Here is a 54601-nt window from a genome sequence, read left to right as displayed (position 1 = left end):
GGCCGGCCCCGGGCAGCGGCGCATCCTTGTGGTTGATGACGAGGATACCGTCTGCCGTGCCGTGGCGGGGCTGCTGCGGCTCAAGGGCTGCGCGGTGGAGCTGGCGGATGGCCATGCGGCGGCGCTGGAGGTGCTGCGCCGCGGCGCCCCGCTCAGCGGGGCGGTGATCGACATGAACCTGCCGGGCCGCTGCGGCTGGGAAACCCTCGCCGCGCTGCGGGCGCTGCAGCCAGGCCTGCCTTGCGTTATGATGAGCGGCTTCGCCGTCAGTGCAGCCGCGGCCGGCTATCCGGATCTCTCAGGAGTCGAGGTGCTGGCCAAACCCTTCTGTAAGGAACAGCTCTACCGCGCGGTGCTGCGCTGACCGGGCGGGACGGCCCGCTGGGGTTTGCGGGGACCTTGGAAAAAGCACGCTTTCCCGGCCAAAGTTCCGCCGGAATTTTACTTCCTCCCGTGCCGTCAGATTTCCTTGCGCGCCCTCAGCGCGGCCGAGATTGTGCCGTCGTCGAGATAGTCCAGCTCGCCGCCGATCGGCACTCCTTGAGCCAGGGAGGTGAGCCGGACCTGGCCCTGCAGCTGGTCGGCGATGTAATGCGCCGTGGTCTGGCCCTCGATGGTAGCATTGAGCGCAAGAATCACCTCGCGCACCGCCTCGGCGCCGACCCGGTCCACCAGCCGCGGAATGCGCAGCTCTTCTGGCCCGATTGCATCCAGCGCCGACAGCGTGCCGCCGAGCACGTGGTAGCGGCCCTTGAACACGCCTGCGCGCTCCATCGCCCAGAGGTCGGCGACATCCTCCACCACGCACAATTCGCCATTGGCGCGCGCTTCGTCCTGGCAGATCGGGCAGATGTCATCGGTGCCCACGTTGCCGCAGTTCAGGCACTCGCGGGCGCTGGCGGCGACTTCTCCCATCACGTCAGCCAGCGGCGTCAGCAGGAGCGCGCGCTTGCGGATCAGGTGCAGAACCGCCCGGCGCGCCGAGCGCGGCCCCAGCCCCGGCAGTTTCGCCATCAGGGCTATCAGCGTCTCGATTTCGCCGGTGGGGTTGTCGTTCATCGCTCAAGACCTTTCCTTGCCGTTTCATATAGGAGGGCCGGGGCGGGGGAGCGCAAGGCCGGGGCGGTAAAATGTCCGGGGTTTGTTTGCCGCGGGCGGGCGCGCCGAACGGCGGACAGAGAAAAGGCGGCCCGCGGCCGCCTCATCCGTTGCACCTGCCGTGAGCGGGCTTCAGAACGGCAGCTTGATGTCCTTTGGCAGGCCCATGCTTTCGGTCAGTTTGGTCATCTCTTCCTGTGCTTTTTCCGCCGCCTTGGCCTGGGCGTCCTTGATCGCGGCGAGGATCAGGTCCTCGACCACTTCCTTGTCGTCGCCGTTGAAGATCGACGGGTCGATGTCCAGCGCCTTCAATTCGCCCTTGGCCGAGGCGGTGGCCTTCACCAGCCCGGTGCCCGCTTCGCCGGTGACCAGAACGTTGTGCAGCTCTTCCTGCATTTCCGCCATCTTGGTCTGCAGCTCCTGCGCCGATTTCATCATCTTGGCCATGTCGCCAAGACCGCCGAGGCCTTTGAACATCTGTCTTCTCCTAGGATTCCGGTTTGCAGCGTAGATACGGGCGCCACCGGCCTCAGACAAGGGGCGAGACCGGGGCAGGGTGGGTTTTCCGCAGGCTCAGGCCCGGCGCTCAAAGGCGCTCAGCCGTCCTCGAACGGGTCCCACTCGTCTTCGACTTCGGGCAGCGCTTCGGCGGCGGCGCCGGCGGCGATCTCCTCGGCGGTGCGGATCTGCTTAATCCTGGCGTTGGGAAAGGTCTCCAGCACCGCCTGCACCAGCGGATGCGCGGTGGCTTTCTGGCGCAGGGCGTTTTCCTCGGCGTCGCGCACCTCGGCGATGGTCGGCGCGTCGCCATCGGGGGCGATGGTCACCACCCAGCGGCTGCCGGTCCAGTTCTGCAGCGCGGTGCCCAGACGCGCGGCGAGGTCGCGCGGCGCCTGCGCAGCGGGGGTGAACTCGATCCGGCCGGGCTGGTAGGCGACCAGCCGCACTCCGGTTTCCACCTCCACCAGCAGCTTCACGTCGCGGTTCGTGCGGATCAGTTCGACCACATGCTCGAACGAGGGGTAGCGCGCCAGGGCCGGGCTGGTGCGGGGCGCTAGCGCCGCCGCCTGTCCCGCACCGCCTGCGGAGGCCGTGGTCTGGCCCGATCCGGCCCCATAAGGTGCGCCCTGCGGCGGGGCCGAGGCGTAAGCCGAGGCACCGCCTCCCCCGCCCGCCGCAGGCCCGCCCATGCTCTGAATGGGGCTGCCGCCAGTGCCGCCGGGCCCGCCATTCGGGGGCGGCGCAGGCGTGTCCTGCAGCTTGCGGATCAATTCCTCGGGGGAGGGCAGGTCGGCCACATGGGTAAGCCGGATCACCGCCATCTCGGCGGCCATCATGGCATTTGGCGCCGCCGCCACCTCCTCCAGCGCCTTCAGCAGCATCTGCCACATCCGGGTCAGCACGCGCATCGGCAGGTTCTGGGCCATCGCCTGGCCGCGTGCGCGCTCGTCGGGACTGACGGTGGGGTCCTCGGCGGCTTCCGGCGTGATCTTCACCACCGAAACCCAATGGGTGATCTCGGCCAGGTCGCGCAGCACTGCAAGCGGGTCGGCGCCCTCGGCATACTGGCCGGAAAGCTCGGTGAGCGCTCCCGCCGCATCGCCCTTCAGGATCATGTCCATCAGGTCGAGCACCCGGCCGCGGTCAGCGAGCCCCAGCATGGCGCGCACCTGGTCCGCCGTGGTCTCTCCGGCACCGTGCGAAATCGCCTGATCGAGCAGCGAGGTCGCATCGCGGGCAGAGCCTTCGGCGGCGCGGGTGATCAGCGCCAGTGCGTCATCGGCGATCTCCGCGCCCTCGGCAGTGGCAATCCGGCGCAGCAGAGAGATCATCACCTCCGGCTCGATCCGGCGCAGGTCGAAGCGCTGGCAGCGCGACAGCACGGTGACCGGCACCTTGCGGATCTCGGTGGTGGCGAAGATGAACTTCACATGCGCGGGGGGTTCTTCAAGCGTCTTCAAGAGCGCGTTGAACGCGGAGGTGCTGAGCATGTGCACCTCGTCGATGATGTAGATCTTGTAGCGCGCCGAGGCCGCGCGGTACTGCACCGAATCGATGATCTCGCGGATGTCGTTCACGCCCGTGCGCGAGGCCGCGTCCATCTCCATCACGTCGACATGGCGGCCCTCCATGATCGCCACGCAGTGCTCGCACTTGCCGCAAGGTTCGGTGGTGGGGCCGCCCTGGCCGTCCGCGCCGATGCAGTTCATGCCCTTGGCGATGATCCGCGCCGTGGTGGTCTTCCCGGTGCCGCGGATGCCGGTCATGATGAAGGCCTGGGCGATGCGGTCGGCGGCAAAGGCGTTCTTCAGCGTGCGCACCATTGCGTCCTGGCCGACCAGGTCGGCAAAGGTCTCGGGCCGGTACTTGCGGGCCAGGACCTGATAGGGGGATTGGCCGGGGCCGCCGGGGCCGCCGGGGCCGCCGGGGCTGCCGGGGACGGTGCTGGGGGTGTCGCTCATGATGTCTCGTGCCGGATTCGGAAGAGGCGGCGGGGCCGCGTTGCGGGCAACGTAAGGAAGCGCGGCGGCTTCGTCCACCGCGGAAGGGGGCGCCCACGGGCGGCGCGGGCCGGGCCTGCGCCAAAAGGCTTGGGCGGGCAGCGCTTTCGCGGCTAGGCTGATTGCGGCGGCCCCTCGTTTGCGGGGGGGCGGGCAGCAGCGGGGGTGCGTCATGGCCAGGGAGATTCCCGGCAGGTCTGAGCCGGGGCAGCAGGAGACGGAACGCCGGGCAGCGGAACCGCAGCCCGCGGCCGAGGCTGCCGCCGGGCTCGCGATCCACGCGCTGCACGTCGCGCAGGGCACGCTCGCGCTGTGCCCGCTGCCCGGCGCCAGCGGCGACTACCACGGCGACCTGGCCGATATCGGTGCCTGGCAGCCCGGGCTGGTGATCTCGCTCACCACCGAGGCCGAGCACGCCAGCGTCGGCGCCAAGCTGCTTGGCGCCGATATCCAGAGCCTCGCCTGCCGCTGGGTGCATCTGCCGGTGCCCGACTTCCAGGCGCCGCCGCCCGCAATTGCAGTGAAATGGCCTGCCGCCAGCGCCTCTGCGCGCCACGCGCTGCGGGGCGGCGGCCGGGTGCTGGTGCATTGCCGCGGCGGCTGCGGCCGCTCAGGCATGGCGGTCCTGCGGCTGATGGTGGAGTGCGGCGAGCCGCCCGCAAAGGCTCTTGCCCGCCTGCGCGCGGTGCGCCCTTGCGCGGTGGAGACGCAGGACCAGATGGATTGGGCCTGCGCGCCGTATTGGGCCGGAGAGCAGGACCCCGGCTAGAACGGAGCCGGGCCGCGGGCCTTATGCCCAGGCATTCCGCTCAGAATGCCATCATCCGCTCGGCGTCCCGTGCCTCTGCCGTCTTGGGCAGCGCCTCGATCAGCGCGCAGGGGCGGGCGCTGCCGCCCTGCGCCGCGCTGAAGCCGCGGCCATCCTGCCGGAACATCGCATTGGCGTAGCGGCCGAGCTCTGCGGGATCCGCGTCCTCCCCCGCGCCGCAGAACACCCGGATGCTCTCATGGCTGGCTTCGAACCGCGCCAGGCAGCCCTTGGCGCAGCCCTCCAGTTCGCTGCCGCCAGATATGGAAAAGTCCGCCTGCGTCAGCGGCTTGGCCCTTGTCATCGCCTCGGCCAGCTTGGCCGCCATCTGCTCCGCTGCCGGACAGGGCCTGCCCAGGTGCCGGCATGTTGTTGCGGCGTAGAAATGTGTTTTGTCCGTCCAGATCATCAGCGCCCTCCGCGCTTGGCGGGGCGGCTTCCGGAACCGGTTCCAAATGTTCTGCGCCCGTGTGCGGCGCCGCCATCCGGACCCGCCCCGGACACCCCGCCGGTTTCGAGTTTCACGTGTGACGGCAGGTCTCCTGACTTGCGGGTCAAGGCGCCCCCGATCCTTCCCGGCGCGGCTGGGCCGCGGGCCAGTGGTGATCTTCGGGGTTGCTCGCCGCTTACAGTTGCGGGGGCAGTCGCGGCATTGGCCAGGCTGCAAAGCCGGGCCGCACCGTGTTCCCTTTTCATCCCGCGGCAGCAGATTCTGTGCCGAAGGAAACCGTCACCCCAAGCGGTAGCGGTTCGGCGGCGGCCGCGTCAATCCGTTATCTGCACCTGCGAGGGCATCAATGCTGTTTGCGGCAGCGCCAGCTGCGCAGGCAGGGCGCGGATCACGTCTGATGACCGGCGCACCCGCGCGAGCTGCCAGCCGCCCTGCAGCAGGATGTAGAAATTCTCTGCCACCGCGCGCGCATCCGCCTCCGCGATCCCGAGGCGGCGGGCGTGGGCGGCGGTCTCGGCGATCCAGCTCTCGAACAGTTCCGCTGCGTGCTGGTGCAGCTCCGCGTTCTCAGGTCCTGCGAACAGCGTGGCCGAGACCGGGCAGCCCGCCCATTTGCCGGAGGTATCGAACAGCTTGGCCAGTTTGTGGCACACCGTCACCGCGCCCTCGTGGAAGCTGGCAGCTGGTCCGAAGGACTCCGCGATCACCCGCATGATCTGGTCCGAGGCCCAGGTGGCAGCTGCCACCGCCAGGTCGGATTTGCCGTTCGGGAAATGGTGGTAGAGCGAACCCTTGGGCGCCTCCGCTGCGGCCAGCACCTCGGAAAGACCCACGCCGCTGAACCCCTTGTCGCGGAACAGGACTGCGGCGGCGAGAATCAGCCGCTCGCGCGTCGGGCGCTGGGGGGCACCGCCTGCCGGATCCTTGGCAGAATGGACGGGTTCGGGGGCATTTGCGGGGAAGGGTGTCGTTGCGTCACGCATGGTGCAAGCTTGACAGGTCTAGACCGAATGGTCCAGTGGTGGAAATAGACCAGTTGGTCTAGGGAGGGATTTGCCATGCTGGACGGGACATCAGCCAAGAGCGCCGCCATCCGGGAAGAGCCCGTGCGGTTTGCCTCGGGCAATGCGGAACTGGCGGGGCGGCTGTTCCGCCCCGAAGGGTCTGCGCGGGCCGCGGTGGTGCTCAACGGCGCCACCGGCGTGCCGCAGAGTTTCTACCGGCATTTCGCGCGCTGGCTGGCGGCGGAACAGCAGCTGGCCTGCCTCACCTATGACTACCGGGATTTTGCCGGCTCGGCGCAGGGCCACCCGCGCCGGTCCAAGGCGACAATGGCCGAATGGGCGCTGGCGGATCAGCCCGCCGCCCGGGCCGAGATGCGGCGGCACTATGCGGGCGTGCCGCTGTGGGTGATCGGTCATTCTCTGGGGGCGATGCTGATGCCCCTGCAGGAGGACCTCGAGGACGTCGCCCGCATGATCGTGGTTGCGGGCGGCTTGGTGCATCACCACGATCATCCCTGGCCCTACCGCGCGCTGGCGCTGGCCTTCTGGTTCGGGCATGTGCCCGTGGCGGTGCGGCTGGCCGGGTTCCTCCCCGGGCGCGCGGTGGGGTTCGGGGCCGACCTGCCGGCCGGGGTCTACTGGCAGTGGCGGCGCTGGTGCACCACGCCGGGAAGCTACCTGCCGGAAACCGGGGACAGCCTGCCGCGCCCCAGGTGGGAGCGTTCGGGCGTGCCAGTGGACGTGATTGCGCTGAGCGATGATGACGTGATCCCGCCGGTCAGCGCCTGGCGCCTTGGCGAGGTGTTCGGCGGAGTACCGCAGCGCCGCCGGGTGCTGAAGCCCTCCGATTACAAGCTGAGGGCCGTCGGCCACCTTGGCGCCTTTGCCCGCCGCAACGCGGTGCTTTGGCCGGAGCTGGTTGCGCCGCTCTGATTGTCCGGCTTGTCCGGCGGCTGAAGCGGCGCCACCGCACCCGCAAGCCTCCTCTGCGGCGGCTCGGAGGACGCGAATTAAGCGGTGCGTTTCAGACGCTCTTCGGTCAGCGCGGCATAGTCCCTGAGGCGCTGCTTGAACCGGCTTTTCAGCTTGCTCCGCGCGAGTTTCAGCGATTGCAGCATCAGCCGGCCGGGCAGGGTGCTGGCGGACAGTTCCAAATCCACCGCCATCCGGGTGCTGCGCGGCGACAGGGCGGCGAGTGCAACCCGCATGATGCCATCGACACCGCTGCCACTGCCCTGCAGCTCCAGACCGGTCACCGGCGAATAGTCCTTCAGCACCAGGCGGATGTCGCGCGGCTTGCCGCGGAACTCGAAGCGCAGATCCCACGCCAGCCCCTCACCGGGAGCGGCGATGTCGCCGGTGCGGTGAACCTCGAGGCCGCGGCGGACCGCAGCCCGTTCCAGGTGCTCGAAATCGGCGAGTGCCTCGAAGACCCTCGCGATCGGCGCATCAATATCTGCTTTGCTGTGGAATTTCATGGTTGCCCGCCCGAAATCTGACTGAAATCTGCCTGCGTTCTGCCGCTTGGTCCGACTATGCGCGCTAGTCCAGCGTATCCGCAAGCCAGTTCTTGATCAGGAAATGCGCAATTGCACCTTCCCGGGCGGGCTTCATATCCGGGTGGAATCCCGCATGCACCTGCATCATCTCCTGCCGCGAAACCCAGCGCGCATCCTCGATTTCATTGCGGTCGAGGGTGATAGCCTGTCCCAGCGCCTCGCCCGCGCAGCCGAACATCAGCGACATCGGGAAAGGCCAGGGCTGGCTCGACAGGTAGCGCACCGCGCCGACCTCCACGCCGCATTCCTCGTATGTCTCCCGCCGTACCGCGGCCTCCAGGGTCTCGCCCGGCTCGACAAAGCCCGCCAGAAGCGAATAGACGCCTTCGGGCCAGCCGGGCGACCGCCCGACCAACACGTCATCGCCATGGGTGATGAGCATGATCACCACCGGATCGGTGCGCGGGAAATGCGGGGTTTCGCAGACCGGGCAGAGCCGCTGCCAGCCTGCCTGCGCCACCTGGCTGGGCGCGCCGCAAGCGGCGCAGAAGCGGTGGCTGCGGTGCCAGGACAGAAGCGCCTTGGCGGCGGCCGCGATCTCAGCGTCGAGCGCAGGCAGCAGCGCCATCACCTGGCGCAGGTCGGCAAAAACCTGGCCCTGCGGCAGTTCCGGGTGCTGCGGGCCGAAGCTGCCGGGGGTATTCTCCGCGGTCACTTCCGGCTGCCAGCCGCTCAGCGTGCAGGCAAAGCGGGGCGCGCCGCCGGGCGTGCGGCCGAGAAACAGGGCCTCTTCGCGGGCGGCCTCTGCCAAGGGGTGGATGGGAGAGACCCAGGCCAGCGCAGCGCTGCCGCCGCCGGGAGCGGGCGGGCAGATCAGCGGCTGGCCGCGCCACAGCGGCAGCACCGCGGCATCAGGGTGCTGCCAGGCCGCCTTCAGCGCTGCCGCATCGCCGCGCAGATGCGCGTCACGCTGCAAGCCGCCGCCGCCGAAAGTCACCAGTTCCGCGCGTTTCATCGCCGCTCCCGCCAGTTGCTCCGCTCCGCCCGGGCCGCGGCCCGCGGGTCAGAACGGCAACCCTGCCTGCAGCCCGCGGCAAAGGCCAGAAGCCGCGGCCAGCGCGCCGCCGCGTGTCGCCGCAGAGCCACAGGCCGGCACACGTTTTTATGCTGATTTTCGTTGATATGCAGCCGCTGCGGGTCAGTTGCCAGTTTAGCCCGCGGAAAAAAGTTAACGCGGCCGCGACGGCGGGTTTGCAATTGCCGCATTCGCTGATCCAAATGGGAGCGGAAAGCAAGGCGCGGCACAGCGCCGGCAGGTAACGGAGCGCGCAAAGCGCCGGGCAGAAGTGGACAGGACGGACCGTGCTGACTGCAATCGGACGATGGTGAAACAGGCGGACAACACTGGGGCAGGACAGGCCGGTCTGCTGCGGGTGCTGGCGACGACGGATTTGCATTGCCACCTGCTGAGCTGGGACTATTACGCGGACCGGCCCGATCCCGCCATCGGCCTGTCGCGCGTGGCAAGCCTGGTGGCAGAGGCGCGGGCCGAAGCGGCAGCGCGCGGCGGCGCATGTCTCCTTGCTGACAACGGCGATGCGCTGAATGGGGCGCCACTGGGCGATACCGCGCTGGGGCGCGGCCGTGCGCACCCTTTGGCCCGCGCGTTCACGGTTCTGGACTATGACGTGATCGGTCTCGGCAACCACGATTTCGACGCCGGGCTGGAGCCGCTGGCATCCGCGCTTAGAGCAATGCCGTGCCCGGCCGTCTGTTCCAATCTCACTGCGACCGACCCGGCCGAACGGCTGCCCTTCGTGCCGGCCACGGTGCTGGAAAAGGCGCTGCCCGCGCATCCCGGTCTGCCGCCTGTGCGGATCGGTGTGCTCTCGGTGCTGCCGCCGCAAACGCTGGCCTGGGCGGCCGAAGTGCTGAAGGGCCGGCTCACGGCCGAGGGCATCGTCGCAGCCGCGCAGGCCGGGGCAGACCGGCTGAAGCGCGACGGCTGCGATCTGGTGCTGGCGCTGGCCCATACCGGCGCGGGCTGCCCCGGCGGCGAGGATGATTCTGAAAACGCGCTAGGCCCGCTGACGGAAATCGCCGCGATCGACGCCATCGTCGCAGGCCATACCCACCTGACATTGCCGGACCCGGATAGGCCCGGAGATGAGCCCTATGGCAAGCCGGTGGTGATGCCGGGCGCGCATGGCTCGCACCTGGGGCTGATCGACCTGCTCCTGCGGTATGCGGACGGCCGCTGGCAGCTGCAAGGGGCGGAGGCGGAGCTGCGTCCCGTCGCGCGCCAAGGCGCAGGCGGCCAGGCCGAGCCGCTGGCGCCCGAGGCGCCCGGCCTGGTGCAAGCCCTTGCCGCGGACCATACCCGCACCCGGGCGCAGATGGCGCAGCCCGCCGGTGCCAGCGCGGTGGCGATCCATTCCTATTTCACCTTCTTCGCCCCCGACCGCAGCCTGCAGCTGGCCGCCAGCGCCCAGGCGGCGGTGCTGCGCCCGCTCCTGCGCGGCACCGAGGCGGACGGGCTGCCGCTCCTCTCCGCGGCCGCCCCCGGCAAGTTCGGTGGCCGCTCCGGCCCGCACTCCTATACCGACATCGCCGCGGGCGGGCTGTCGATGCGCAACATCGCCGACCTCCAGGTCTTTCCGAACGAGCTGCGGGTGGTGCTGGTCAGCGGCGCGCAGCTGCTTGACTGGCTGGAGATGTCGGCCGGGCTGTTCAACACGCTCACACCCGGCAGCCGCGGCGCGCCGCTGGTGGATTCGGAGCGGGCCGGACACAATTTCGATGTTATTTTCGGCGTGGAGTACAGCGTCGACGTCTCCCAGCCGCCGCGGTTCTCGGCCGGAGGGCAGCGTATCAATCCCCAGGCAAGACGCATCCGCGAACTGCGCTGGAACGGCGCCCCGCTGCATCCCGGGCAGCAGTTCGCGGTGGCGGTGAACAGCTACCGGACCAACGGCGGCGGCAATTTCCCGGTATTGCGCGAGGCGGCCCAGCTGCCGCTGCCGCCGCTGCGCATCCGCGACGCGATCCAAAGCTATATCGGGGGCCATTTGCCTTGCGAGCCGCTGGCGCGCGCGCCCTATCCCTGGCGCCTGGCGGCGCTGCCGGGGACCGAGGCCGCAGCTTATACAGGGCCAGGGGCGGAGAAATATCTCGGCGAGCTGCCGCCAGGCCGGGCCGGCCTGCGCGGCTATACCGGGCAAGGGTTCCTGGAGCTGGCGCTGAAGCTCTGAAGCATGCCGGGACCGGCTATTGTCAATCCGGCGCCGCCTCCTTATATGGGGATTCGAGAGGTTGGCGCGGGCAAGCGCCTCGCCAACCTGGTCAGGTCCGGAAGGAAGCAGCCACAACGAGTCCCGCTTGGGTCGATGTCCAGCCTCTCACCCTATCCCCTGTATTTCTGTCATCGCTGTACCCTTTCCCTGCGAGGGAAACGGCCCGGAAAATCTATTTTCCCGGCCTGAATTCGCGCCGGATTCCGGCGCCGCTAGAACCGTCCGTTGTCGGCCGGATAGACGCCGAGGATTTCCACGTTTGTGGTGAAATAGCTCAGCTCGTCCATTGCCAGCTTCACATTGGCATCTTCCGGGTGCCCCTCGATATCCGCGTAGAACTGGGTGGCAGTGAAGGAGCCATCGACCATGTAGCTCTCCAGCTTGGTCATGTTGATGCCGTTGGTGGCAAAACCGCCCATCGCCTTATAGAGCGCGGCCGGGATGTTGCGCACCTGGAACACGAAGCTGGTGATCATGTTGTGGGCGCCGCGGCGGGTATAGTTCGGCTCCCGCGACATGATCAGGAACCGGGTGGTGTTGTCGCCGTTGTCCTCGATATGGCGCGCCAGAACGTCCAGCCGGTAGATCTCCCCCGCCAGCTCGCTCGCCAGCGCCGCCACATGCTTGTCGCCTGCCTCCGCCACATCTCTGGCGGCACGCGCGTTGTCCGGGCTCACCCGGCCGGTGATGCCGTGCTCGCGCAGGAAGCCGCCGCATTGCGGCAGCAGCACCAGGTGTGATTTCGCCTCGCGGATGTCCTCGAGCCGCGCGCCCGGCACACCGAGGAGGTTGATATGCACCCGCACGAAGGCTTCGTCGATAATGTGCAGCCCGCTGTGCGGAAGCAGCCGGTGGATGTCCGCCACACGGCCATAGGTGGAGTTTTCCACCGGCAGCATCGCCTGCTCGGCGGCGCCGCTCTTCACCGCCTCGATTGCGTCCTCGAAGTTGCGGCAGGGCAGGACTTCCATGCCGGGGCGGGCATTGCGGCAGGCCTCGTGGCTGTAGGAGCCGAGCTCCCCCTGGATGGCGATCTTCCGGGTCATGGGTGTGTTTCCCGTGCAAAACTTCAAGAAATGGGCGTTTCGTCGCGTTGTCTATACCTTGCCACTTGTGAGGGGAAGCCTTAGACAGCCCGGCAGACAGCTAAATGGACTCGCGATCATGTTTGACACGATGACCCTTACCAAAGCGACCGCAGGCGTCTGCGGCGCGTTCCTGGTTCTCCTTCTGGGCAAATGGGGCGCTGAAGCGCTCTATCATGTGGATAGCCACGGGGAGGCTGCCTACGTGATCGAAGTGGCCGACGCCGGCGGCGCCGGTGAAGGCGAGCCCGAAGTCGATTTCGAGGTCCTGATGGCCGAAGCCGATGTTGCCAAGGGCGCGAAGGTGTTCAAGAAATGCTCCGCCTGCCACAAGCTGGACGACGGCGCCAACGCCACCGGCCCTTACCTCTATGGCGTGGTTGGCCGCGACATCGCCTCGGTTGACGGCTTCGGCTACTCCGCCGCGCTGGAAGGGATCGAGGGCAACTGGACCGCAGAAGAGCTGGACGCCTTCCTGGCCAAGCCGTCCGCCTATGCCTCCGGCACCACGATGAGCTTCTCGGGCCTCAAGAAGCAGGACGACCGGGTGAACCTCATCGCCTATCTGGACACCCTGGACGACTAAGCCCGGCTGCTGTCTGGCTGAGAATTCCACGGCCGCCGCCCGTGCCGGGCGGCGGCTTTTTCGTGTCTTGGCTGGTGTATGATCCCCGGCTGGCGGAGGCAGCGCCATTCCGCTGGCTTTCACGTGAAGCTGATTCAATCCGGGCTTGAATGTGACGCCGCGCGGCCATTAGCTTGGGGCAGGAAACAGAATGCCGCCCGGACAACGGAGCGGGCAATGGAGGTGCTGGCAGATGAACACCGCTCGAACCGCCCGGATCTTGGCGCACGCGCGCGCCCGGACGGCACACAGCCCCGTGCGAACCTTCGCCGCGCTGATGTTCGGCCTGATCCTGGCGCTGGCCGCCGCGACGCTGGCGCGGGCGGAAGAGGCCATCATCAAGGCGCATGGCTTTGCCGAGTTCGGGGAGCTGAAATACCCGGAAGGATTTGCCCATTTCGACTACGTCAATCCCGACGCTCCGAAAGGCGGCGAGCTGTCGGTCTCCGCGGTCGGCACCTTCGACAGCATGAACCCCTATACCCGCAAGGGCCGCGCCGGGGCGCTCTCCTCCGCGCATTTCGAAAGCCTGCTGGTAGAATCTTATGACGAGCCGGGCGCCTATTACGGGCTGATCGCGGAAAGCCTGGAATATCCCCAGAGCCAGGAGTGGGTGATCTTCAATCTGCGCCCCGAGGCAAAGTTCTCCGACGGCACTCCGATTACTGCCGAGGACGTTGTGTTTTCCCATAATATCCTGCTGGAGCAGGGGCTTCAGTCCTATGCCGAAGCTGTGCGAAAACGAATCCCCAAGGCCGAGGCGCTGGGTCCGCACCGGGTTAAGTTCTACTTCTCGCCCGATTTCCCGCGCCGCGCGATGATCACCCAGGTCGGCGGCACCTCGATCTTCTCCAAGGCCTGGTTCGAAGCGGACCCGGAAAACCGCCGCATCGACGAGCCGCGGCTCGACCCCGGCATCGGCTCCGGCCCGTACGTGCTGGAAGACCTCGACATCAACCAGCGCATCACCTACCGCCGCAACCCGGACTACTGGGGCGCGGATCTGAATGTGAACGTGGGCCGCCACAATTACGACCGGATCCGGATCGAGTATTTCGGGGACGACGTCGCCGCGATGGAAGGCTTCAAGGCGGGCGTCTACACCATGCGCCCCGAGAATAACTCGAAAAGCTGGGCCACGGCCTATGATTTCGATGCAGTCGCCGCGGGCCATGTGGTGAAGGACGAGATCCCGGACGGCAATGTGCCCGCGGCAAACGGCTTCGTGATGAACCTGCTGAAACCCAAGTTCCAGGACATCCGCGTGCGCGAGGCGATGCAGCTGGCCTTTAATTTCGAATGGACCAACGAAAGCCTGCAGTACGGGCTGTTCCGCCAGCGCCATTCATTCTGGCAGGACAGCGCGCTGGAGGCCAAGGGCCTGCCGGAAGGCCGTGAACTGGAGGTGCTGCAGGAACTGGGCGATCAGATCGACCCGTCGATCCTGACCTCGGAGCCGGTGATGGCGCACTCCTCGCAGGCCTCCCGCCCCGGTGACCGCAAGAACCTGCGCCGGGCGATGAAACTGCTGGACGAAGCAGGCTGGAGTGTCGGCGGTGACGGACTGCGCCGGAATGCGGACGGAAAGGTGCTGAAAGTCGAATTCCTCGTCGACAGCCCGACCATCGAACGCATCGTTCAGCCCTATGCCGCCAACCTGCGCACCATGGGGGTTGATGCCGCCGTGAGCAGGGTCGACTACGCGCAATACACCAGCCGCCGCCGGGAGAAGGATTTCGACATGATCTCCGCCGCCTTCCCGATGGCGCTGGAGCCGTCGACCGGCCTCTACCAGTACTTCGGCTCGGAAGCGCATGAATATTCGGTTTTCAACCCTGCGGGCCTGGCCGATCCGGCGGTGGATGCGCTGATCGGCAATATCGTCGAGGCGGAAACAGAAGAGGAACTGCACGCCAACGCCCGCGCACTTGACCGGGTGCTGCGTGCCAAGCGCTTCCAGGTGCCCACCTGGTATCTGGACGTGAACTGGATGGCCTATTGGGACATGTACCGTTATCCCGAGAACCTGCCGCCCTATGACACCGGCATGCTCGACATCTGGTGGATCGACTCCGCCCGCCTCGCCGAGCTTAAAGCCTCCGGCGCGCTTCGGTAAGGACCCCGCATGGCCGCCTATATCCTGAGACGCCTGCTGCTGGTGATCCCGACGCTGTTCGGCATCCTGGTGGTGAACTTCGTGCTCGTGCAATTCGTGCCCGGCGGGCCGGTGGAGCAGATCATCGCCCAGCTGGAAGGCGGCGGTGACGTCTTCGAGGGCTTTGCCGGCGGCGGCGGCGATGCCGGTACCGAAACCATCGGCGCCAACGAGAACTACGCCGGCCGCCAGGGCCTGCCGCCCGAGCTGATCGCCGAACTGGAGCAGCAGTTCGGGCTCGACAAGCCGCCTTTGGAGCGGTTCCTGACGATGCTGTGGAACTACGTGCGGTTCGATTTCGGCGAAAGCTATTTCCGCAAGATCGAGGTCACCGAACTGGTGCTGGAGAAGATGCCCGTTTCGATCTCACTCGGCCTGTGGTCGACGCTGATCGCCTATCTGATCTCGATCCCCATGGGCATCCGCAAGGCGCTCACCGATGGCTCGCGGTTCGACACCTGGACCTCGGGGCTGATCATCTCGGCCTATGCCATCCCCGCCTTCCTGTTCGCCATCCTTCTTCTCGTTCTCTTTGCCGGCGGCTCCTACTGGCAGATCTTCCCGCTGCGCGGCCTTACCTCCGACAACTGGGAACAGCTGAGTCTCCTCGGAAAGATCGGCGACTATTTCTGGCACATCGCGCTGCCGGTGCTGGCCTCAACCATAGGCGCCTTTGCGACGCTGACGCTCCTGACCAAGAACTCTTTCCTGGACGAGATCAAGAAACACTACGTGATGACCGCCCGCGCCAAGGGGCTCAGCGAGCACCGGGTGCTCTACGGCCATGTCTTCCGCAACGCCATGCTGATCGTTATCGCGGGCTTCCCGTCGGTCTTCATCGGCATCTTCTTCTCCGGCTCGCTGATCATCGAAACGATCTTCTCGCTCGACGGGCTCGGTCGGCTCGGGTTCGAGGCCGCGGTGGCGCGCGACTATCCGGTGATCTTCGGCACGCTGTTCATCTTCGGCCTGATGAGTCTGGTGGTCGGCATCCTGTCCGACCTGATGTACGTGCTGGTCGACCCGCGCATCGACTTCGAGAAGCGGGAGGGCTGAGGTATGGCGCTTTCCCCACTCAACCAGCGCCGCTGGAACAACTTCCGCCGCAACAAGCGCGCCTTCTGGTCGCTGGTCATCTTCACCGTGCTGTTCGTGCTGTCGCTGTTTGCCGAGTTCATCGCTAACGACAAGCCGATCCTGGTAAGCTACCGGGGCGAGCTCTACACGCCCGTGTTCAATTTTTATCCGGAAACCGAATTCGGCGGCGATTTCCAGACCGAGGCAATCTACAGCGACCCCGAGGTCGAATGCCTGATCCGCTCCGGCGGTATCGAGGACTGTTTCGACGCGCCCGAGGAAATCCTCGGGGAAATCGCCGCGGGCACCTATGCGGCGGAAGGCTTTGCCGAGGGCTGGACCCTCTGGCCGCCGATCCCCTACAGCTTCGACACCACCGTCGACCGCCCCGGCGCAGCCCCGCTGCCGCCCAACGGCCAGAACCTGCTCGGGACCGACGACACCAAGCGCGACGTGCTGGCGCGGGTGATCTACGGCTTCCGCCTGTCGATCCTGTTCACCTTGATCGTGACGGGTGCCGCCACCGTGCTCGGCATCCTCGCAGGCGCGGTGCAGGGCTATTTCGGCGGCCTGGTGGACCTCCTGTTCCAGCGCATCATCGAGATCTGGAGTTCGACGCCCACGCTCTACGTCATCATCATCATGTTCGCGATCCTGGGGCGCAGCTTCTGGCTCCTTGTGTTCCTCATGGTGTTGTTCGGCTGGACCGCTCTGGTCGGCGTGGTGCGGGCCGAGTTCCTGCGCGCGCGCAACCTGGAATACGTCCGTGCCGCCAAGGCGCTGGGCGTCGGCAACATGACCATCATGTTCCGCCACATGCTGCCGAACGCAATGGTGGCGACGCTGACCATGCTGCCCTTCATCGTGACCGGCACCATCTCGGCCCTAGCAGGCCTCGATTTCCTCGGCTTCGGCCTGCCGTCCTCGGCGCCCTCGCTGGGGGAGCTGACACTGCAGGCGAAGCAGAACCTGGAGGCCCCCTGGCTCGCCTTCACCGCCTTCTTCACCTTCGCCATCATGCTGTCGCTGCTGGTGTTCATTTTCGAGGGCGTCCGCGATGCCTTCGACCCGCGGAAGACGTTTTCATGAGAGTGCGGACGTTCCTTATAACGCGGCCTGCATTGCTCTATTGGCTTAGCAACGTTGTCCTGGCCCTATTGGCTCTGTTTTCTGTGCTTGAAATCTTGGCAACCCCGAGGCCTCTGGAAACGACGTGGTTTAGGGTGCTGTTCTATTTTTTCTTCCTGATGTTTGCTCCTGGAACGCTGTCCTTGACGGCGGCTGCGTTCGTGTTCGCTTTCAGGGTCGAACCACCCACTTGGCTGAGGGTTCTGTCGGTTATTGTCGCCGCTTTCTACGTTTACGCCTTCTATGCCATCTATACGGCGTCTTCGCTATGACTGATCATCCCCTCCTGAACGTCCAAAACCTCCGCGTCTCCTTCCGCCAGGACGGCAAGCTGACCCAGGCCGTGCGCGGCGTCTCCTTTTCCGTGGGCCGCGGCGAGACCGTGGCGCTGGTGGGCGAGTCGGGCTCGGGCAAGTCCGTCTCCGCGCTCTCCACAGTGTCGCTGCTGGGCGACAGCGCCCAGGTCGAAGGCTCGGTCACCTACAAGGGCGACGAGATGGTCGGCGCCGATGAGAAGCACCTGATGAAGGTGCGCGGCAATGATATCAGCTTCATCTTCCAGGAGCCGATGACCTCGCTCAACCCCTTGCACACGATCGAGCGGCAGCTCTCGGAATCGCTGGCGCTGCACCAGGGGCTGGCGGGCCAGGCGGCGCGCGCGCGCATCCTGGAGCTGATGGAGAAAGTCGGCATCCGCGACGCCGAAAGCCGCCTCGGCGCCTACCCGCACCAGCTCTCGGGCGGGCAGCGCCAGCGGGTGATGATCGCGATGGCGCTCGCCAACAAGCCCGACATCCTGATTGCCGACGAGCCAACCACCGCGCTCGACGTTACCATCCAGGCGCAGATCCTCGACCTCCTGGCGGAGCTGAAGGAAAGCGAGGGCATGGGGCTTCTGTTCATCACCCACGACCTCGGCATCGTGCGCCGCATCGCCGACCGGGTCTGCGTGATGAAGGACGGCGAAATCGTCGAGGAAGGCCCGGCGGCGGAGATCTTCGCCAACCCCCAGCACCCCTACACGCAGAAACTGCTCGCGGCGCAGCCCACCGGCCACCCGCCGCCGATCCCCGAGGGCGCGCAGGAGCTGGTCACGGCCGAAAACCTCAAGGTCTGGTTCCCGGTCCAGAAGGGCCTGCTGAAGCGCACAGTCGGCCATGTGAAGGCGGTGAACCCGGTGAACCTCTCGGTCCGGGCAGGGGAGACGCTGGGCATCGTCGGCGAAAGCGGTTCGGGCAAGACCACGCTGGCGCTGGCAATCATGCGGCTGATCGCCTCCGAGGGCGCGGTCACCTTCGAGGGCCAGGACCTACGCAAATGGTCCACCCGCAGCTTGCGCCGCCTGCGCAAGGACATGCAGATCGTGTTCCAGGATCCCTTCGGCTCGCTCAGCCCGCGGATGACCTGCGCGCAGATCATCTCGGAAGGCCTCGCCATCCACAAGGTCGACCGCCACCGCGACACCCGCGAGCTGGTGGCCGAGGTGATGCAGGAGGTCGGGCTCGACCCGGCGGCGATGGACCGCTACCCGCACGAGTTCTCCGGCGGCCAGCGCCAGCGCATCGCGATTGCCCGCGCCATGGTGCTGCGCCCTAAGCTGGTGGTGCTGGACGAGCCGACCTCGGCGCTCGACATGACGGTGCAGGTGCAGATCGTCGACCTCCTGCGCGACCTGCAGGCGCGCTACGGGCTCGCCTACCTGTTCATCTCCCACGACCTCAATGTGGTGCGGGCAATGTCGCATCATGTGATGGTGATGAACCAGGGCGACGTGGTGGAGACCGGCCCGGCCGAGACGCTGTTTGCCGCGCCGCGGGCCGAGTACACCCGCAAGCTTCTGGCCGCGGCGGTCTGACGCGCTGCGGCTGGTCCCCGGTTGTCCGCCTGACCGGCTGCGCTGCTCCCGCGGGCAAAACCCGGTTATTCAGATAGCCGGGAATTTGTGATAAGTTCACGAAATGAACACAACCGCGATGGACTTGCTGGATCAATTTGCCGCCGCGGGAGGCGATGCGGACCGCTGGCGCATTGCCAATGCCGCGATGGCGGGACTTGGCGCGTCGGCGCTGAACGTGGCCGAGGTCGGCATCGGCAGCCCGGAACTGTTCTGGTGGAAAAGCTCGATGAGCGAGCAGGTTGTGGACCGTTACGTGGAGAGGCGGTTTCAGGAGGCCGACTATTTCGTTACCCAGGCCGGCCAGCCCGACTATACACCTGCTATGCGGACCGCAGAGCTCTTGCGCAACGATGCAGTGAACCCGCGGCTTGTGGAGATGAACCGGACACTGCACGATGCGGGCTTCACCTTCGGATACGTGCAGCAATTCTCCGGATCCGCGCCGGGACGCTGCAAGCTGGTGACCTTCTGCTCGGGGGAGGATCCGCGGACCTTCCAACCGGTCCATCTGCACCGCATCCGCGCCGTTGCGATGGCGGTAGCGGCCTTTGTCGGCGCGCCGGGCGGCGACGATCCGGCGGCGGTTCCGCTCGGCGGCATAGGGGCAACTCCGCAGGCCGGGGAGGACGTCAGGCTGACCGGGCGCGAGCGGCAGGTGCTGGCACTTCTGGCCGAGGGGTGCCTCAACGCGGGAATCGCCCACAGGCTCGACATCGCCGAGGTCACCGTGCGCAAGACGCTCCTGTCAGCGCGCCGCAAGCTCGGCGCCCAGACCCGGGAGCAGGCGCTCGCCCGGGCAATCCGGCTGGGCCTGCTGGACGCCGCCGGGGGGTGACGCCTCTGCCGGGATACCCGGCATGGAAAGACGGGCCGGAACCAGGTTCCGGCCCGCTGCTTGGCAAAGGTTCTGGTGCTTACAAATCTCTCTGCAGCGCAGGAGGTGAAGGCCCCCGCGGCCCGCAGGCGCCCCGGCGTCGCAGTCCGGACTGACCTGACCCGGATCCTTGACCGTTGCGGAACGGGAAGCTGCCCGGACCGGCAGGCGTGCACTCTGCCGGACAAACGTGCAATCACTCCCCTGACGCCCCATCAGTCTAGCTGCCCCCGGGGCCGTTCATCCACCTATCGATACCGATAGACTACCGTAAAAGTTGCGGTGCTCCGGCAGTTGCAGTCCACTGCAGCCGCTACAGGCCGCGGAAGCTCTGCACCCGGCCGATCGGCCGCTGGCGCATCGAGCTCCTGCACTCCGGCCGAGGCCGGGGCCAGCGGCAGCGCCGCGGCAATTCTCCTCGCCAGCCGCGCGGTCATCCCTGCAGCCATAATTGTCGGCCTGCCGCCGCCTCAAAGCAGCCGGGCCGGCGCACACCCGCGGACAGGCGCGGCTAATAGACTTAGCTCCGCCTCCAGAAACCGGGCGTATGCCGCCACCGGCGCCATCGACCGGATGCGTTGCGTGGGGGCGGCGCTGAACTGCTGGGCGGGCAGGGCAGCTGGCATAGTGCGGCACCCGGGCGTCGAAGAGTCCCATTTGCGCCAATTGTGATCTCCGCTCCGTTCCTTTAGCCTGAGAGGCGATTGTGCAGGCAGGCTTTGACACTGATCAAGCGGCGCCTGCTCCCTTCCGAACGGACCCCGCCCATGAACGCTCCCGCACCGATCCCCTCCAAATGCGGCGACTGCCCGATCCGGCACCGGGCGGTCTGCGCCCGCTGCAACGCGGACGAGCTGGAAGCGCTGGACGCGATCAAATACTACCGCAGTTTCGAGGCCGGACAGCCGGTGATCTGGGCTGGCGATGAGATGAATTTCGTAGGCTCCGTGGTCTCCGGCATCGCAACGCTGACCCAGACAATGGAGGACGGCCGCACCCAGATGGTCGGCCTGCTGCTGCCGAGCGATTTCGTCGGCCGCCCGGGCCGCCAGGGCGCGGCCTACAATGTTGTGGCGACCTCCGACGTCGTGATGTGCTGCTTCCGCAAGAAGCCCTTCGAGGACCTTATGGCGCAGACCCCGCATATCGCGCACCGGCTGCTGGAGATGACGCTGGACGAGCTCGATGCCGCACGCGAGTGGATGCTGGTGCTGGGCCGGAAGACCGCGCGCGAGAAGATCGCCAGCCTGCTCCTGATCATCGCCCGCCGCGACGCCTCGCTGACGCCGCAGGCTCCTTCGGGCCGCGCCGAGTTCGACCTGCCACTGACCCGGGAGGCGATGGCGGACTACCTCGGGCTGACGCTGGAGACGGTGAGCCGCCAGATTTCGGCGCTGAAACGCGACGGCGTGATCGTGCTGGAAGGCAAGCGCCACGTTGCGGTTCCCAGCATGCGCAACCTGATGGAGGAAGCCGGTGACGACAGCGACGGCGGCTGCCTGATCTGATCCGCGCTGCGGGGCGGGGCGGCGCCGGGCAGCCCGGGCGTGCGCGCGGCCGCTGTGTCTGTCCCCCATCCCGCCGCCCGGGTCTGCCGCGCCGGGCTATACTTCCGCCGCGCCGCAAGCCCTCCCGTGCCCGCGCAGGCCCGGCTGTGCCGGACCCGCTGGCGGCCTTGGGCCGGGCACCGCAGAGCGGTGCCCGGCCTATCGGGCTGAGGGGATTTGGGGAAAGCCCCGGTGCCGGGCGGGAGCGCCCCCGCTGAGCCGGGGCGCGCGCAAGCGCAGTGGTAAAGCCGCATGCCGCTCTGCTGCAGGCAGCTGCGCGCCGCTTCAGTGGGCCATCAGCACAGGGACGCGGGCCTGTTCCAGCATGTTGCGGGTGGCGCCGCCGAGGATCGCTTCGCGGAAGCGCGAGTGGCCGTAGGCGCCCATCACCATCAGATCGGCATTGGTGTCGCTGGCGTGGCGGATCAGCACGTCGGAAACCCGGGGCATCGTTTTCGAAAGCACGTCGATCTCGCAGCTGGCCCCGTGCCGGGCCAGCATCTGCGCCAGGAGGCCGCCGGGGTCGGAGCGCTCCGGCCCATGCTGCGGGGGGTCGATCACCACGATCCGAACCACCGCGGCGCCAGCCAGGAAAGGCAGCGCGTGGCGCACCGCGGCCATCGCCTCGACACTTTCGTTCCAGGCCACCAGCACCGTCTTGGGCTGGCGCAGGACAGGAGCCTCAGCCGGCACCACCAGCACCGGCGCGCGGCCCTCGAACAGGGCCGATTCCACCACCGGCTCGGCCTCGGCGCCCACGCCCGGCCCGTAAGGTTTCCCCAGCACCACCAGGTCCGAAAACCGTGCATGGCGAGCCACGTGGCGGCCGAGATCGGCAATTTGTGCAATGCCGCTCTGGGTGGAATAGGCCACCCCCGCCGCCGCCAGCCTCGCTTCGGCAAAGGCCTTCACTTCCTCGGCTTCGGCATTGGCGCGGGACATGGTCTCCTGCAGGATCAGCGCGCTTGAACCTGCGTAGTAATAGCCGGTCTGGCTGCGGTCGACGCCAAGGCAGAGCGCCTCGGCATGGCCGCCGGACATTTCCGCCAGGGCGGCGGCCTGGGCCAGCGGGGCGTCGGCGGTGTCCACCGCAGTGACCACGGTCAGCAAGGATTTATACGACATGGGTGTCTCCCGGGCGGTTCGGTTCTGCTTCTGAACCAGTCTCACATCGGGCCGCTCAAAGTCTTGATGCAGATCAAGGCGGCAAGCCCGGCCGTTTTGCATGAAGAGCGCGGACTAAATCCTTCCCGCCGCCGCCAGGCTTCAGCGGGATGCGGCAAAGGGACGTAAGATGTCTAATTATATCAAGCTGATAGCGCTTGGTCTGGTCACGCTGTTTGCGATGATCGCGACCAATTACGCGCGGGATCTGGCCTACCAGGTGCACGCGGTCATTGTAATGATCGTGGCTGGAGGGCTGTTTCTCCATACTCTGCGGCATACCGACGAGCTGAAACCGGCCGCCGCTGCCCCGCAGAACGAATATTTCGACAGCGTGGTGCGCGCCGGCGCTATCGCCACCGCCTTCTGGGGAGTCGTCGGCTTCCTGGTGGGCACCTTCATCGCCTTTCAGCTGGCTTTCCCGGCGCTGAACTTCGACTGGGCCCAGGGGCTGGCCAACTTTGGCCGCCTGCGGCCGCTGCATACCTCGGCGGTGATCTTCGCCTTCGGGGGCAACGCGCTGATTGCGACCTCCTTCTATGTGGTGCAGCGCACCTCTGCGGCGCGGCTGTGGGGCGGCAACCTGGCGTGGTTCGTGTTCTGGGGCTACCAGCTGTTCATCGTGCTGGCGGCCACCGGCTATCTTCTGGGCGGCACCCAGTCCAAGGAATACGCCGAGCCGGAATGGTACGTCGATCTGTGGCTGACCATCGTTTGGGTCGCCTATCTGGCGGTGTACCTGGGCACCATCATCAAGCGCAAGGAGCCGCACATCTACGTGGCGAACTGGTTCTACCTGTCGTTCATCGTCACCGTGGCCATGCTGCACGTGGTCAACAACGCCACCATTCCGGTATCGATCTGGGGCTCCAAGTCCGTGATCGTCTGGCCCGGCGTGCAGGATGCGATGGTGCAGTGGTGGTACGGCCACAACGCGGTGGGCTTCTTCCTGACCGCGGGCTTCCTCGGCATGATGTACTACTTCATCCCGAAGCAGGCCGAGCGCCCGGTGTTCTCCTACAAGCTGTCGATCATCCACTTCTGGGCGCTGATCTTCCTCTACATCTGGGCCGGTCCGCACCACCTGCACTACACCGCGCTGCCTGACTGGGCCTCGACCCTGGGCATGGTGTTCTCGGTGATCCTGTGGATGCCCAGCTGGGGCGGCATGATCAACGGGCTGATGACGCTCTCGGGCGCCTGGGACAAGCTCAGGACCGACCCGGTGATCCGGATGATGGTGATCTCCGTCGGGTTCTACGGCATGTCCACCTTCGAAGGCCCGATGATGTCGATCCGCGCGGTGAACTCCCTTAGCCACTACACCGACTGGACCATCGGCCACGTGCACTCCGGCGCCTTGGGCTGGAACGGCATGATCACCTTTGGCGCGCTCTATTACCTGGTGCCGGTGCTGTGGAAGCGTGAGCGCCTGTACAGCCTCAGCTTCGTGTCCTGGCACTTCTGGCTCGCCACCATCGGTATCGTGCTCTACGCCGCCTCGATGTGGGTGACCGGGATCATGGAAGGCCTGATGTGGCGCGAAGTGGACGCCAACGGCTTCCTGGTGAACTCCTTCGCCGACACCGTGGCAGCGAAGTTCCCGATGTATGTGGTGCGCGGACTGGGCGGGGTGCTGTTCCTCGCTGGCTCCCTCATCATGTGCTACAACCTGTGGATGACCGTCCGCCGGGCCCCGGCCAAAGAGGCCAGCCTGTCGGTTCCGGTCCCGGCTGAATAAGGAGGGCCGGAGAGATGGCAATTCTCGAAAAGCACAAGATCCTCGAGACCAACGCGACGCTCTTGCTGATCTTCAGCTTCCTGGTCGTGACCATTGGCGGACTGGTGCAGATCACGCCGCTGTTCTACCTGGAAAACACCATCGAGGAGGTGGAGGGCATGCGGCCCTACACCCCGCTCGAACTGGCCGGGCGCGAGGTCTACCTCCGGGAAGGCTGCTACGTCTGCCACAGCCAGATGATCCGCCCGATGCGCGACGAGGTGGAACGCTACGGCCATTACTCTCTGGCAGCGGAATCGATGTACGACCGGCCGTTCCAGTGGGGCTCCAAGCGCACCGGGCCGGACCTGGCCCGCGTCGGCGGCCGCTACTCGGACGAGTGGCACGCCGACCACCTGCGCGACCCGCAGGCCGTGGTGCCGGAATCGGTGATGCCGAAATACGGTTTCCTCGAAGAGAAGAAGATCGACGGGGAGTACATTGGCGACGTGATGGCCACCAATGCCATGCTGGGCACCCCCTACAGCGACGAAATGCTGGAGGCCGCCCAGGCCGACTTCCGCGCCCAGGCAGATCCGGACAGCGACTTTGACGGGTTGCTGGAGCGCTACGGCGAGGGCGTCAACGTGCGCAACTTCGACGGCCAGCCGGGTGTGTCGGAGGCCGACGCGCTGATCGCCTACCTGCAGATGCTGGGCACGCTGGTCGACTTCTCGACCTTCACGCCCGATGCCAGCCGTTAAGGGAGGCAGAGCATGGAACTCTACACGCTCCTCAGGGAATTTGCCGATAGCTGGATGCTGCTGGTGCTTTTCCTGGTCTTCATCGGCATCGTCTTCTGGGCCTTCCGCCCGGGCAGCAGCAAGACCCACAAGGATACCGCGAACATACCCTTCCGGCATGAGGACGCACCCGCGTCCGGCCCGGCGAAGGACAGACCCGCCGCAGATAAGGAGGCGAGGGAATGAGCAAGAAATCGCAGAAGTTCGAAGGCGATCCGAACACCACCGGCCACGAATGGGACGGGATCGAGGAATTCGACAACCCGATGCCGCGCTGGTGGCTGTGGACCTTCTACGCCACCATCATCTGGGGGGTGATCTACACCATCGCTTATCCGGCCTGGCCGCTGGTGAACTCGGCCACGGCAGGGATCCTGGGCTGGTCCACCCGCGGTGACGTCGCCGCCGAGATTGCAGCGGTGGAAGACGCCAACGCGCCGATCAACGCCCGGCTGGAGGCGGCCGACCTGACCGCCATCGCCGATGATGCGGAGCTTGGCGGCTACGCGGTCTCTTCCGGGGCGGCGGTGTTCAAGACCTGGTGCGCCCAGTGCCACGGCTCCGGTGCGGCCGGCGCCAAGGGCTACCCGAACCTTTTGGACGACGACTGGCTCTGGGGCGGCTCTATGGAGGAGATCCATGCCACCATCGCGCATGGCATCCGCAACGAGGACAGCGCTGATGCGCGCTACTCCGCGATGCCCGCCTTCGGCCGCGACGAGCTCCTGGATAAGGAGGAAATCAGCCAAGTGGTCAACTACGTGATGTCTCTGTCGGGGGCGCCGGTGGACGCCACCCGGGCCCCGGCGGGCGCAGAGCTCTTTGCCGACAACTGCGCCTCCTGCCACGGCGGAGACGGCACCGGCGACCGCTCCCAGGGCGCGCCCAACCTGGCAGACGCGATCTGGCTCTACGGCGGCGACTACGACGCGCTGATCCAGACCGTGACCAACTCGCGCTTCGGCGTCATGCCCGCCTGGAACACCCGCCTGACCGAGGCACAGATCCGCGCCGTCTCAGCCTACGTGCATCAGCTCGGCGGCGGCGAATAGGGCCGGGGCCCCGCAAAAAGGAAAAGGGGCCGCGCATTGCGGCCCCTTCACTGTCTTGGGTCACAGGCGCCCGGCTTCAGAACCTGAACATTGCCCGGACGTGCAGGGTGCCGAAGTCGACGTCGTTGCCATCTGTGCCGAAGTCGTCGAACTTGTGATACTGGAACTCGCCGCCGATCACCCAGGTTTCGGACACCTGCTGATCATAGCCGAGGCCAATCACATAGCCAGGATCGTCGAAGTCGATGTCGGTGACGCCGGACAGCCCGTCGAAGTTGGTGTAGGCGACGCCAAGCGACCCGTAGATCAGCGCCTCGCCCAGATCATAGCCCGCCCGCACCTTCAGGCGGGCAATGCCGTCGAAATCACCCGTCGCGCCGGGGGAGCTGATCGACAGATCGGAAAAGTCATACTGCAGTTCCGGCCCGACCGCCCAGTCGCCCAGATCCCAGAGGTAGCCAACGGTGAAACCGCCAACAACGCCATCCGTGTCGAGGTCGTCCAGCACGCCCAGATCGAAGTCGCCTGACCCGTAGCCGAGCTGGCCGCCCACGTAGCCGCCCTCCCATTCCCCTGCAAAACCTGCAGGGACCGTGGCAGCGGAAAGGATGACTGCGGTGATAAGAGAGCGTTTCATGGAGCGTGAACCTTTCAGACGAAGGAAGCGGGCCGCGCGGTGCGAATAAGGGCACACAGCGGCTCTGTGGGGGAAATAGCGCTTCCGCTCCGAAGAACAGGGCGCGTGAGGAACATGCTTCCGGTTGTGGTGCGGCATCGGCAGAAAGCTGCTGACTAACCGGCGGAAACGCGCCGTGCGCGGGTCCGGCCTGATCCGCGTCCGGGCTTTCCCTCAGGCGCCGCCCGTGCCGGAAAAATGCGGCGCCGAACCTCTTGAAAAGGGCCGGCCGAACCTCTGAATATGGAAAAAGACGCCTCCCCGCCAGGTGAGGCACGGCAGCCGGCAAAGGACGTGCCGCAGGCTTGGATTACGCGGCCCTTGTCAAAGGCACGGGCCTAACCTTGGAAAGGTTTCAGGTGGTTGATATCTGGCTCCCGCTTCTGGGCGGGCTTGTGCTGCTGATCTTCGGCGGCGAGTTTCTGGTGCGCGGCGCGGTGCGCGTGGCCGAGCGTTTTGGCGTCTCGCCGCTGGTGATCGGCCTCACGCTTGTGGGCTTCGGCACCTCGACGCCCGAGCTGGTGACCTCGGTGCGCGCGGCGCTTTCGGGCGCGCCCGGCATTGCCTACGGCAATATCGTCGGCTCCAACATCGCCAACATCCTGCTGATCGCCGGTCTCGCGGCGCTGATCTTTCCGATCGCGGTGCAATCCGCGGCTCTGAAGCGCGATGGCGCGGTGATGCTGGCAGCTGCGGTGGTATTTGCGGTTCTGGCGGCGGTGATGCCTGTCACCCGCACCGCCGGTATTTTCTTCGTGCTGGCGCTCGCGGGGTACATTTTCTACGCCTTCCGGCAGGAACGCACTGCGCCCTTGGCCGCCGAGCCTGCGGGCGGCCCTGCGGGTGCGGTTCCGGCGGCCCCGGACGAGGGCCACGGTGCGGTGTTCGAGAAGGCGGCAGCGCTGGAAACCCTCGACCCGGCGCTCACCCCGGCCGACCCCGCCCCCGCGCCCGCGGAGCGTCCGGGCCTGTGGTCCTCGCTTGCCATTGCAATTGCCGGCCTGGCCCTGGTGGTGGCGGGCGGCGGCTTCCTGGTCGACGGCGCGGTAGAACTGGCCCGCTCGCTGGACGTGTCGGAAACCGTGATCGGCCTCACCATCGTCGCCATCGGCACCTCGGCGCCGGAGCTTGCGACCTCGGTGATGGCGGCGCTGCGGCGCCAGGGCGACATGGCCTTCGGCAATATCGTCGGGTCAAACATCTACAACATTCTTGGCATCGGCGGCGTCACAGCAGCGATCGCGCCCGCGCCGGTGCCCGAACAGATTGTGGGTTTTGACAACCCGGTGATGCTTGCGGTTTCGCTGGCGCTGATCGTTCTTGCCCGGACCGGCATGCAGATTTCCCGGCGAGAAGGGCTTCTGCTGCTGGCGGGCTACGGCGCCTATCTCTGGTGGCTTTGGCCCGCGGCCTGAGAACTGGCCTGAGACCCGGCCTGAGCACTGGCCTTCGCCTCGGCCTGGGCGGCATCCGACAGCGACGCGGGCTTGCGCCGCGGATCGGGCGGCCGGATGCCCAGGCCCTGGCGGTCCTTCAGGCTGCTCCAGAGCGCGATGCAGCTCCAGCTCACCACGTAGAGCACACCGCCCATGATGACCGCCCACCCCGGCAGCGGGCCGATCTCGGCCCGCTCCAGCGCCTGTTCGAAGGACTGGATCGGCACCGGATGCACCGCGATCTTGCCGGAATAGGCCAGCGTCTGGATCAGCAGCACCCAAAGGTAGTTGCGCTTGATCCGGCGACCGATCGATTGCAGCAGGGTGATGTGGTACTCGGGCCGGTTGTAGTCATGCGCCAGCACCTTCTGCCAGTTCTCCTCCAGGTGCAGGTCGCCGTCATGCAGCATCGGGGCGTAAAAGTGCTTCTCCAGCCAGCGCGCGCGGGCGCGGAAGACGTTGTAGAAGCGGTAGCGCCGGGCCTCCAGCATCAGGAAAAAGATGATCAGGATCCCCACCAGGATCAGCGGCAGCGGCGAGGCCTCGGGCGAGGAGTAGGAGATCGACAGCGCAACGCCCAAGGTCACCACCGCCCAGTTGGTGGTGATGTCCAGCCGCGTGCGCCACATCACGCTGCGGTAGACCTCGCCGCGGTAGAGGTGCGCCAGAGCCCCGATCTCGGCCGCCGACAGCGGCCCGCGCCCGTTTGGCCCAGCCATTTCGCCTTCGCCCTTTGCCATAAGGGAGAAGTAGTATTTTCAAGGAATTGGGCAAATCCGCCGCGCCGTTTGATCCCGATCAAATCGCGGCCCGGCCGGCCCCGGTAGACAGGACGGAGAACCAAGCGCTGCCGGGGTCGCCATCCTGTCTCCCGGCGGCCGAGTTTCCCGCTGGGGTCGCGTGCAGGCAGCCCCGGCGGGATTGCGCCGGCTTTCCGATCTGTTCGCGCGTTTCCTGGAAAGCCGGCGCTTTTTTCTCCCGAGGGAACATGCAAGACGCGCATTGCCGCCGCGCGCGGAGGCGACCCAGCCGGATGTAACTGGCAATTTATCCCAGCCAAGTCCGTAGGCCCTCTCGAGGGCACCCCAAGCAGCAGCCAAATCGCCACCGCGTGGGGGCGCGGCGGCGATGCGCGGCGGCCTCGCGGCCTTGTTCCGCGCCCGGAGGGTTGCGAGCCCGGCCGAACGCCAGCCGCTGCTCCGTCCCGCTGCGTTCAAAGCTGCTGCGGCCGCACGCAGCGCGTCTTTTGCGGCGGACGGTGCAGCCAGCGCCGCAGCCGCGCCCAAAGGCCGCGCGGGCGGGGCAGGGGCCTGGCGGCGGGCAGCGGGCGCAGCTCCACGCAGTCCTGCCGCGCCGCGGTGAGCATCGAACGGGCCAGGATATCTGTAAGCATCGGATCTCTCCTTTCCAGATGTCTGCCTGTGATGGTTGCGGGAATCGGCACAATTTGCGAGCCAGGAAAATACCCATCATGTAAGCTGGATTTTCACATGGATTGGATGCACATGCCGCCGCTTGCAGCGCTCAGGGCCTTTTCGGCCTTTGCCGAGACCAGCAGCGTGGTGCGAGCGGGGGCGGCGCTCAATGTCAGCCACGCTGCCATCAGCCAGCAGTTGCGCGCGCTTGAGGCGCATCTTGGCGCCACGCTCCTGGACCGCAGCGGCCGCAGCCTGGCGCTGACCGCCGACGGGCAGCACCTGGCCCGCGCGCTGCATCTCGGGTTCGGTGCGATCCAGACCGCGGTGCTGGAGATCTCCGCCGCCGGGGCAGCGCGGCCGCTGCGGGTCACCTGCACGCCAATGTTTGCCTCGCACTGGCTGATGCCGCGGCTCGCAAGCTTCAGCGCAGCGCACCCGGAGATCGACCTGATGATCGAGCCGAGCGGCACAATCGCCGAGCTGAAGCCCGGCGGCATCGACGTCGCCCTCCGCTATGGCGCGGGCAGCTGGCCCGGGCTGGAAACCGAGCCGCTCTTGCAATCACCGATGGTGGTGATCGCCGCGCCCAGCCTGCTGGACGGCCGCGAGGTGGCCTCACCTGAGGATCTGCTGGACTATCCCTGGCTGGAGGAACTCGGCACCTCGGAAGCCAGCCAGTGGCTGCGCTCACGCGGGGTGGGAGAGGCGCTGCGCGGCAGCCGCACGCTCCTGCCCGGCAACCTTTTGATGCAGGCGGTGCGCGCGGGGCAGGGCGTCGCGGTGAGCGTGCGCCATTTCGTAACCGAAGACCTGGCCGAGGGCCGCTTGGCCGAGTTGTTCACCGAAACCGACGGCCGCGGCTACCACATCGTGACCCGCCCCGGCGTGCTGCGCCCTGCGGTGCGCGCCTTCATCGCCTGGCTGCGGCGCGAGCGCAGCGCCGCCTGAAGCCGCGCCGGACAGTGTGCGCCGGCGGATCCTTGCGGGTTACCGCCCTCGGGGCCGCGGCCAAAGATGTCTGCCCGATGCGCTTTTTGATCCACGTCAATGTCCGCCCCGGCGGCTTCTGGAACAAGGGCGCGAGACAGCCCTAGAACGGAGACCGCATCCGTGAGCGATTCCAGCCCCGCCCCCAGCCTCTATGCCGCGAGGGAGCCGATCTTCCCGCGCCGCGTCTCGGGCCCGTTCCGCAATCTCAAATGGTACATCATGGCGGTAACTCTGGGGATCTACTACCTCACCCCCTGGATCCGCTGGGACCGCGGCCCCTCGCTGCCGGATCAGGCGGTGCTCTTGGATCTGGCCGGCCGCCGTTTCTACTTCTTCTGGATCGAGATCTGGCCGCATGAGTTCTACTTCGTCGCAGGCCTTCTCATCATGGCAGGGCTCGGGCTGTTCCTCTTCACCTCGGCGCTGGGCCGGGTCTGGTGCGGCTATGCCTGCCCGCAGACGGTCTGGACCGATCTCTTTATCCTGGTCGAGCGCTGGATCGAGGGCGACCGCAACGCCCGCCTGCGCCTGCACCGGCAGAAGAAGCTCGATTTCCGCAAGGCGCGGCTGCGGGTGGCGAAATGGGCTGCCTGGCTCCTGATCGCAATGGCAACGGGCGGCGCCTGGGTGTTCTACTTCGCCGACGCGCCCACGCTGGCGCGCGACCTCTTCACCCTGAACGCCCATCCGGTGGCCTATACCACGGTGGCGGTGCTGACCTTCACCACCTTCCTGTTCGGAGGCTTCGCGCGGGAGCAGATCTGCATCTACGCCTGCCCGTGGCCGCGCATCCAGGCCGCGATGATGGACGAGGACACGCTGACCGTCGGCTACCGCGAATGGCGGGGCGAGCCGCGCGGCAAGGGCAACGTCCGCCGCCGCAGCCGGGCCGAGGCCGAAGCGGCCGCGAAGGCGGCCCAAGCGGCCGGACCGGGGCAAGCTGCCTACGCGGGCACGCCGTATCCCGGCCACGCCCCGGCGCAGGGCCCCACCGCCACAGCGCAGGCAGGGGCCGCCGGCCCCGGCGACTGCATCGACTGCATGGCCTGCGTCAATGTCTGCCCCATGGGCATCGATATCCGCGACGGCCAGCAGATGGAGTGCATCACCTGCGCGCTCTGCATCGACGCCTGCGACGACGTGATGGCAAAGATCGGCAAGCCGCGCGGGCTGATCGACTACATGGCGCTTTCGGACGAGCCGCTGGAACGCGCGGGCCAGCCGCCGCGCAGCGTCTGGAAGCACATCTTCCGCCCGCGCACGGTCATGTATACAGCGCTCTGGGGGCTAGTCGGTTTAGGGCTGCTGTTTGCCCTCTTCATCCGCGCCGACATCGAGCTAACCGTCGCGCCGGTGCGCAACCCGACCTTCGTCACTCTCTCTGATGGCGCCATCCGCAACACCTATGACGTCCGCCTGCGCAACAAGCACGGCGAGCGGCGCCTGTTCCGGCTTTCGCTCAAGGGCGATCCTGCGCTGCGGCTGGCGCTGGAAGGCGCGCCGGACACCACTGTCGCAGTGCCCGCCGACACCGCCCTGCTGCAACGGGTCTATATCATGGCGCCGCCCGGCTCCGGCCCGGCCCGGACCGCGGCCTCGCCAGTGCGCATCTGGGCCGAGGATCTGGGCAACGGCGAGCGCGCCTACAAGGACACCAGCTTTAACGGGAAGGAAAACTGACAATGGCCGCAGCAGAGAAGGCCAAACGCCCCCGGGAATTCACCGGCCGCCACGCGCTGATGGTTTTCGCCGGCGCCTTCACCGTCATCATCAGCGTCAACATTGCCCTTGCGGTGAACGCGGTTGCGACCTTCCCGGGACTCGAGGTGAAGAATTCCTACGTCGCCAGCCAGCAGTTCGACACCCGCCGCTCCGCCCAGGAAGCGCTGGGGTGGTCGGTCTACGCCTCCGCCCAAGGCGACCGGGTGCGGCTGGAGATCACCGATGCCGAAGGCCAACCGGTCGAGGTCGCCAGACTTAGCGCCACTCTGGGCCGCGCGACCCACGTGCAGGACGACCAAGAGCCCGCCTTCACCTTCGACGGCACCGCTTACGAGGCGCCCGCCGACCTTGGCCCCGGCAACTGGAACATCCGCATGGTGGCCCGCGCCAAGGATGGCACCGAGTACACTCAGCGGGTGATCCTGCATGTGAAGGGCTGAGCCATGCGCGTTGCCGAGCTTCGTCCTCCTGCTGCGGGCTGCCCGGGCTGCATTGCCCTGCCGCAGACCGCCCCCGAGCCGGCGCCAACCGAGGCGCGCCTCGCACTGTCGCTGCCGGGGGTGCATTGCCAGGCCTGCATATCAACCGTGGAACGCGGGCTAGCCGCGCTGCCCGGCGTGATTTCGGCGCGGGTGAACCTGACGCTCAAGCGCGTGCTGGTGGAGGCCAATCCGCAGGTGCAGGCCGCCGACCTGATCCCGGTGCTGGCGGCGCTGGGCTACGAAGCGCATGAGCTGGACCTCTCGGCGCTTGCGGCGACCGCAAACGACCGCGCAGGCCGGGATCTCCTGATGCGGCTGGCGGTGGCCTTCTTTGCCACCATGAACGTGATGCTCTTGTCGGTCTCGGTCTGGTCCGGGGCCTCGGATGCCACCCGCGACATGTTCCACTGGATCTCCGCTGCGATCACCTTCCCGGCCATCGTCTTCTCCGGCAAGCCCTTCTTCGTGAACGCTTGGAGCGCGCTCAGGGCGCGGCGGCTCAACATGGATGTGCCGATCGTGCTGGCGCTCCTCCTGTCGCTGGTGACCTCGCTCTGGGAGGTCGCGCTGTCCGGCGCGCACGCCTATTTCGACGCCGCGCTGATGCTCACCTTCTTCCTGCTCGCGGGCCGCTACCTGGACCACCGCACCCGCTCCGCCGCGCGTTCCGCCGCGGGCGAACTGGCCGCGCTCGAGGTGCCCCGCGCCATCCGGCTGGAGGCCGAGGGCGCGCGCGAGGTGCCAGTGGCCGGACTCTCCGTGGGCGACCTGATCCTGGTGCGCCCGGGCGGGCGGATGCCGGTTGACGGCGAAATCGTGCAGGGTAGCAGCGAGCTCGACCGCTCCCTGCTCACCGGGGAGACGGTGCCGGTGGCTGCAGGCCCCGGTATGACAGTCTCGGCAGGCGAGGTGAACCTCACCGGCCCGCTGACCATCCGCGCCACCGCGGTGGGGCAGGAGACCTCGCTGCATCGCATGGCCGATCTGGTCGCCATCGCCGAGTCGGGCCGCGCGCGCTACACCTCGCTTGCCGACAGCGCCGCCCGCCTCTATGCGCCCGGGGTGCATATCCTCTCGGCGCTGTCCTTCGCGGGCTGGTATCTCTTCACCTTCGACATCCGCACCTCGCTCAACATCGCCGCCGCGGTGCTGATCATCACCTGCCCCTGCGCGCTGGGCCTGGCCGTGCCCGCGGTGACCACCGCCGCCTCCGGCCGGCTGTTCCGCAAGGGGATGCTGATCAAACACGCGACCGCCTTGGAACGCCTGGCCGAGGTCGACACCGTGGTCTTCGACAAGACCGGCACGCTCACCGCCGGCACGCCCGAGGCCATCGGTCTGGAGGCGCACGCGGCGGAGGACCTGGAGATCGCGCTGGCGCTCGCCGAAGCCTCCGCGCATCCGCTGTCGGTCTCGCTCGCCCGCGCCGCGCGCGCGTTGGGCATCACCCCCGCCGCGGTCACGAACATCGTGGAAGTGCCGGGCTACGGCACCGAAGGCCGCCTGAACGGCACCCGCGTGCGGCTGGGACGCGGGGAATGGGCGGCCGCTGGGGACGGGGAGACCACCAGCACTGCCGCGTGGCTCGACACCGGCGCCGGTGCGGCCAAACCCTTCCATTTCGCCGACGCCCTGCGCCCAGGCGCGGCGGAGGCGGTCGCGGGGCTGCGCGCGTCGGGCAAGGCGGTGATCCTCATGTCCGGCGACAGCACCGCCGCGGTGGCCGATCTGGCCGCGCGGCTGGGCATCGCGGAGTGGGTTGCAGGCGCGCTGCCGCAGGAGAAAGCCGAACGGGTGCAGCAGCTTGCCGCGGAGGGCCGCAAGGTGCTGATGGCGGGCGACGGTCTCAACGATACTGCAGCGCTGGCGGCGGCGCATGTCTCGGTCTCGCCCGCCTCGGCGTTGGATGCAGCGCGCGTCGCCTCCGACATCGTGCTCCTCGGCCAGGATCTGGCGCCGCTGGCCGAGGCCTGCGATCTCGCGGCCCAAGCCAACCGCCGGATCCGCGAGAACTTCCGCATTGCAACGATCTACAACGTGATCGCGGTGCCGCTGGCGGTCGCGGGCCTCGCGACGCCGCTGATCGCGGCGGCGGCGATGTCGGCCTCCTCTCTCACAGTCTCCCTCAACGCGCTGCGGCTCAGATGAGCCCGCGCCTGCCAACCGAGGTTCCCAGATGAACGTGCTTGCCTACCTGATCCCGATCTCCCTGATCCTCGGCACCGCCGGGCTGGCGGCATTCGTCTACACCGTGCGCAGCAACCAGTACGACGACCCCGAGGGCGACGCCCGCCGCATCCTGAGCGACGAATGGGACGACCAGCCCAAGCCGTGACGAGGGCCGGACGCGCCGCAATACCGCAAGCGCGGGACAGGGGAGGGAGCACTCCCGCGCCCGCAGCTGCCCCGGCCTTGCCGGGACCGCTTGGCGGCCTTGGGCGTGGCGCCGCGCACGCGCGGCGCCACGCCCAACGGGAGGAGGCCTTTTGCCAAAAAGGCAGACGACGGGCGGGAGCGGCCCGGTTGCGGGCGTAGGTCGTGATGGAGGGGCAGGACGCCCGGCGGAGGCATGAGCCACAGGAGGGACCTATCCGGCCACATCGTGTGGCAGGCGCCGAGTATCCCGGGCGCTCTCACGCTGTGCCCTGACACCGGGTTCTGCCTCCCGCCAGCGCGGAACCAGGCCGAAGGCCGCCGCGCATCGCCGGCGCGCCCCAACGCGGCGGCGATTTGGCTTGGGCTGGGCGGTGCCCTCGAGAGGATCTACGGACTTGGCCGGGATAAACTGCCAGCCAGAACGGTTCGGATCGCCCCCGCGCGCGCCGGCGATTCGCGGCTTCTCTTTACGCTTCGGAGGGGGCACGCGCTGGGAGCGTGCAGGCTCGGATGCCTCGGCGGCAACTCTCGCCAGCGCGGCGTCAGGCCGGTCTCTTGAAGGTGTTCACGGACTTGGCGGCGATGAACTGCCAGCACCGCCCGTTCAGATCGCCCCAGCCTGAGCAAGCCTCCAGCGCCGGTCCCGAAAGCCCGCCCTCAGGACGGGCCGATCGGCTCGCAGGTCACGTTGCGGGCGTTCAGGCGGCGGCAGGCGAGCTCGGCGCTCTCCTGGGTCATGCCCAGGAAATTCGCCTCGAACCCGCGGTTTGTTCTGGCCACCTTGCGCAGCGAGCCGTCCAGCGTCTCCAGTTCTGACATGGCGGTGCGCAGGAGCACCTTCTCGGCCTGATAGCGGCTGGTGTAGAGGCCGACATTGATTCCCCAGTGCCGTCCGCCCGAGGTGGAGAGCCGCGTGACCACCACCGGCTCCGGCTCCGCGGGCTTGGCCGCCAGCGCCAGCGAGGCCGGGCGCGCCACCGGGCGCAGGCCGGTGAAGGGCGCGGCGGAGGCTGCGGCTGCCATCGCGGGAGCGGCCGCGGCGGGCGCGACCTCTGCGGCCGGCACTGCCTCGGCCAGGGCGGCGCTGATGCTGCTGCGCAGAATCTCCCCCTTGGTTTGGGCGCCATCGGCGCTCACGGTCTGCACCGCTTCCAAGGTGCCGGCATCGTCTTCCGCCGTGTCCACGGCATCCGCGGCCTCTGCCACGGCCTCTGAACCCTCTTCGGCGGGCACCTGCAGCGCCTCTTCCAGCGCCGCGACCACCACCACCGGATCTGCGCTGCTGCCGGGGCGCAGCTTCGGCCGCAGGCTGGCAACGACCTGGCCATTCACCCGGACGGTCTTGCCCGCCACGCCGTGAGTTTCGCCCACTTCGGCCACCACCACGGCGCCGCTGCCCTGGTAGGCCGGGCGCTCCGGACGGCGCAGCGCCGCACGGGTGGGGGCGCGGCGGAAGCCGAGATCAAGGAGCTCCGCCACCTTGGCATTGCGCGCCGCGGTGGACTTGCCGCCGAATACCGTGGCGATGATGCGCTCCTGGCCGCGCTTGGCCGAAGCGACCAGGTTGAAGCCTGCCGCCCGCGTGTAGCCGGTCTTGATGCCGTCGGCGCCGCTGTAGGCGGCCAGCAGCCGCCGGTTGGTGTTGGGCACATGGCGCACGCCAGCATCGGTCGAGCGGCGCGAGAACAGGTTGTAATATTCGGGATAGTCGTAAAGCAGGTGGCGGCCCAGCGTGGTCATGTCGCGCGCGGTCGACAGATGCCCGCTCGCGGTCAGCCCGTGGGCATTCTTGAAGGTGGTCCGGCTCATCCCCAGCGCCTTGGCGGTGCGGTTCATCCGGCGCGCAAAGGCGGCTTCCGAGCCCGACAGCGTTTCGCCGATGGCGGTGGCGGCGTCATTTGCCGATTTCACTGCAGCGGCGCGAATCAGGTAGCGGAAGGCAATCTTCTGCCCCGAGCGCAGCCCCAGTTTCGAGGGCGGCTCGGCGGCGGCATTACGGCTGATCGTGACCTTGTCGTCGAGCGAGATCTCGCCGTTGCGTACCGCCTCGAACGCGATGTAGAGCGTCATCATCTTGGTCAGCGAGGCCGGGTGCAAGCGCGTGTCGGCATTGCGCGAATGCAGCACCTCGTTGGTGCGCGCATCAACCACCATCGCCGCATAAGGGGCGGCGGCGGCCCGTTGCGGCTGCAGTGCCAGCGCCAGAATCAGAAGAACGAGCCCCGCTGCGGCCCACAGGGAATTACTCCGCAAAAGGGCCCGGAAGCGCGCCTGAAACGGGGTCAGGGAAGGGGTCCGGTTGCACCGGGGAACTGCCGGCCAAACATGCCCGGCCTGCGCGATTTCTGCCATGTCTGCCTCATGCCGCCGGTTGTCCGGCTGACTTCTGCCTGTTCACGGAAACCTAACACATCCGCGAGGCGAAAATAAACCGTCCGATCATGGGGATTTGTGGCGAAAAACGGCGGAAGTGCCGGCATCTTGGGGGTAGGGAGGAGCGACCCGCTACATGCGGCAAATCCTAAGGAAGTGTTAACGAAAAAAGATGGGCGGCGGGTGTCCGCGCAGGCTCTGGGAAAGCAGAATCCCGAACTCCCTGGCCGCCGTGCTCAGCCGGGCCAGCCCCGCTTCGGCCTCTCTTGCCCCGGCATCAGCCGATCTGCTCGACCAGCGCTGCCAGGCCGCCGAGATCGGCGATCTCGTGATAGCGCGGGCTCTTCTCCGGCGCTTCGGCGTGTTCCACCTCCCAGATCAGCCCGTGCGGGACATAGGTGCCCCAGCCGCCGGCCTCCACCACCGGCACCACGTCCGAGCGCATGGAGTTGCCCACCATCATCGCCCGCTCCGCCCCGTCGCCGTGCCGGGCGAAGATGCGGGTGTAGACCTCCGGCGTCTTCTCCGAGACGATCTCCACCCCGTCGAACAGATCGCCCAGCCCCGACTGTGCCAGCTTGCGCTCCTGATCAAGGAGGTCGCCCTTGGTCACCAGCACCACCCGGTGGCTGTCCGCGACCGCCTCCACCGCTTGGCGCGCGTGCGGCAGCAGTTCGATCGGATAGGAGAGCATCATCTGCCCGGCCTCGATCAGCTCCTGGATCACGCTGCCCGGCACCCGGCCCTCCGTCACTTCGATCGCGGTCTCGATCATCGACAGCGTGAACCCCTTCACCCCGTAGCCATAGCGGCCGAGGTTGCGCTTCTCGGCATCCAGCAGCCGCCGCTCCAGCTGCTCCGCGCCGGTGTCGTCGGGAGTGTGATCCATCAGCAATTCGGCAAACCGGTCCTGCGTCACGCGGAAGAACCGTTCATTGTGCCAGAGCGTATCGTCGGCATCGAAGCCGATTGTTGTCAATTTACGGGCCAATTGCGGGGTCTCAATCTCTTTTACTGCGGGGCAGACAGGCTATATAAGCGGGACAGGAATTTCCACCGAAGATTGGACCCAATTGCCCATGCCGCTGCCGCCCGTGATGATGTCGGACCATTCAGAGGATGACACCGAATTTGGTGTCATGACCAAGACCCGGCCCAAGACCAAACGTCCGCCGCGGTACAAGGTCCTGCTTCTGAACGACGATTACACGCCGATGGAATTTGTCGTCATGGTGCTTGAGCGCTTCTTCGGGATGACCCACGCGCAGGCCTTCGAGGTGATGCTGACAGTGCACAAGAAGGGCGTTGCGGTGGTCGGCGTCTTCAGCCACGAGGTGGCGGAGACCAAGGTCGGCCAAGTGATGGATTTCGCCCGCCGCCACCAGCACCCGCTACAATGCACGATGGAAAAAGAAGACTAAAAGGGGCCCCGCCATGTCTGTTCGCCTGCCACTGGCCATCGAGCTGGGCGGTTTTGCCGTGCCGGAAGACGGCACCATTGCGGTGTTCCACCCGCGCGCTGACCACGATCTGTCGGCACTGCCGAAGGAGCGGGTGCTGATCGTCCAGCCCTTCCGCCCGGACCACGACCATTTCGCGGCCCTCGGCTATGACTGCCGCGCGGCGTGGGAAGACGGCACCGGGGCCGCTGCCGCGGTCGTGTTCCTGCCGCGCGCCAAAGCGCTGGCGCGGATGCTGATCGCGCAGGCCGCGGCCGCCACGTCCGGGCCTGTGCTGATCGACGGCGCCAAGACCGAAGGCATCGATTCGGTGCTGAAGGACCTGCGCAAGCGCACCGCGCCCTCCGCGCCAGTGTCGAAGGCGCATGGCAAGGTGTTCTGGATCGAGGGCGGCACGGAGCTTTCGGACTGGCTGCCGGGCGCGCCGCTTGATGTGGAAGGTTTCACCACCGCGCCGGGCGTGTTCTCCGCCGACGGCATCGACCCGGCCTCGCGGCTGCTGGCGGAGGCGCTGCCGCAGAAGCTGGGCGCCACCGTCGCGGATCTCGGTGCGGGCTGGGGCTACCTCTCCCATGCCATTCTCCAGCGCGCCGGTGTCGAGGCGCTGCACCTGGTCGAGGCCGACGCCACCGCTTTGGACTGCGCGAAACTCAACGTCACCGACCCCCGCGCCAGCTTCCACTGGGCCGACGCCCGCAGCTGGCGCGTGCCTGGGCCCGTCAACACCGTGGTGATGAACCCGCCGTTCCACAGCGGCCGCGCGGCGGAACCCGCCCTTGGCCAGGCCTTCATCGCGGCCGCGGCGCAGATGCTGGCGCCCTCCGGCAGCCTGTGGATGGTGGCCAACCGCCACTTGCCTTACGAGGCCGCGCTGGCGGCCAGCTTTGCCCAGGTCAGCGAGACCGCGGGCGACAACCGCTTCAAGGTGCTGCACGCGGCAAAACCCAAACGCCGCCGCGGCTGAGCCCGCGGCCTACGTGCGGTTTGTCAAACCGCAGGCGCCGGTCTAACGTGCCGGCGGAACAGCTCTGAGGGAGTGGCCTTCATGTCCTTTTCGATCTCCGGCAAGACCGCCATCGTGACCGGCGCCTCCAGCGGCATCGGGCTTGCGATCGGCAAGCAGTTTGCCGCGGCGGGCGCCAACGTGATGTTTGCCGACATGCACGAAAACACCCTCGCGGACGAACTGGGCGAGCAGGCCGAGGAAAGCAACATCCGATATTTTGCGGGAGACCTGCGCGAGCGGCTGACCATTGCGAACCTCCTGTCGGCCACCATCGACGCCTTCGACGGGGTCGACATCCTGGTAAATGGTGCCCGCCAGATGGTGCCGACCGATCCGCTCGACCCCGATGACACCTCCCTCGAACAGCTTTTGAACCAGAGCCTGCTGCCCACTGTGCGCCTGTCACAGCAAGTCGCGCGGCGGATGATCAAACAGGGCGAGGACGACGACGAGAACGGACCGCGCGGCTGCATCATTAACCTCTCCTCCATCGCCGCCCGGCGCACGCACCCCGAGCTGATGGCCTATTCCGTCTCCACCGCGGCGCTGGACCAGGTTACCCGCTCACTGTCAGTCGCGCTGGCGCCGCACCGGATCCGGGTGAATTCCATCGCCTTCGGTTCGGTGATGAGCGCCTCGATGCAGTCGACGCTCAAGGACAACCGCAGCTACCGCCAGGACATCGAAACCCACACGCCGCTGGGCCGCATCGCGTCCCCGAACGAACTGACCGAGACCGCGCAATATCTGGCCTCGGACGCCTCCGGCTTCATGACCGGCCAGGTGCTGACGCTGGACGGCGGCCGCACGCTGCTCGACCCGGTCGCCGCGGCCGTGCACTGACTAAGGAATGCCCGCCATGACCGCCGAGATGCGCCCCGAGAAAGCCCGCGCCGCTGCCTGGTTCCGCCAGTTGCGCGACGAGATCGTTGCCGCCTTCGAGGCGCTGGAGCAGAGCCACACCGAAGGACCTTTCGCCGAACTGGAGCCGGGCCGTTTCGAGGTGACCGAGACCCGCCGCAGCGCGGAGGACGGTTCCGACGCGGGCGGCGGGCTGATGAGCGTGATGCGCGGCGGCCGCGTGTTCGAGAAGGTCGGCGTCAACATCTCCGAGGTCTACGGCACGCTCGGCGCCCGCGCGCAAGGAGCGATGGCCGCGCGCAAGGGCCTCCCTGGGATGGCGGAGGACCCGCGGTTCTGGGCCTCGGGCATCTCGCTGGTCGCCCACATGCGCAACCCGCATGTGCCGGCCGTGCACATGAACACCCGCATGTTCTGGACTCCGCACGCCTGGTGGTTCGGCGGCGGCTCGGACCTCAACCCCTGCATCGAATATGCCGAGGATACGGCCCACTTCCACGGCGTCCAGAAGCAGCACCTCGACCCGCACGGGGAGGAGCTTTACCCCGAGCTGAAGGCCTGGGCCGATGAATATTTCTTCATCCCGCACCGCGGCCGCGCCCGCGGCGTCGGCGGCATCTTTATGGACGACCGAAACACTGGCGGCTGGGAGGCGGATTTCGCTCTCACCCGGGACATCGGCCGCGCCTTCCTGCCGGCCTATTTGCCGCTGGTGGAGAAGCGCCGGGTGCAGCCCTTCAGCGAAGCCGACAAGGACGCCCAGCTGGTCCACCGCGGGCTTTATGCGGAATACAACCTGGTCTACGACCGCGGGACCAAGTTCGGGCTGGAAACCGGCCACGACGCCAACGCGGTGCTGATGAGCCTTCCGCCGCTGGCCAAATGGGTTTAAGCACCCCTGCCTCCAGCCCGCCCCGATCCTGAACGCGCCGCAGCCCCCGCGGCGCGTTTTGCATTCACGGGCTGATGACCCGCTCTCGCGCAGAAAAAGGGGAAGGATTTCGTCACAACCTGCGCTACACTCCTCCGCAACAAGCCCAAACGGCGAGCAGTATCTTTTCTTGGTGAGGCAGGGGGCATTCTTATGCGCAGGCTGGTTCTATCTCTACTTGCAACTCTCATCGCAGCCGGTTGTGCCCGGCCGCCGGAGACAGGGGCGCCGCCCGGCACGGTCGATCGCGCGGCGCCACCCGGGCTCGAGCGGCTCAGCACATATCCCCGCTTCGGCGACAGCGACCCGCATGACTGGCAGGGCCGCACGCCCTGGTCTTATCCGGTGCATGGCATCGACGTCTCCCGTTACCAGGGCGATGTCGACTGGCATCAGGTGCGCCGCGCCGGGGTCTCCTTTGCCTACATCAAGGCGACCGAAGGCGGCGACCATACAGACCCGCGTTTCGAGGACCACTGGCGCGGCGCCCGCCGCGCCGGGCTGCCGCGCGGCGCCTATCATTATTACTACTTCTGCCGCCCCGCGGCTGAGCAGGCGCGCTGGTTCATCAAGCACGTGCCGCGCGACCCCCGCGCGCTGCCGCCGGTTCTGGACATGGAGTGGAACCACATGTCCAAGACCTGCACCAAACGCCCCTCCGGCGCGACGGTCCGGGCGGAGGCCAAGAAGTTCCTCGACATCCTGGAACGCCACTACGGCCGCCGCCCGGTGGTCTACACGACGGTGGATTTCTACCGCGACACCGGCATCGGCCGGCTCGGCGGCACCGAGTTCTGGCTGCGCTCGGTTGCAGGCCACCCGCGCGAGGTCTACCCCGGCAAGGAATGGAGCTTCTGGCAGTATTCCGGCACCGGCCGCGTTCCCGGCGTGGCGGGCGACGTCGACCTCAACGCCTTCCGCGGCAGCCCGGCAAGCTGGCTCGCCTGGTCGCGGCCGGGGGTGATGGTGGCGGAAAGGCAGTAGAAAAAAGGGGGCTTTGCCCCCGCCGCCCCAAGGGGCGCCTCCCCCAGGATATTTTCAGGCAAGAGGAAGAACACACAATCGAGTGTCTTCCTCTTGCCTCAAATATCCCGGAGCGCGAGGCAGAGCCTCCCAGAAAACCTGTTCAGCCGTGCCAGTCGAAGAAGCCTTCGCCCGCCCGCTCCAGGAGCCTCACGGCCATTTCCCGGCCGAGCGCCGCGCCGTCTTCCACCGGGCAGCTTTGGTCATCGCTGATCGCTTCCGATCCATCCGGCCGCAGCACCTCGCCGCGCAGGCGCAGGGTGGTGCCGTCGAGTTCGGCAAGGCCCGCAATCGGCGTCTCGCAGGAGCCGTCGAGGGCGGCGAGGAAGGCGCGCTCCGCCGCCAGCCGCTGGCCGGTCACCGCATCGTGGATCGCTTCCAGGAGCGCCGCGGCGGCACTGTCGCTTTCGCGCCGCTCGATGCCGATGGCGCCCTGCGCCACGGCGGGCAGCATGTCTTCGGGCGCGATCGGGGACTTCGGCACATCCGCCATTGCCAGCCGGTTCAGCCCCGCCATGGCAAGGAAGGTGCCTTCCGCCACGCCCTCCGCCAGCTTCCGCAGCCGGGTCTGCACGTTGCCGCGGAACTCCACCACCTTCAGGTCCGGGCGGCGATGCAGCAGCTGCGCCCGCCGCCGCAGCGAGGAAGTGCCGACCACCGCGCCCGCAGCGAGGTCCGCCAGCGCGCCGCCCGCGGGGGAAATGAAGGCATCTCGCACGTCCTCGCGCGGCAGATAGGTGTCGAGCGCCAGCCCCGCGGGCTGCGCCACCGGCATGTCCTTCATCGAATGCACCGCGATGTCGATGCCGCCCGCCAGCAGCGCTTCCTCGATTTCCTTGGTGAACAGCCCCTTGCCGCCGAGCTCCTTCAGGGGCTTGTCGGCCGCGATCAGCGCCTGGTTGTCGCCGCTGGTCTTGATCACCACGATCTCGAAGGCCTCCTGCGGCAGCCCGTGGGCGGCGGCCAGTCGGTCGCGGGTCTCGTGAGCCTGGGCCAGCGCCAGCGGCGATCCGCGGGTGCCGATCTTCAGGGGCGAAGCGGGGGAGGGCAGGGCGTGTGTCATGCGCCAATCCCTAGAGCAAAATGCACAAAAGAGGAAACCGGTTTTGCGCCGCAGAGGCTCTGCGAAGGCACCGTCGCGTCATTATGCCGTTATGCCCGCGCCGCGGCCGGCCCTTGACAATCGCGCCCCCAGCCCTGACCTGAGGCAGACGCGACAAAGAGGATAGACATGGCCGGACAGAAGAAGCTGCTGCGTGCATTGGCAGGCGAGAAACAGGACGTGCCGCCGATCTGGATGATGCGCCAGGCGGGCCGCTACCTGCCGGAATACCGCGCCACAAGGGCCGAGGCCGGCGATTTCCTGTCGCTCTGCTACAACCCCGATCTGGCCGCCGAGGTCACCCTGCAGCCGATCCGCCGCTACGGCTTTGACGCCGCGATCCTGTTTGCCGACATCCTGCTGGTGCCGCAGGCGCTGGGCGCGGATCTGTGGTTCGTGACCGGCGAGGGCCCGCGGCTCTCCACCATCACCACCGAGGCGGATTTTGCCAAGCTCGGCCCGGTCGAGGACATCCACGAGACGCTGAACCCGATCTACGAGACTGTGCGCATCCTGTCGCGCGAACTGCCGTCGGAGACCACGCTCATTGGCTTTGCCGGCGCGCCCTGGACCGTGGCGACCTACATGATCGCGGGCCGCGGCACGCCGGACCAGGGCCCGGCCCACGCGCTGCGCGAGGAGAATACTGCCCTGTTCGAGGCGCTGCTCGCCCGCATCACCGAGGCCACCATCGAATACCTCTCGAAACAGATCGAGGCGGGCGCCGAGGTGGTGAAGATCTTCGACAGCTGGGCCGGTTCCCTGAAAGGCGCAGATTTCGAGAAATACGCGCTCGAACCCTGCCGCCAGATCACCCAGGCCCTGAAGGCCCGCCATCCGGGCATCCCCGTCATCGGCTTCCCGCGCGAGGCCGGGGAGAAATACGTGGGCTTTGCCAAGGCAACCGGCGTGGACTGCGTAGCGCTCGACAATTCGGTGGACCCGGAATGGGCGGCGGCGCATGTGCAGGTGGACGGCTGCGTGCAGGGCAACCTCGCCTCGCGCCACATGGTGACCGGCGGGCAGGATCTGGTGGACGACACCCGCCGCATCGTCGCGGCGTTCCGCAACGGCGCGCATATCTTCAACCTCGGCCACGGGATCACGCCCGATGCCGACCCGGACAACGTGCAGCTGATGATCGACACGGTCCGTGGCGGCTGAGGCCGCCCCTCAACTTGGCTTGCGCGCCGCAGAACCCGGCGACGCGGCGGCGCTTGCGGCGCTGTCGGTCGAGGTCTGGCTCGGCACCTACCTGCGCCGCGGCGTCAGCAGCTTCTTTGCGGAGTACGTGCTGGAGACCTACACCGCGGAGCACTTCCGCGCTCTGATGCGGGATGGCAACGAGCGGCTCATCGTCTCGCAGAATGCCGAGGGCATCGACGGCTACATCCGCCTCACCAATGGCCCGCGCCCGCCGGAAGGTCCGGGCTCGGCGGTGGAGATCGCCACCCTCTACGTGCAGCCCCGCCACCACGGGCGCGGCTTGGGCCGGGCGCTGCTGGATAGCGGCTTGCAGGTTGCGGCGGACTGGGGCGCAGCGTCGCCCTGGCTCACCACCAACGCCGAAAACCTCTCCGCCATCCGTTTCTACCAGCGCCAAGGCTTCGAGATCACCGGCCGCACCCATTTCCGCATCGGCGGCGAGGCCTACCCGAACGAGATCCTGGTCCGCCGCCCCGCGGGCTGATGGCAAGCACGCTGCGGCAGCTTGTCTTGGCCGGGGAATTGGGGCATCAGCGCAGCAACACGCGCCGCGAGAGAGGATTTGAACGGTGGATTACGGTAAGTCTGGAGCACCCAAGATGGGCAAGAACAAACCTCGTCACGCCGAACACAACGCCAAGGGCACCGAAAAGAACCCCTTTGGCAAGCAGGACGACAAGAGCGCGCTCCTGGAGCGGATGAAGGCCGCCGCCGCAAAGGCCAAGGCAGAGAAAAAAGACTGACCGCCGCTACGGGCGCAAGCCGCTTTGAAGCGGCTTGGCCGCCTGCCGCGGGCGGCGCTCATCCCCCGGACAGGCCCAGCTCCGCAAGGATTTCTGCGGTGTGCGCGCCGCGCGCGGGGGGTGCGGGCGGGGTCCAGTCCGGCTGGCCTGCAAACCGCGGGGCAGGGGCGGCCTGCAGCGCGCCCTCTGCCTCCACCCAGGTGCCGCGGATGTTCATCTCATGGGCCTGGGCTTCCTCCGGGCTCAGGGCCGGCGCGACACAGGCGTCCGAACCCTGGAACAGCGCCGCCCAGTGATCGCGCGGGCGGGTGGCAAAGATCCCGGCAAGCCGCCCGGTCAGCACCGGCCAGAGGCTCTTGTCGAACTGGCGCTGGAACTGCGCATCTTCCGCCAGCCCCATCCGTTCCAGGAACTCGGTGTAGAACTTCGGCTCCAGGCATTGCACCGTGATGTGGCCGCCGTCGGCACAAGCATAGGTCCGGCTCCAATGAGGCCCGTCGAGCAGGCTCTGGCCGCGCTCGGTGGCGAATTGGCCGCCCTGCCGGATGCTCATCAACAGGTTCATCATATGCGCCGAGCCGTCATGGATCGCCGCATCCACCACCGTGCCCTGGCCGCTGGCCCTGGCGCGCAGCAGCCCCGCCAGCATCCCCGCCACCAGATACATCGCGCCGCCGCCGATATCGCCGACCAGCGTTGCAGGCGTCTGCGGCACGTCGCCGGGGCAGGACGCATACCAGAGCGCGCCCGACAGCGCGATATAGTTGAGGTCATGCCCGGCCCGGTCGGCCAGCGGGCTGTCCTGGCCCCAGCCGGTCATCCGGCCGTAGACCAGCGCGGGGTTCACCGCGTGGCAGGGCCCGGGGCCGATCCCCAGCCGCTCCATCACGCCGGGCCGAAAGCCCTCGATCAGCCCGTCGGCGCGCGCCGCGAGCTTGAGAAATACCTCCACGTCCCGCGCTTCCTTCAAGTCCAGCTCGATCGACCGTTTGCCGCGATCCAGCAGCGAGCGCTCCGGCATCCCCGGCGTCCCCGCGCCGCCCTTGCGGTGCACGCAGATCACCTCGGCGCCCATATCGGCCAGCGTCATCGCGGCAAAGGGCGCAGGCCCCAGCCCCTCCACCTCCAGAATGCGGATCCCTTCCAGCATGCGCGGCCTCCCCTCCGTGCAACACGCGGCCCTGCGGCCGGTCAAAAGGGAGTGTTCCGGCCTCAGCCCGCTTGCGCAAGCTGCTGGCGGAATTTCCGTGGCGGCATTCCGGTGCCGCGGGCAAAGACCCGGCTGAAATGGGCGGGATCGGTGAAGCCCAGCTCATAGGCCACCTGCGCCGCGGTGAGGTTGGTGTAGATCAAGAGCCGCCGCGCCTCGCGCAGCACCCGCGCCGCGATCAGCGCGGAGGCCGGCTGCCCGGCCGCCTGATGCGCGATCCGGTTCAGGTGGGTGGGTGAGACGCCAAGTTCGCGGGCGTAATCCGCCACAGCGCGGCGGCTGCGGAAGCCGCGCTCCACCAGCGCCTCGAAACGGGCAAACAGCGGGTTGCCGCGGCCTTGCGGGCTGTCCTCCTGCGCCGCTGCTATCGCCCGCGCCGCCTGTGCGAGCATTGCCGCCGCCAGCCCGCGCAAGGCCTGCGCCCGGCCAAAGCCAGCGCTGCCGTGTTCCTGAAAGGCCATCCGCGCCAGGACCGGCATCTCCTTCGGCAGCGGCAGCACGCGCGGCAGCTCCAGCGGCCCGCGCACGCCTTCGCCCGCCGCCAGGCTCTGGTCCAGCAGCTCACACGGCAGGGTGAAAACCCAGCCCGCCGTGCCGCTGCCAAAGCGGAAGCCATGCACCACCCCATGCGGCACGTTCACCAGGCACGGCGGCGTAAGCGTATGGGCGTTTCCGTCAAGTTCCGCCACCCCGCCGCCGCCGGTCAGCACCAGGATCTGGTGCAGGCGGGCATGCCGGTGCGGCTTCAGCTCCCAATCGTGCAGCTCCGAACGCGCCCTGATCGTCTCCGCATGCAGCACATCGGCCAGTTCGGCGGTTTCGCCAAACAGGTTGTAGCTGTCGATGCTGGGCGGGGCGATCATGTGCGAAATCTACAAGAAGTTGCACGCTCGGTCCATTCGCAATGATGCAGCCCCGGTGCATAATTCCACCTGCCACAGAATGCGGAGCCACCCCATGCCCACCCATCAGACACAGGTCGTCATCATCGGCGGCGGCCCTTCCGGCCTCCTGCTGTCCCAGCTACTGCACCGCAAGGGGATCGCGACCATCGTGCTGGAGAAGCGCAGCCGCGAGTACGTGCTCGGCCGTATCCGCGCGGGCGTCCTGGAGCATGGTTTTGCCGAGCTGATGCGCGAAGCCGGCTGCGGCACCCGCATGGATGCCGAGGGCGAGGTGCACTCGGGCTTCTACATCGCCCACCAGGGCCGGATGGACCGCATCGACCTCGCCGCCCACGCGGACGGGCAGACGGTGATGGTCTACGGCCAGACCGAGGTGACCCGCGACCTCTACGCGGCCCGGGACGCGATGGGCGGACAGGTGGTGCATGGGGCCGCCGATGTGCAGCCCCACGCCCTCACCAGCGGCCGGCCTTATGTCACCTGGCAGCAGGACGGGGAGGACCACCGCGCCGACTGCGACTTCGTCGTCGGCGCCGACGGCTTCCACGGCGTGAGCCGCAAGTCGATCCCCGCGGACGTGCTCACCGAGTACGAGAAGGTCTACCCCTTCGGCTGGCTCGGCGTGCTGTCGGAAACCCCGCCCGTCGCGGACGAGCTGATCTACGCCCGCCACGAACGCGGCTTCGCGCTCTGCTCGCTGCGCAGCCGGGTGCTCAGCCGCTACTACCTCCAGGTGCCCGCCACCGACCGCGCCGAGGACTGGTCCGACGAGGCGTTCTGGGCCGAGCTGAAACGCCGCCTGCCGGAAGAAGTGGCAGGCCGCTTGCAAACCGGCCCCTCGATCGAGAAGTCCATCGCGCCCCTGCGCAGTTTCGTGGCCGAGCCGATGCGCTACGGCAACCTGTTCCTCGCGGGCGACGCCGCCCACATCGTGCCGCCCACCGGCGCCAAGGGGTTGAACTCGGCGGCCTCCGACATCCACTATCTCTACCACGGCTTCCTGGACCACTACCTCAAGGGCGACAGCACGGGCCTCGAGAGCTACTCGCAGAAGGCGCTCTCCCGGGTCTGGAAGGCGGAACGCTTCAGCTGGTGGATGACCAGCCTGCTGCACCGCTTTCCGGGCCAGAGCGAGACCGACCTCAGGCTGCAGCGCGCGGACCTGGACTATCTGTTTTCCTCGGAGGCGGCGCAGGCATCGCTGGCGGAAAACTACGTGGGCCTGCCCTACTAGGCGCCGGGCGACGCTGCGTGCCGGATACTGACGCAGCGTCACGGCGCTTCCGGCCCGAAGCCCCGCGTGGTTTCCTCAACGTCAAAAGAGGGAGGAAACCATGTCCACGGTACTATACGAAAAAGACGGGCGGATCGCGCGGATCACGCTGAACCGGCCCGAAGTGATGAACGCCATCGACGATGCGCTGCCGGGCGGCCTGGCGGCGGCGGTGGCAAGGGCCGATGCCGACCCGGAAGTGCATGTGATGGTGCTCGCGGGCGCAGGCAAGGGCTTCTGCGCGGGCTATGACCTCACCTACTACGCAGAGGGCAACGGCAGCGGCGCCGCCACCCAGGCGATGCCCTGGGATCCGATCCAGGACTACCGCTTCATGTGGGAGAACACCCAGGCCTTTATGTCGCTTTGGCGCGCGGTGAAACCGGTGATCTGCAAGGTGCACGGCTTCGCGGTCGCGGGCGGCTCCGACATTGCGCTCTGCGCCGACCTCACCATCATGGCCGAAGATGCCGAGATCGGCTACATGCCGGCCCGTGTCTGGGGCTGCCCGACCACGGCGATGTGGGTCTACCGGCTGGGGGCCGAGCGCGCGAAACGCATGCTCTTCACCGGCGACCGCATCACCGGGAAGGAGGCTGCGGAGATGGGGCTGGTGTTGAAAGCGGTGCCCGCAGGCGATCTTGACGACGCGGTGGAGGCGCTCGCGGCGCGCATGGCAACGGTCCCCGTCAACCAGCTCGCGATGCAGAAGCTGGTGATCAACCAGGCGATCGAACAGACCGGCCTGATGCAGACCCAGCGCCTCGCGACGATCTTCGACGGCATCACCCGCCACTCTCCCGAAGGCATCAACTTCAAGACCCGCGCCGAGCAGGCCGGCTGGAAACAGGCGGTGCAGGAGCGCGACACGGGCAGTTTCGACTGGACCGCTAACAAGGAGATTCCGGGTCGCTGACCGGAGGGGAGGGGCCAGCCCCTCTTGGCCTCGCAGCCAATTCACCCCGGGGTCCTTCAGGCCGGAAAGTGGCGCGCCCGAATGCAGGCAAAACGCGAGTGCCACTTTCTGACCGTAAATACCCATCTTCCAGCGCGGCTTTGCGCCAGCCTCAGCTTGCCGCCGGAGCGGTTGCCGCGGTGCCCCACCCGACGGTGAGACGCTGCCCGCGGCGCTGGGGGTTTTCTGCCAAGCTGATAAGCGCGGCGCCGAAATCGGCGAAGGAGATCTGCGAGGCGCCGGTCTCATCCGTCACCAGCGTATCGGTGCCAAAGCGGAAATCTCCGGTGGCGGGCCCGTGGAACAGCATCGCGGGCGGGCGCAGGCAGGTCCATTGCACCCCGGTCTCCGACGCGAGGAGCGCGTCCTGCGCGGCGCAGGCTTCGGCGATCGGGCGGACCTCATCCGGCAGGAAACCCGGGGCGCTCAGCACCGTGTGGCCGCTGCCATCCGCCAGCTTCAGCGTTGCCGCACCTCCGGTGATCAGGGCAGGAATGCCGGCCGCGCGGGCCGCATCGAGCGCCGCGCGCGTCAGCGGCACCAGATCCGGCTCCCGCCCGGCCGGCGGCCGCAGGGTGCTGACCACGATGTCATGGCCCAGTGCCGCCCGCGCGGCCGCCTCGGGCTCGGCCAGAAGGTCGAGCGCCAGCGGCGTGACCTGCGGCGTGGCCGCCCCGGGGCGCCGTGCAACCGCCGTGACCTGATGCCCGCGCCGGGTGGCGGCATCTAGCGCGGCGCGGCCCGCATCCCCGGTGGCTCCGAAAAGAATGATCTTCATTACGTGCTCCTTTAATGTCTTGATATCGAGATAAATCGAAAAAATCTTGACGTCAAGATAAATGCGCGTGCCCGCACCAGCCGGCTTGGCAGAACCCTGCGCTGCGGATAGGTCTGGAAGAAGAAGCGATCACAGCGCCAGGGAGGCCCCGCTATGCAGATGAGCGACCAGAAAGACATCGCCGCCGATCCCGCCACCGTCTATGCCGCGCTGCTGGACCCGGAGGTGCTGCAGGCCTGCGTGCCCGGCGCGCAATCCGTCTCCGGCACGCCGGAAGAGGGGTTCGAGGCCACCGTGACCCAGAAGGTCGGCCCGGTCAAAGCCACCTTCAAGGGGCAGGTCAGCCTCTCGGACATGGTGGAGAACGAAAAGCTCACCATCAGCGGCGAGGGCAAGGGCGGGGCCGCGGGTTTTGCCAAGGGCGGAGCGGTGGTCACGCTCACCCCGTCGGAGGCCGGCACGCTCCTGTCCTATGACGTCGAGGCCAAGGTCGGCGGCAAGCTCGCCCAGCTCGGCAGCCGCATCATCGACGGCTTCGCCAAGAAGACGGCGGACCAGTTCTTCGCCAACCTGCAGGCGCATCTGGCACCCGGGGCGGCGGAAGACCCTTCGGCGGCAGAGGAGACGGGCGCAGCTTCGGATGACGCCGCGGGGGAAAGGAAGGGCTGGTTCAGCAAGGTGACCGGCCGCGGCTGAGCACCGCCCCTGCTGCGGTTTCCCCTGCATTGGCGCACACCCCTTTCTGCGCCGCCTTTCGCGCGCCCGGGCTGGCGCAGCCGCGCCGAAGCCCCTAGTTTGGCCGGCAAAGCAATGCATACCGGAGGCAGCATGGCAGCGATCCTTTCCATCCGCGACCTGCGCAAGGTCTATGACGGCGGCTTCGAGGCGTTGAAGGGTGTTTCGCTCGACATCGAGGACGGCGAAATCCTGGCGCTGCTCGGTCCCAACGGCGCGGGCAAGACAACGCTGATCTCCACCGTCTGCGGCATCACCACCGCCACCTCGGGCAGTGTCACCGTCGGCGGCCACGACAACGTGCACGACTTCCGCGCCGCCCGCAGCCTGATCGGGCTGGTGCCGCAGGAGATCACGCTGGAGCCCTTTGCCAAGGTGCTGGACACGGTGAGCTTCTCGCGCGGGCTGTTCGGCAAACCGGCCGATCCTGCCCGGATCGAGGATATCCTGCGCAAGCTGTCGCTCTGGGAGAAGCGCGGCGCCAAGATCATGGAGCTCTCGGGCGGCATGAAGCGGCGAGTGCTGATTGCCAAGGCGCTGGCGCATGACCCGCGCATCCTGTTCCTCGACGAGCCCACCGCGGGCGTCGACGTGGAGCTGCGCAAGGACATGTGGCAGGTCGTCGAGGAGCTGAAGGCAAGCGGCGTCACCATCATCCTCACCACTCATTACATCGAGGAGGCAGAGGCCATCGCCGAGCGCATCGGCGTGATCAACGGGGGCGAGCTGCTGCTGGTGGAGCAGAAGGAGCAGCTGATGGCGCGCATGGGCCGGAAGGAGCTCGAAGTGCAGCTGAGCGAACCGATCACCAATATCCCGGAGGCCCTGGCGCCGCACAAGCTCCAGCTTGTCAATGGCGGCGATACGCTGCTCTATACCTACGACACCCGGGCCGAGCGCACCGGCATCACCAAGCTTCTGAACGATGTGGCCGGTGCCGGGCTGGTGCTGGCGGATGTGCAGACGCGGCAGTCGAGCCTCGAGGACATCTTCGTCGGCCTGGTGTCCAAAAATTCCGAACCGGAGACCGCAGCCAAGGGAGACGCCGCATGAACTGGACCGCGGTTGCCACCATCTACAAGGCCGAGATGGCGCGTTTCTGGCGCACCTTCCTGCAGAGCTTTATTTCGCCGGTGCTCTCCACCTCGCTCTACTTCGTGGTCTTCGGCAGCGCCATCGGCAGCCGCATTCAGGAGGTCGAGGGCGTGGAATACGGCGCCTTCATCGTGCCCGGGCTGGTGATGCTCTCGGTGATCACGCAGGCCATTTCGAACGCCTCCTTCGGGATCTACTTCCCCAAGTTCATCGGCAACATCTACGAGATCCTCTCGGCGCCCATCAATTTTCTGGAGGTGGTCGCGGGCTTTGCCGGGGCGGCGGCGACCAAGGCCCTGTTCATCGGGGTGGTGATCCTCTGCACCGCGTCGCTGTTTGTCGATCTGCCGGTGCAGCACCCGTTTGCGATGGTGGCCTTCCTGCTGCTCACCTGTATCAGTTTTTCGCTGATGGGCTTCATCATCGGCATTTGGGCGGGCAATTTCGAGCAGCTGCAGCTGGTCCCGCTTCTGGTGGTGACACCGCTGGTGTTCCTCGGCGGCGCGTTTTATTCCGTGACCATGCTGCCGCCGGTCTGGCAGACGATTTCTCTCTTTAACCCCGTGGTTTACCTGGTCTCGGGCTTCCGCTGGTCGTTCTTCGGCCAGGCCGACGTGCCGGTGCTTCTGAGTCTCGGCGCCATCGGCGGCTTCACCCTCGCCTGCGTTGCAGTGATCTGGTGGATCTTCAAGACCGGCTGGCGCATCCGCGCCTGAGGCGGGGCAGGGCACGCAAGAGCGCGCGGCTCCCGCCCGGCTCCGGACATCCGAAGGATGCCCCTCACCCGTTGGGCCGCGCACGCTGCGCGTGCCGGAGGGGGGGGGGCGCTTTACGGGACAAAACGGGCTTTCGCTGCTGTTATTCTGACGTCCGCTTTGATGCAGCGGGATAGATTCCGGCTCGCCAAAGGTATTGTGCGGGGTGGCAGAAACGCCGATGTTGCAAACATGGCAACTGAAACAGAGTTTTCCTTCGCAGCGCTAACCGGTTCGGCACGATGGCACATTCGGGTGTTTCAGATACACCAGTTTCTTGATCGTTTTGCGATGGGTTTGACGGTTGCCGTTGTTGCTCTGGCGTTAACCGACCGGGGCATGGACCTCTTTCAAATCTCGCTTCTCTTCGGGGTTTACTCGCTCACGACCATGGCGATGGAGCTGCCTTTCGGCGGGTTGGCAGACAGTATCGGACGCAAGCCGGTCTTTCTGACAGCAGTCGTCGCCAGTTTGATTTCGCTCGCGCTCTTTCTCTCAACCAGCGATTTCTGCGTTCTCGCACTTTCTTTTGCGTTCATCGGTTTTGGACGTGCGCTTAGGTCAGGGACGCTTGATGCGTGGTTTGTCGAAACTTTCAAGGCAGCCGCGCCAAATGTGGATATCCAGCCCGCGCTGGCCAAAGCGCAATGGGCCAATGCCGCAGGGTTGGCCATTGGCGCGGTCCTCGGAGGTCTTCTGCCCGATATTTTGGGCTCGGTCGCGGAAAGCATCGGCTTCAGCATCTACGATGTATCCTATGCAGCAAGCTTTGGTGTGATGCTGGGCGTGTTTGTTTTCACGAAGTTGGCCATTGTCGAAAAACCGCGTCCGATGAACGTCACTGCTCTCATCCACGGCTTCGCTAATGTCCCAACGGTGATAAAGGACGCGAGCCTTTTGGCTCTTAAACATCCCACTCTGTCAATACTTCTAGCAGCGCTGGCATTTTTCTTGGTGGCAACCAACCCGGTCGAAGTGATCTGGCCAACCCGCGCAAAGCCAATGCTGGACGAGGGCTACGCAAATAGCGTCATTGGCGCACTGACCGCTACCTACTTCTTTTCCATCGCTTTCGGCGCATCCCTGTCTCCGTACGTCAGCCAGATCTTCAAGCGGCAGCACGCGATGACGCTTGCGGCGACTTTTGCCTGCCTGGCAGGCGTTCAAGTCGCATTGGCATTACAGGGCAGTATCCTCGGCTTTGTGACCGTCTTTATACTGTATTCTGTGTGCCTTGGTGTCAGCGAGACACCTGCCAGCAGCATTCTGCATCGTTGCGTAGAAGACCGTCAGCGGTCGACCATGCTGT

Annotated in this window: 53 protein-coding genes, 1 other RNA gene, 1 pseudogene and 1 riboswitch (1 of these 56 cut by a window edge); of the genes and pseudogenes, 37 read left to right on the top strand and 18 right to left on the bottom strand. The window is 67.1% G+C overall.

Features of this window, described 5'->3' with window-relative positions:
• Window positions 1-364, top strand: partial view of a hybrid sensor histidine kinase/response regulator gene (locus ACOHWE_RS14755; RefSeq protein ID WP_420667461.1) — the end only. 1676 nt of this gene lie to the left of the window's left edge; 364 of the gene's 2040 nt are visible here — the last part of the coding sequence; its start codon lies off the left edge, out of view; its stop codon occupies window positions 362-364.
• Window positions 365-459: 95 nt separating this feature from the next.
• On the opposite strand, the gene recR is transcribed toward ACOHWE_RS14755, so the two are convergent.
• From recR to ACOHWE_RS14740, 3 genes are all read right to left on the bottom strand, one after another.
• Complete coding sequence (recR, locus tag ACOHWE_RS14750; protein WP_420667459.1) at window positions 460-1059, bottom strand: recombination mediator RecR; 600 nt, start codon at window positions 1057-1059, stop codon at window positions 460-462.
• 171 nt (window positions 1060-1230) lie between these two features.
• The gene (locus ACOHWE_RS14745) at window positions 1231-1575 is read right to left on the bottom strand and encodes a YbaB/EbfC family nucleoid-associated protein (RefSeq protein WP_420667458.1); all 345 of its coding nucleotides are present in this window, start codon (window positions 1573-1575) and stop codon (window positions 1231-1233) included.
• Between the two features lie 119 nt (window positions 1576-1694).
• Entirely contained in the window at window positions 1695-3560 is a 1866-nt protein-coding gene (locus tag ACOHWE_RS14740; RefSeq protein ID WP_420667456.1) for a DNA polymerase III subunit gamma/tau, read from the bottom strand.
• 211 nt (window positions 3561-3771) lie between these two features.
• Between ACOHWE_RS14740 and ACOHWE_RS14735 the strand changes: the two genes are divergently transcribed.
• On the top strand, window positions 3772-4368 hold the full coding sequence (locus ACOHWE_RS14735) for a protein-tyrosine phosphatase family protein (RefSeq protein ID WP_420667455.1): 597 nt from the start codon (window positions 3772-3774) through the stop codon (window positions 4366-4368).
• A 40-nt stretch (window positions 4369-4408) separates the two neighbouring features.
• On the opposite strand, the gene ACOHWE_RS14730 is transcribed toward ACOHWE_RS14735, so the two are convergent.
• Window positions 4409-4816: a hypothetical protein gene (locus ACOHWE_RS14730; protein ID WP_420667453.1), complete on the bottom strand. Its 408-nt coding sequence runs from the start codon at window positions 4814-4816 to the stop codon at window positions 4409-4411.
• A gap of 106 nt (window positions 4817-4922) precedes the next feature.
• Window positions 4923-5154: riboswitch (cobalamin riboswitch) on the bottom strand.
• A gap of 18 nt (window positions 5155-5172) precedes the next feature.
• Window positions 5173-5841 (bottom strand): TetR/AcrR family transcriptional regulator, encoded by a 669-nt coding sequence (locus ACOHWE_RS14725; protein WP_420667452.1) that lies wholly within the window; start codon window positions 5839-5841, stop codon window positions 5173-5175.
• 75 nt (window positions 5842-5916) lie between these two features.
• Here ACOHWE_RS14725 and ACOHWE_RS14720 point away from each other — a divergent pair, with 75 nt between their 5' ends.
• On the top strand, window positions 5917-6795 hold the full coding sequence (locus ACOHWE_RS14720; protein ID WP_420667450.1) for an alpha/beta hydrolase family protein: 879 nt from the start codon (window positions 5917-5919) through the stop codon (window positions 6793-6795).
• A gap of 77 nt (window positions 6796-6872) precedes the next feature.
• Here ACOHWE_RS14720 and ACOHWE_RS14715 read toward each other — a convergent pair whose 3' ends face one another.
• Window positions 6873-7340, bottom strand: coding sequence for an SRPBCC family protein (locus tag ACOHWE_RS14715; protein ID WP_420667449.1), 468 nt, complete (start codon window positions 7338-7340; stop codon window positions 6873-6875).
• Window positions 7341-7404: 64 nt separating this feature from the next.
• A complete protein-coding gene (nudC, locus tag ACOHWE_RS14710) occupies window positions 7405-8376 on the bottom strand; it encodes an NAD(+) diphosphatase (RefSeq protein WP_420667447.1) in 972 nt (323 codons plus the stop codon).
• A 149-nt stretch (window positions 8377-8525) separates the two neighbouring features.
• Here nudC and ACOHWE_RS14705 point away from each other — a divergent pair, with 149 nt between their 5' ends.
• The 3 genes from ACOHWE_RS14705 (at window position 8526) to ffs (ending at window position 10765) form a co-directional block, all read left to right on the top strand.
• Entirely contained in the window at window positions 8526-8681 is a 156-nt protein-coding gene (locus ACOHWE_RS14705) for a hypothetical protein (protein WP_420667446.1), read from the top strand.
• Window positions 8682-8743: 62 nt separating this feature from the next.
• Window positions 8744-10612, top strand: a complete 1869-nt coding sequence (locus ACOHWE_RS14700) for a 5'-nucleotidase C-terminal domain-containing protein (protein ID WP_420667444.1) — start codon at window positions 8744-8746, stop codon at window positions 10610-10612.
• Between the two features lie 54 nt (window positions 10613-10666).
• Window positions 10667-10765, top strand: an RNA gene (ffs, locus tag ACOHWE_RS14695) — signal recognition particle sRNA small type.
• Between the two features lie 101 nt (window positions 10766-10866).
• Here ffs and ACOHWE_RS14690 read toward each other — a convergent pair.
• Complete coding sequence (locus tag ACOHWE_RS14690; RefSeq protein WP_420667443.1) at window positions 10867-11700, bottom strand: prephenate dehydratase; 834 nt, start codon at window positions 11698-11700, stop codon at window positions 10867-10869.
• Between the two features lie 118 nt (window positions 11701-11818).
• Between ACOHWE_RS14690 and ACOHWE_RS14685 the strand changes: the two genes are divergently transcribed.
• The 7 genes from ACOHWE_RS14685 (at window position 11819) to fnrL (ending at window position 21003) form a co-directional block, all read left to right on the top strand.
• On the top strand, window positions 11819-12325 hold the full coding sequence (locus ACOHWE_RS14685) for a c-type cytochrome (RefSeq protein ID WP_420667442.1): 507 nt from the start codon (window positions 11819-11821) through the stop codon (window positions 12323-12325).
• 316 nt (window positions 12326-12641) lie between these two features.
• Window positions 12642-14480, top strand: coding sequence for an extracellular solute-binding protein (locus tag ACOHWE_RS14680; RefSeq protein ID WP_420667441.1), 1839 nt, complete (start codon window positions 12642-12644; stop codon window positions 14478-14480).
• Between the two features lie 9 nt (window positions 14481-14489).
• Window positions 14490-15575 (top strand): microcin C ABC transporter permease YejB, encoded by a 1086-nt coding sequence (locus ACOHWE_RS14675; RefSeq protein WP_420667440.1) that lies wholly within the window; start codon window positions 14490-14492, stop codon window positions 15573-15575.
• 3 nt (window positions 15576-15578) lie between these two features.
• Window positions 15579-16685 carry an ABC transporter permease gene (locus ACOHWE_RS14670; protein WP_420667439.1) on the top strand — a complete coding sequence of 369 codons (1107 nt, stop codon included), beginning with the start codon at window positions 15579-15581 and terminating at the stop codon, window positions 16683-16685.
• A gap of 307 nt (window positions 16686-16992) precedes the next feature.
• The gene (locus ACOHWE_RS14665; RefSeq protein WP_420667437.1) at window positions 16993-18579 is read left to right on the top strand and encodes an ABC transporter ATP-binding protein; all 1587 of its coding nucleotides are present in this window, start codon (window positions 16993-16995) and stop codon (window positions 18577-18579) included.
• A 118-nt stretch (window positions 18580-18697) separates the two neighbouring features.
• The gene (locus ACOHWE_RS14660) at window positions 18698-19456 is read left to right on the top strand and encodes a helix-turn-helix domain-containing protein (RefSeq protein ID WP_420667436.1); all 759 of its coding nucleotides are present in this window, start codon (window positions 18698-18700) and stop codon (window positions 19454-19456) included.
• Between the two features lie 806 nt (window positions 19457-20262).
• Window positions 20263-21003, top strand: coding sequence for a transcriptional regulator FnrL (gene fnrL, locus ACOHWE_RS14655; RefSeq protein ID WP_420667435.1), 741 nt, complete (start codon window positions 20263-20265; stop codon window positions 21001-21003).
• A gap of 324 nt (window positions 21004-21327) precedes the next feature.
• Here fnrL and ACOHWE_RS14650 read toward each other — a convergent pair whose 3' ends face one another.
• Window positions 21328-22167 (bottom strand): universal stress protein, encoded by an 840-nt coding sequence (locus tag ACOHWE_RS14650; RefSeq protein ID WP_420667434.1) that lies wholly within the window; start codon window positions 22165-22167, stop codon window positions 21328-21330.
• 169 nt (window positions 22168-22336) lie between these two features.
• On the opposite strand from ACOHWE_RS14650, the gene ccoN reads away from it, so the two are divergent.
• From ccoN to ccoP, 4 genes are read left to right on the top strand one after another with little or no spacing between them, the layout of a single operon-like run.
• Window positions 22337-23947: a cytochrome-c oxidase, cbb3-type subunit I gene (gene ccoN / locus ACOHWE_RS14645; RefSeq protein ID WP_420667433.1), complete on the top strand. Its 1611-nt coding sequence runs from the start codon at window positions 22337-22339 to the stop codon at window positions 23945-23947.
• Window positions 23948-23961: 14 nt separating this feature from the next.
• Window positions 23962-24690, top strand: coding sequence for a cytochrome-c oxidase, cbb3-type subunit II (gene ccoO, locus ACOHWE_RS14640; RefSeq protein ID WP_420667431.1), 729 nt, complete (start codon window positions 23962-23964; stop codon window positions 24688-24690).
• A 12-nt stretch (window positions 24691-24702) separates the two neighbouring features.
• Window positions 24703-24915 carry a cbb3-type cytochrome oxidase subunit 3 gene (locus tag ACOHWE_RS14635; protein ID WP_420667430.1) on the top strand — a complete coding sequence of 71 codons (213 nt, stop codon included), beginning with the start codon at window positions 24703-24705 and terminating at the stop codon, window positions 24913-24915.
• Window positions 24912-25781 (top strand): cytochrome-c oxidase, cbb3-type subunit III, encoded by an 870-nt coding sequence (gene ccoP, locus ACOHWE_RS14630; RefSeq protein ID WP_420667429.1) that lies wholly within the window; start codon window positions 24912-24914, stop codon window positions 25779-25781. Before ACOHWE_RS14635 ends, ccoP begins: the two co-directional genes overlap by 4 nt.
• A 76-nt stretch (window positions 25782-25857) precedes the next feature.
• Here the strand turns inward: ccoP and ACOHWE_RS14625 are convergent, their stop codons facing one another.
• A complete protein-coding gene (locus tag ACOHWE_RS14625) occupies window positions 25858-26418 on the bottom strand; it encodes an outer membrane protein (RefSeq protein WP_420667427.1) in 561 nt (186 codons plus the stop codon).
• A 398-nt stretch (window positions 26419-26816) separates the two neighbouring features.
• On the opposite strand from ACOHWE_RS14625, the gene ACOHWE_RS14620 reads away from it, so the two are divergent.
• Window positions 26817-27872 (top strand): calcium/sodium antiporter, encoded by a 1056-nt coding sequence (locus tag ACOHWE_RS14620; RefSeq protein ID WP_420667425.1) that lies wholly within the window; start codon window positions 26817-26819, stop codon window positions 27870-27872.
• Here ACOHWE_RS14620 and ACOHWE_RS14615 read toward each other — a convergent pair.
• Together ACOHWE_RS14615 and ACOHWE_RS14610 are read right to left on the bottom strand one after the other, a co-directional pair.
• Window positions 27842-28633: a DUF2270 domain-containing protein gene (locus tag ACOHWE_RS14615; RefSeq protein WP_420667423.1), complete on the bottom strand. Its 792-nt coding sequence runs from the start codon at window positions 28631-28633 to the stop codon at window positions 27842-27844. The genes ACOHWE_RS14620 and ACOHWE_RS14615 overlap by 31 nt on opposite strands.
• A gap of 473 nt (window positions 28634-29106) precedes the next feature.
• The gene (locus ACOHWE_RS14610) at window positions 29107-29286 is read right to left on the bottom strand and encodes a hypothetical protein (RefSeq protein ID WP_420667421.1); all 180 of its coding nucleotides are present in this window, start codon (window positions 29284-29286) and stop codon (window positions 29107-29109) included.
• A 97-nt stretch (window positions 29287-29383) separates the two neighbouring features.
• Here ACOHWE_RS14610 and ACOHWE_RS14605 point away from each other — a divergent pair, with 97 nt between their 5' ends.
• The 5 genes from ACOHWE_RS14605 to ccoS all read left to right on the top strand — a co-directional run bounded on the left by ACOHWE_RS14605 (window position 29384) and on the right by ccoS (window position 34840).
• Window positions 29384-30259, top strand: a complete 876-nt coding sequence (locus ACOHWE_RS14605; RefSeq protein WP_420667420.1) for a LysR family transcriptional regulator — start codon at window positions 29384-29386, stop codon at window positions 30257-30259.
• 162 nt (window positions 30260-30421) lie between these two features.
• Window positions 30422-31981 (top strand): cytochrome c oxidase accessory protein CcoG, encoded by a 1560-nt coding sequence (gene ccoG, locus ACOHWE_RS14600; RefSeq protein WP_420667418.1) that lies wholly within the window; start codon window positions 30422-30424, stop codon window positions 31979-31981.
• 2 nt (window positions 31982-31983) lie between these two features.
• Window positions 31984-32463 (top strand): FixH family protein, encoded by a 480-nt coding sequence (locus ACOHWE_RS14595; protein WP_420667417.1) that lies wholly within the window; start codon window positions 31984-31986, stop codon window positions 32461-32463.
• A 3-nt stretch (window positions 32464-32466) separates the two neighbouring features.
• Entirely contained in the window at window positions 32467-34653 is a 2187-nt protein-coding gene (locus ACOHWE_RS14590; RefSeq protein ID WP_420667415.1) for a heavy metal translocating P-type ATPase, read from the top strand.
• Between the two features lie 28 nt (window positions 34654-34681).
• Window positions 34682-34840 carry a cbb3-type cytochrome oxidase assembly protein CcoS gene (ccoS, locus tag ACOHWE_RS14585; RefSeq protein ID WP_420667413.1) on the top strand — a complete coding sequence of 53 codons (159 nt, stop codon included), beginning with the start codon at window positions 34682-34684 and terminating at the stop codon, window positions 34838-34840.
• Window positions 34841-35538: 698 nt separating this feature from the next.
• On the opposite strand, the gene ACOHWE_RS14580 is transcribed toward ccoS, so the two are convergent.
• Window positions 35539-37233 (bottom strand): serine hydrolase, encoded by a 1695-nt coding sequence (locus tag ACOHWE_RS14580; protein WP_475682159.1) that lies wholly within the window; start codon window positions 37231-37233, stop codon window positions 35539-35541.
• 298 nt (window positions 37234-37531) lie between these two features.
• Window positions 37532-38245 (bottom strand): HAD family hydrolase, encoded by a 714-nt coding sequence (locus tag ACOHWE_RS14575; RefSeq protein ID WP_420667411.1) that lies wholly within the window; start codon window positions 38243-38245, stop codon window positions 37532-37534.
• Window positions 38246-38333: 88 nt separating this feature from the next.
• Between ACOHWE_RS14575 and clpS the strand changes: the two genes are divergently transcribed.
• The 5 genes from clpS (at window position 38334) to ACOHWE_RS14550 (ending at window position 42496) form a co-directional block, all read left to right on the top strand.
• A complete protein-coding gene (gene clpS / locus ACOHWE_RS14570; RefSeq protein WP_420667410.1) occupies window positions 38334-38675 on the top strand; it encodes an ATP-dependent Clp protease adapter ClpS in 342 nt (113 codons plus the stop codon).
• A gap of 13 nt (window positions 38676-38688) precedes the next feature.
• On the top strand, window positions 38689-39678 hold the full coding sequence (locus ACOHWE_RS14565) for a class I SAM-dependent methyltransferase (protein ID WP_420667409.1): 990 nt from the start codon (window positions 38689-38691) through the stop codon (window positions 39676-39678).
• A gap of 81 nt (window positions 39679-39759) precedes the next feature.
• Window positions 39760-40563 (top strand): SDR family NAD(P)-dependent oxidoreductase, encoded by an 804-nt coding sequence (locus ACOHWE_RS14560; protein WP_420667408.1) that lies wholly within the window; start codon window positions 39760-39762, stop codon window positions 40561-40563.
• Between the two features lie 16 nt (window positions 40564-40579).
• Window positions 40580-41473: an oxygen-dependent coproporphyrinogen oxidase gene (gene hemF, locus ACOHWE_RS14555; protein WP_420667406.1), complete on the top strand. Its 894-nt coding sequence runs from the start codon at window positions 40580-40582 to the stop codon at window positions 41471-41473.
• A 192-nt stretch (window positions 41474-41665) separates the two neighbouring features.
• Window positions 41666-42496, top strand: a complete 831-nt coding sequence (locus ACOHWE_RS14550) for a glycoside hydrolase family 25 protein (RefSeq protein ID WP_420667405.1) — start codon at window positions 41666-41668, stop codon at window positions 42494-42496.
• Window positions 42497-42638: 142 nt separating this feature from the next.
• Here ACOHWE_RS14550 and hemC read toward each other — a convergent pair whose 3' ends face one another.
• On the bottom strand, window positions 42639-43598 hold the full coding sequence (hemC, locus tag ACOHWE_RS14545; RefSeq protein ID WP_420667403.1) for a hydroxymethylbilane synthase: 960 nt from the start codon (window positions 43596-43598) through the stop codon (window positions 42639-42641).
• Window positions 43599-43766: 168 nt separating this feature from the next.
• Here hemC and hemE point away from each other — a divergent pair, with 168 nt between their 5' ends.
• The 3 genes from hemE (at window position 43767) to ACOHWE_RS14530 (ending at window position 45586) form a co-directional block, all read left to right on the top strand.
• Window positions 43767-44801: a uroporphyrinogen decarboxylase gene (gene hemE / locus ACOHWE_RS14540; protein WP_420667401.1), complete on the top strand. Its 1035-nt coding sequence runs from the start codon at window positions 43767-43769 to the stop codon at window positions 44799-44801.
• Window positions 44802-44820: 19 nt separating this feature from the next.
• The gene (locus tag ACOHWE_RS14535) at window positions 44821-45327 is read left to right on the top strand and encodes a GNAT family N-acetyltransferase (RefSeq protein ID WP_420667399.1); all 507 of its coding nucleotides are present in this window, start codon (window positions 44821-44823) and stop codon (window positions 45325-45327) included.
• Window positions 45328-45442: 115 nt separating this feature from the next.
• The gene (locus ACOHWE_RS14530) at window positions 45443-45586 is read left to right on the top strand and encodes a hypothetical protein (protein WP_420667397.1); all 144 of its coding nucleotides are present in this window, start codon (window positions 45443-45445) and stop codon (window positions 45584-45586) included.
• A 58-nt stretch (window positions 45587-45644) separates the two neighbouring features.
• On the opposite strand, the gene ACOHWE_RS14525 is transcribed toward ACOHWE_RS14530, so the two are convergent.
• Window positions 45645-46736 carry a CaiB/BaiF CoA transferase family protein gene (locus ACOHWE_RS14525; protein WP_420667396.1) on the bottom strand — a complete coding sequence of 364 codons (1092 nt, stop codon included), beginning with the start codon at window positions 46734-46736 and terminating at the stop codon, window positions 45645-45647.
• Window positions 46737-46798: 62 nt separating this feature from the next.
• Window positions 46799-47659 (bottom strand): helix-turn-helix domain-containing protein, encoded by an 861-nt coding sequence (locus tag ACOHWE_RS14520; protein WP_420667394.1) that lies wholly within the window; start codon window positions 47657-47659, stop codon window positions 46799-46801.
• 94 nt (window positions 47660-47753) lie between these two features.
• On the opposite strand from ACOHWE_RS14520, the gene pobA reads away from it, so the two are divergent.
• Both pobA and ACOHWE_RS14510 read left to right on the top strand, forming a co-directional pair.
• Window positions 47754-48935 carry a 4-hydroxybenzoate 3-monooxygenase gene (gene pobA / locus ACOHWE_RS14515; RefSeq protein ID WP_420667392.1) on the top strand — a complete coding sequence of 394 codons (1182 nt, stop codon included), beginning with the start codon at window positions 47754-47756 and terminating at the stop codon, window positions 48933-48935.
• 91 nt (window positions 48936-49026) lie between these two features.
• Window positions 49027-49890: pseudogene (locus ACOHWE_RS14510) on the top strand (crotonase/enoyl-CoA hydratase family protein); the annotation flags it as partial.
• 151 nt (window positions 49891-50041) lie between these two features.
• On the opposite strand, the gene ACOHWE_RS14505 reads toward ACOHWE_RS14510, so the two are convergent.
• Complete coding sequence (locus tag ACOHWE_RS14505; protein WP_420667390.1) at window positions 50042-50707, bottom strand: NAD(P)-dependent oxidoreductase; 666 nt, start codon at window positions 50705-50707, stop codon at window positions 50042-50044.
• Between the two features lie 153 nt (window positions 50708-50860).
• On the opposite strand from ACOHWE_RS14505, the gene ACOHWE_RS14500 reads away from it, so the two are divergent.
• The 4 genes from ACOHWE_RS14500 to ACOHWE_RS14485 form a co-directional block, all read left to right on the top strand.
• Window positions 50861-51403: an SRPBCC family protein gene (locus ACOHWE_RS14500; protein ID WP_420667389.1), complete on the top strand. Its 543-nt coding sequence runs from the start codon at window positions 50861-50863 to the stop codon at window positions 51401-51403.
• Window positions 51404-51535: 132 nt separating this feature from the next.
• Window positions 51536-52495, top strand: a complete 960-nt coding sequence (locus ACOHWE_RS14495) for an ABC transporter ATP-binding protein (RefSeq protein ID WP_420667388.1) — start codon at window positions 51536-51538, stop codon at window positions 52493-52495.
• Window positions 52492-53253 (top strand): ABC transporter permease, encoded by a 762-nt coding sequence (locus ACOHWE_RS14490; RefSeq protein ID WP_420667387.1) that lies wholly within the window; start codon window positions 52492-52494, stop codon window positions 53251-53253. The genes ACOHWE_RS14495 and ACOHWE_RS14490 overlap by 4 nt, the downstream gene beginning before the upstream one ends.
• Before the next feature lie 231 nt (window positions 53254-53484).
• Window positions 53485-54601 (top strand): MFS transporter (locus tag ACOHWE_RS14485; protein WP_420667386.1); only part of this gene is annotated, 1117 nt, incomplete at its 3' end.

This window comes from Cribrihabitans neustonicus, from assembly GCF_048820895.1.
GTDB classification, from domain to species: domain Bacteria; phylum Pseudomonadota; class Alphaproteobacteria; order Rhodobacterales; family Rhodobacteraceae; genus Cribrihabitans_A; species Cribrihabitans_A neustonicus.
The sequence above is the reverse complement of the archived record's forward strand: the minus strand, read 5'-3'. Positions and strand labels throughout refer to the sequence as shown.

What these genes read in the sequence shown, in the direction of transcription:
- recR (WP_420667459.1), bottom strand. Translation starts at nt 1,059, where the DNA reads ATGAACGACAACCCCACCGGCGAAATCGAGACGCTGATAGCCCTGATG.
- ACOHWE_RS14745 (WP_420667458.1), bottom strand. Translation starts at nt 1,575, where the DNA reads ATGTTCAAAGGCCTCGGCGGTCTTGGCGACATGGCCAAGATGATGAAA.
- ACOHWE_RS14740 (WP_420667456.1), bottom strand. Translation starts at nt 3,560, where the DNA reads ATGAGCGACACCCCCAGCACCGTCCCCGGCAGCCCCGGCGGCCCCGGC.
- ACOHWE_RS14735 (WP_420667455.1), top strand. Translation starts at nt 3,772, where the DNA reads ATGGCCAGGGAGATTCCCGGCAGGTCTGAGCCGGGGCAGCAGGAGACG.
- ACOHWE_RS14730 (WP_420667453.1), bottom strand. Translation starts at nt 4,816, where the DNA reads ATGATCTGGACGGACAAAACACATTTCTACGCCGCAACAACATGCCGG.
- ACOHWE_RS14725 (WP_420667452.1), bottom strand. Translation starts at nt 5,841, where the DNA reads ATGCGTGACGCAACGACACCCTTCCCCGCAAATGCCCCCGAACCCGTC.
- ACOHWE_RS14720 (WP_420667450.1), top strand. Translation starts at nt 5,917, where the DNA reads ATGCTGGACGGGACATCAGCCAAGAGCGCCGCCATCCGGGAAGAGCCC.
- ACOHWE_RS14715 (WP_420667449.1), bottom strand. Translation starts at nt 7,340, where the DNA reads ATGAAATTCCACAGCAAAGCAGATATTGATGCGCCGATCGCGAGGGTC.
- nudC (WP_420667447.1), bottom strand. Translation starts at nt 8,376, where the DNA reads ATGAAACGCGCGGAACTGGTGACTTTCGGCGGCGGCGGCTTGCAGCGT.
- ACOHWE_RS14705 (WP_420667446.1), top strand. Translation starts at nt 8,526, where the DNA reads ATGCTGATTTTCGTTGATATGCAGCCGCTGCGGGTCAGTTGCCAGTTT.
- ACOHWE_RS14700 (WP_420667444.1), top strand. Translation starts at nt 8,744, where the DNA reads ATGGTGAAACAGGCGGACAACACTGGGGCAGGACAGGCCGGTCTGCTG.
- ACOHWE_RS14690 (WP_420667443.1), bottom strand. Translation starts at nt 11,700, where the DNA reads ATGACCCGGAAGATCGCCATCCAGGGGGAGCTCGGCTCCTACAGCCAC.
- ACOHWE_RS14685 (WP_420667442.1), top strand. Translation starts at nt 11,819, where the DNA reads ATGTTTGACACGATGACCCTTACCAAAGCGACCGCAGGCGTCTGCGGC.
- ACOHWE_RS14680 (WP_420667441.1), top strand. Translation starts at nt 12,642, where the DNA reads ATGTTCGGCCTGATCCTGGCGCTGGCCGCCGCGACGCTGGCGCGGGCG.
- ACOHWE_RS14675 (WP_420667440.1), top strand. Translation starts at nt 14,490, where the DNA reads ATGGCCGCCTATATCCTGAGACGCCTGCTGCTGGTGATCCCGACGCTG.
- ACOHWE_RS14670 (WP_420667439.1), top strand. Translation starts at nt 15,579, where the DNA reads ATGGCGCTTTCCCCACTCAACCAGCGCCGCTGGAACAACTTCCGCCGC.
- ACOHWE_RS14665 (WP_420667437.1), top strand. Translation starts at nt 16,993, where the DNA reads ATGACTGATCATCCCCTCCTGAACGTCCAAAACCTCCGCGTCTCCTTC.
- ACOHWE_RS14660 (WP_420667436.1), top strand. Translation starts at nt 18,698, where the DNA reads ATGGACTTGCTGGATCAATTTGCCGCCGCGGGAGGCGATGCGGACCGC.
- fnrL (WP_420667435.1), top strand. Translation starts at nt 20,263, where the DNA reads ATGAACGCTCCCGCACCGATCCCCTCCAAATGCGGCGACTGCCCGATC.
- ACOHWE_RS14650 (WP_420667434.1), bottom strand. Translation starts at nt 22,167, where the DNA reads ATGTCGTATAAATCCTTGCTGACCGTGGTCACTGCGGTGGACACCGCC.
- ccoN (WP_420667433.1), top strand. Translation starts at nt 22,337, where the DNA reads ATGTCTAATTATATCAAGCTGATAGCGCTTGGTCTGGTCACGCTGTTT.
- ccoO (WP_420667431.1), top strand. Translation starts at nt 23,962, where the DNA reads ATGGCAATTCTCGAAAAGCACAAGATCCTCGAGACCAACGCGACGCTC.
- ACOHWE_RS14635 (WP_420667430.1), top strand. Translation starts at nt 24,703, where the DNA reads ATGGAACTCTACACGCTCCTCAGGGAATTTGCCGATAGCTGGATGCTG.
- ccoP (WP_420667429.1), top strand. Translation starts at nt 24,912, where the DNA reads ATGAGCAAGAAATCGCAGAAGTTCGAAGGCGATCCGAACACCACCGGC.
- ACOHWE_RS14625 (WP_420667427.1), bottom strand. Translation starts at nt 26,418, where the DNA reads ATGAAACGCTCTCTTATCACCGCAGTCATCCTTTCCGCTGCCACGGTC.
- ACOHWE_RS14615 (WP_420667423.1), bottom strand. Translation starts at nt 28,633, where the DNA reads ATGGCAAAGGGCGAAGGCGAAATGGCTGGGCCAAACGGGCGCGGGCCG.
- ACOHWE_RS14610 (WP_420667421.1), bottom strand. Translation starts at nt 29,286, where the DNA reads ATGCTTACAGATATCCTGGCCCGTTCGATGCTCACCGCGGCGCGGCAG.
- ACOHWE_RS14605 (WP_420667420.1), top strand. Translation starts at nt 29,384, where the DNA reads ATGGATTGGATGCACATGCCGCCGCTTGCAGCGCTCAGGGCCTTTTCG.
- ACOHWE_RS14595 (WP_420667417.1), top strand. Translation starts at nt 31,984, where the DNA reads ATGGCCGCAGCAGAGAAGGCCAAACGCCCCCGGGAATTCACCGGCCGC.
- ACOHWE_RS14590 (WP_420667415.1), top strand. Translation starts at nt 32,467, where the DNA reads ATGCGCGTTGCCGAGCTTCGTCCTCCTGCTGCGGGCTGCCCGGGCTGC.
- ccoS (WP_420667413.1), top strand. Translation starts at nt 34,682, where the DNA reads ATGAACGTGCTTGCCTACCTGATCCCGATCTCCCTGATCCTCGGCACC.
- ACOHWE_RS14580 (WP_475682159.1), bottom strand. Translation starts at nt 37,233, where the DNA reads ATGGCAGAAATCGCGCAGGCCGGGCATGTTTGGCCGGCAGTTCCCCGG.
- clpS (WP_420667410.1), top strand. Translation starts at nt 38,334, where the DNA reads ATGCCGCTGCCGCCCGTGATGATGTCGGACCATTCAGAGGATGACACC.
- ACOHWE_RS14565 (WP_420667409.1), top strand. Translation starts at nt 38,689, where the DNA reads ATGTCTGTTCGCCTGCCACTGGCCATCGAGCTGGGCGGTTTTGCCGTG.
- ACOHWE_RS14560 (WP_420667408.1), top strand. Translation starts at nt 39,760, where the DNA reads ATGTCCTTTTCGATCTCCGGCAAGACCGCCATCGTGACCGGCGCCTCC.
- hemF (WP_420667406.1), top strand. Translation starts at nt 40,580, where the DNA reads ATGACCGCCGAGATGCGCCCCGAGAAAGCCCGCGCCGCTGCCTGGTTC.
- ACOHWE_RS14550 (WP_420667405.1), top strand. Translation starts at nt 41,666, where the DNA reads ATGCGCAGGCTGGTTCTATCTCTACTTGCAACTCTCATCGCAGCCGGT.
- hemC (WP_420667403.1), bottom strand. Translation starts at nt 43,598, where the DNA reads ATGACACACGCCCTGCCCTCCCCCGCTTCGCCCCTGAAGATCGGCACC.
- hemE (WP_420667401.1), top strand. Translation starts at nt 43,767, where the DNA reads ATGGCCGGACAGAAGAAGCTGCTGCGTGCATTGGCAGGCGAGAAACAG.
- ACOHWE_RS14530 (WP_420667397.1), top strand. Translation starts at nt 45,443, where the DNA reads ATGGGCAAGAACAAACCTCGTCACGCCGAACACAACGCCAAGGGCACC.
- ACOHWE_RS14525 (WP_420667396.1), bottom strand. Translation starts at nt 46,736, where the DNA reads ATGCTGGAAGGGATCCGCATTCTGGAGGTGGAGGGGCTGGGGCCTGCG.
- ACOHWE_RS14520 (WP_420667394.1), bottom strand. Translation starts at nt 47,659, where the DNA reads ATGATCGCCCCGCCCAGCATCGACAGCTACAACCTGTTTGGCGAAACC.
- pobA (WP_420667392.1), top strand. Translation starts at nt 47,754, where the DNA reads ATGCCCACCCATCAGACACAGGTCGTCATCATCGGCGGCGGCCCTTCC.
- ACOHWE_RS14505 (WP_420667390.1), bottom strand. Translation starts at nt 50,707, where the DNA reads ATGAAGATCATTCTTTTCGGAGCCACCGGGGATGCGGGCCGCGCCGCG.
- ACOHWE_RS14500 (WP_420667389.1), top strand. Translation starts at nt 50,861, where the DNA reads ATGCAGATGAGCGACCAGAAAGACATCGCCGCCGATCCCGCCACCGTC.
- ACOHWE_RS14495 (WP_420667388.1), top strand. Translation starts at nt 51,536, where the DNA reads ATGGCAGCGATCCTTTCCATCCGCGACCTGCGCAAGGTCTATGACGGC.
- ACOHWE_RS14490 (WP_420667387.1), top strand. Translation starts at nt 52,492, where the DNA reads ATGAACTGGACCGCGGTTGCCACCATCTACAAGGCCGAGATGGCGCGT.